The sequence below is a fragment of the Mycobacterium sp. NGS58 genome, from assembly GCF_059812385.1.
The window spans coordinates 56856-97958 of record NZ_JCALCO010000024.1 but is presented as its reverse complement, the minus strand read 5'-3'; the positions used below and the strand labels follow the sequence as shown (position 1 = coordinate 97958).

The 41103-nt window shown below is 67.3% G+C and carries 36 protein-coding genes, 1 tRNA gene, 1 other RNA gene and 3 pseudogenes (1 of these 41 cut by a window edge); 22 read left to right on the top strand and 19 right to left on the bottom strand.

All coding sequences use genetic code 11. The features are described 5' to 3' along the window. The 6 genes and pseudogenes from kasB to aceE all read right to left on the bottom strand — a co-directional run. A pseudogene (kasB, locus tag AC5Y4H_RS20945) lies at positions 1–658 on the bottom strand (3-oxoacyl-ACP synthase KasB); the annotation flags it as partial. A 79-nt stretch (positions 659–737) separates the two neighbouring features. Further along, the gene (gene kasA, locus AC5Y4H_RS20940) at positions 738–1988 is read right to left on the bottom strand and encodes a 3-oxoacyl-ACP synthase KasA (RefSeq protein WP_499984598.1); all 1251 of its coding nucleotides are present in this window, start codon (positions 1986–1988) and stop codon (positions 738–740) included. Further along, positions 1985–2332: a meromycolate extension acyl carrier protein AcpM gene (acpM, locus tag AC5Y4H_RS20935; protein ID WP_007770614.1), complete on the bottom strand. Its 348-nt coding sequence runs from the start codon at positions 2330–2332 to the stop codon at positions 1985–1987. The genes kasA and acpM overlap by 4 nt, the downstream gene beginning before the upstream one ends. An 87-nt stretch (positions 2333–2419) precedes the next feature. Continuing rightward, the gene (locus AC5Y4H_RS20930) at positions 2420–3328 is read right to left on the bottom strand and encodes an ACP S-malonyltransferase (RefSeq protein ID WP_499984594.1); all 909 of its coding nucleotides are present in this window, start codon (positions 3326–3328) and stop codon (positions 2420–2422) included. Positions 3329–3471: 143 nt separating this feature from the next. Next, entirely contained in the window at positions 3472–4794 is a 1323-nt protein-coding gene (locus AC5Y4H_RS20925; protein ID WP_499984593.1) for a PucR family transcriptional regulator, read from the bottom strand. Between the two features lie 178 nt (positions 4795–4972). Further along, positions 4973–7762 carry a pyruvate dehydrogenase (acetyl-transferring), homodimeric type gene (gene aceE, locus AC5Y4H_RS20920; RefSeq protein ID WP_499984592.1) on the bottom strand — a complete coding sequence of 930 codons (2790 nt, stop codon included), beginning with the start codon at positions 7760–7762 and terminating at the stop codon, positions 4973–4975. A 183-nt stretch (positions 7763–7945) separates the two neighbouring features. On the opposite strand from aceE, the gene AC5Y4H_RS20915 reads away from it, so the two are divergent. From AC5Y4H_RS20915 to AC5Y4H_RS20900, 4 genes are all read left to right on the top strand, one after another. After that, the gene (locus AC5Y4H_RS20915) at positions 7946–8533 is read left to right on the top strand and encodes an Rv2240c family protein (RefSeq protein ID WP_499984591.1); all 588 of its coding nucleotides are present in this window, start codon (positions 7946–7948) and stop codon (positions 8531–8533) included. A gap of 83 nt (positions 8534–8616) precedes the next feature. Next, positions 8617–9039, top strand: coding sequence for a DUF3052 domain-containing protein (locus tag AC5Y4H_RS20910; protein ID WP_007770623.1), 423 nt, complete (start codon positions 8617–8619; stop codon positions 9037–9039). Beyond that, positions 9039–9500, top strand: coding sequence for a peroxiredoxin (locus AC5Y4H_RS20905; protein WP_499984590.1), 462 nt, complete (start codon positions 9039–9041; stop codon positions 9498–9500). The genes AC5Y4H_RS20910 and AC5Y4H_RS20905 overlap by 1 nt, the downstream gene beginning before the upstream one ends. A 57-nt stretch (positions 9501–9557) precedes the next feature. Beyond that, positions 9558–9632: transfer RNA gene (locus AC5Y4H_RS20900), tRNA-Val, on the top strand. A 92-nt stretch (positions 9633–9724) separates the two neighbouring features. Here AC5Y4H_RS20900 and AC5Y4H_RS20895 read toward each other — a convergent pair. Next, positions 9725–10054, bottom strand: a complete 330-nt coding sequence (locus AC5Y4H_RS20895; RefSeq protein WP_499984589.1) for a DUF732 domain-containing protein — start codon at positions 10052–10054, stop codon at positions 9725–9727. Positions 10055–10270: 216 nt separating this feature from the next. Between AC5Y4H_RS20895 and AC5Y4H_RS20890 the strand changes: the two genes are divergently transcribed. The 3 genes and pseudogenes from AC5Y4H_RS20890 (at position 10271) to AC5Y4H_RS20880 (ending at position 13961) form a co-directional block, all read left to right on the top strand. Continuing rightward, positions 10271–11236 (top strand): redoxin domain-containing protein, encoded by a 966-nt coding sequence (locus AC5Y4H_RS20890; protein ID WP_499984588.1) that lies wholly within the window; start codon positions 10271–10273, stop codon positions 11234–11236. Positions 11237–11814: 578 nt separating this feature from the next. Further along, a complete protein-coding gene (locus tag AC5Y4H_RS20885; protein ID WP_499984586.1) occupies positions 11815–12732 on the top strand; it encodes a DUF732 domain-containing protein in 918 nt (305 codons plus the stop codon). A gap of 110 nt (positions 12733–12842) precedes the next feature. Continuing rightward, positions 12843–13961: pseudogene (locus AC5Y4H_RS20880) on the top strand (epoxide hydrolase family protein). A 5-nt stretch (positions 13962–13966) separates the two neighbouring features. On the opposite strand, the gene AC5Y4H_RS20875 reads toward AC5Y4H_RS20880, so the two are convergent. Beyond that, positions 13967–14362, bottom strand: a complete 396-nt coding sequence (locus AC5Y4H_RS20875; RefSeq protein ID WP_499984585.1) for a VOC family protein — start codon at positions 14360–14362, stop codon at positions 13967–13969. Positions 14363–14426: 64 nt separating this feature from the next. Next, a complete protein-coding gene (locus AC5Y4H_RS20870) occupies positions 14427–15242 on the bottom strand; it encodes an oxygenase MpaB family protein (RefSeq protein WP_499984584.1) in 816 nt (271 codons plus the stop codon). A 178-nt stretch (positions 15243–15420) separates the two neighbouring features. Here AC5Y4H_RS20870 and AC5Y4H_RS20865 point away from each other — a divergent pair, with 178 nt between their 5' ends. Further along, positions 15421–15555: a hypothetical protein gene (locus AC5Y4H_RS20865; protein WP_499984582.1), complete on the top strand. Its 135-nt coding sequence runs from the start codon at positions 15421–15423 to the stop codon at positions 15553–15555. A gap of 39 nt (positions 15556–15594) precedes the next feature. Beyond that, positions 15595–16551 (top strand): cobalamin biosynthesis protein, encoded by a 957-nt coding sequence (locus AC5Y4H_RS20860; RefSeq protein WP_499984581.1) that lies wholly within the window; start codon positions 15595–15597, stop codon positions 16549–16551. On the opposite strand, the gene AC5Y4H_RS20855 is transcribed toward AC5Y4H_RS20860, so the two are convergent. From AC5Y4H_RS20855 to AC5Y4H_RS20845, 3 genes are read right to left on the bottom strand one after another with little or no spacing between them, the layout of a single operon-like run. Further along, positions 16533–17372 (bottom strand): SURF1 family cytochrome oxidase biogenesis protein, encoded by an 840-nt coding sequence (locus AC5Y4H_RS20855; RefSeq protein WP_499984580.1) that lies wholly within the window; start codon positions 17370–17372, stop codon positions 16533–16535. The two genes, AC5Y4H_RS20860 and AC5Y4H_RS20855, sit on opposite strands and share 19 nt — an antisense overlap. Beyond that, positions 17372–17869, bottom strand: a complete 498-nt coding sequence (locus tag AC5Y4H_RS20850) for a low molecular weight protein-tyrosine-phosphatase (protein ID WP_499984579.1) — start codon at positions 17867–17869, stop codon at positions 17372–17374. The genes AC5Y4H_RS20855 and AC5Y4H_RS20850 overlap by 1 nt, the downstream gene beginning before the upstream one ends. Beyond that, entirely contained in the window at positions 17862–18578 is a 717-nt protein-coding gene (locus AC5Y4H_RS20845) for an HAD-IA family hydrolase (protein ID WP_499984577.1), read from the bottom strand. The genes AC5Y4H_RS20850 and AC5Y4H_RS20845 overlap by 8 nt, the downstream gene beginning before the upstream one ends. 91 nt (positions 18579–18669) lie before the next feature. On the opposite strand from AC5Y4H_RS20845, the gene cobC reads away from it, so the two are divergent. From cobC to AC5Y4H_RS20825, 4 genes are read left to right on the top strand one after another with little or no spacing between them, the layout of a single operon-like run. Then, positions 18670–19716, top strand: a complete 1047-nt coding sequence (cobC, locus tag AC5Y4H_RS20840) for an Rv2231c family histidinol phosphate aminotransferase CobC (RefSeq protein WP_499984576.1) — start codon at positions 18670–18672, stop codon at positions 19714–19716. After that, complete coding sequence (locus AC5Y4H_RS20835; protein ID WP_499984574.1) at positions 19713–20861, top strand: Nif3-like dinuclear metal center hexameric protein; 1149 nt, start codon at positions 19713–19715, stop codon at positions 20859–20861. Before cobC ends, AC5Y4H_RS20835 begins: the two co-directional genes overlap by 4 nt. Next, a complete protein-coding gene (locus AC5Y4H_RS20830) occupies positions 20858–21595 on the top strand; it encodes a zinc ribbon domain-containing protein (RefSeq protein ID WP_499984573.1) in 738 nt (245 codons plus the stop codon). The genes AC5Y4H_RS20835 and AC5Y4H_RS20830 overlap by 4 nt, the downstream gene beginning before the upstream one ends. Beyond that, the gene (locus AC5Y4H_RS20825) at positions 21592–22725 is read left to right on the top strand and encodes a bifunctional RNase H/acid phosphatase (RefSeq protein ID WP_499984571.1); all 1134 of its coding nucleotides are present in this window, start codon (positions 21592–21594) and stop codon (positions 22723–22725) included. Before AC5Y4H_RS20830 ends, AC5Y4H_RS20825 begins: the two co-directional genes overlap by 4 nt. 3 nt (positions 22726–22728) lie before the next feature. On the opposite strand, the gene AC5Y4H_RS20820 is transcribed toward AC5Y4H_RS20825, so the two are convergent. The 4 genes from AC5Y4H_RS20820 to AC5Y4H_RS20805 form a co-directional block, all read right to left on the bottom strand. Beyond that, on the bottom strand, positions 22729–24681 hold the full coding sequence (locus AC5Y4H_RS20820; protein WP_499984569.1) for an aconitate hydratase: 1953 nt from the start codon (positions 24679–24681) through the stop codon (positions 22729–22731). 70 nt (positions 24682–24751) lie between these two features. Then, positions 24752–24946, bottom strand: coding sequence for a ferredoxin (locus AC5Y4H_RS20815; protein ID WP_499984568.1), 195 nt, complete (start codon positions 24944–24946; stop codon positions 24752–24754). After that, entirely contained in the window at positions 24943–26121 is a 1179-nt protein-coding gene (locus AC5Y4H_RS20810; RefSeq protein WP_499984567.1) for a cytochrome P450, read from the bottom strand. The genes AC5Y4H_RS20815 and AC5Y4H_RS20810 overlap by 4 nt, the downstream gene beginning before the upstream one ends. A 201-nt stretch (positions 26122–26322) precedes the next feature. Then, entirely contained in the window at positions 26323–27033 is a 711-nt protein-coding gene (locus tag AC5Y4H_RS20805) for a 2OG-Fe(II) oxygenase (RefSeq protein ID WP_499984565.1), read from the bottom strand. 75 nt (positions 27034–27108) lie between these two features. On the opposite strand from AC5Y4H_RS20805, the gene rnpB reads away from it, so the two are divergent. Further along, an RNA gene (rnpB, locus tag AC5Y4H_RS20800) (RNase P RNA component class A) lies at positions 27109–27510 on the top strand. A 6-nt stretch (positions 27511–27516) separates the two neighbouring features. Here rnpB and AC5Y4H_RS20795 read toward each other — a convergent pair. The 3 genes from AC5Y4H_RS20795 to panB form a co-directional block, all read right to left on the bottom strand. Further along, entirely contained in the window at positions 27517–29061 is a 1545-nt protein-coding gene (locus tag AC5Y4H_RS20795; RefSeq protein WP_499984564.1) for a CYTH and CHAD domain-containing protein, read from the bottom strand. A 158-nt stretch (positions 29062–29219) separates the two neighbouring features. Continuing rightward, complete coding sequence (locus AC5Y4H_RS20790) at positions 29220–30407, bottom strand: glycoside hydrolase 5 family protein (protein WP_499984613.1); 1188 nt, start codon at positions 30405–30407, stop codon at positions 29220–29222. Between the two features lie 209 nt (positions 30408–30616). Further along, positions 30617–31465, bottom strand: coding sequence for a 3-methyl-2-oxobutanoate hydroxymethyltransferase (gene panB / locus AC5Y4H_RS20785; protein WP_499984611.1), 849 nt, complete (start codon positions 31463–31465; stop codon positions 30617–30619). A 131-nt stretch (positions 31466–31596) separates the two neighbouring features. On the opposite strand from panB, the gene AC5Y4H_RS20780 reads away from it, so the two are divergent. The 8 genes and pseudogenes from AC5Y4H_RS20780 to AC5Y4H_RS20745 all read left to right on the top strand — a co-directional run. Continuing rightward, positions 31597–32025 carry a wax ester/triacylglycerol synthase domain-containing protein gene (locus tag AC5Y4H_RS20780; protein WP_499984563.1) on the top strand — a complete coding sequence of 143 codons (429 nt, stop codon included), beginning with the start codon at positions 31597–31599 and terminating at the stop codon, positions 32023–32025. A 15-nt stretch (positions 32026–32040) separates the two neighbouring features. Further along, positions 32041–32328 carry a WS/DGAT domain-containing protein gene (locus AC5Y4H_RS20775; protein ID WP_499984562.1) on the top strand — a complete coding sequence of 96 codons (288 nt, stop codon included), beginning with the start codon at positions 32041–32043 and terminating at the stop codon, positions 32326–32328. A 56-nt stretch (positions 32329–32384) separates the two neighbouring features. Continuing rightward, positions 32385–33941, top strand: coding sequence for an alpha/beta hydrolase (locus AC5Y4H_RS20770; RefSeq protein ID WP_499984561.1), 1557 nt, complete (start codon positions 32385–32387; stop codon positions 33939–33941). 146 nt (positions 33942–34087) lie between these two features. Continuing rightward, positions 34088–35653: an alpha/beta hydrolase gene (locus AC5Y4H_RS20765; protein ID WP_499984560.1), complete on the top strand. Its 1566-nt coding sequence runs from the start codon at positions 34088–34090 to the stop codon at positions 35651–35653. Next, complete coding sequence (locus AC5Y4H_RS20760; RefSeq protein WP_499984559.1) at positions 35641–36030, top strand: hypothetical protein; 390 nt, start codon at positions 35641–35643, stop codon at positions 36028–36030. Before AC5Y4H_RS20765 ends, AC5Y4H_RS20760 begins: the two co-directional genes overlap by 13 nt. Positions 36031–36646: 616 nt before the next feature. Then, positions 36647–37479 (top strand): annotated as a pseudogene (locus AC5Y4H_RS20755) (mycofactocin-coupled SDR family oxidoreductase). Positions 37480–37623: 144 nt separating this feature from the next. Beyond that, positions 37624–38964 (top strand): type I glutamate--ammonia ligase, encoded by a 1341-nt coding sequence (gene glnA, locus AC5Y4H_RS20750; protein ID WP_499984556.1) that lies wholly within the window; start codon positions 37624–37626, stop codon positions 38962–38964. A 50-nt stretch (positions 38965–39014) separates the two neighbouring features. Then, positions 39015–41103 carry the 5' portion of a bifunctional [glutamine synthetase] adenylyltransferase/[glutamine synthetase]-adenylyl-L-tyrosine phosphorylase gene (locus AC5Y4H_RS20745; protein ID WP_499984554.1) on the top strand. Its footprint extends 896 nt past the window's final position, so only the first 2089 of its 2985 coding nucleotides appear in the window; the start codon lies at positions 39015–39017; its stop codon lies beyond the right edge, outside the window.

Genomic DNA, 41103 nt, shown 5'->3' with positions numbered 1-41103 from the left:
TCTTGGTCGACATCACGATGCGCATCTGGGCGAACGCCGCGATCGGCACCGCTTCGATGCGGGTCTCGACGCCACCGCAGATGGCGATGTCGGCCTCGCCGAACACGATGTTGCGCCAGGCCTGCGCCACACCCTCAGAACCCGACGCGCAGGCCGACACCGGCGTGATCACCCCGGCCTTTGCCTGGCGCTCCAGTCCCACCGCCGCCGAGGCGCCGTTGGGCATGTACTTCTGAACGCCCAGCGGAGAAACGGCCTTCATGCCACGAGCGCGCATGTCGTCGTAGCTGAAGACCATCTCCTCCGATGAACCCAAACCGGTGCCGATGGACACCATCAGTCGATTGCTGTCGACCTCGGGAGAACCGGCGTTCTCCCAGACCCGGCGGCCCAGAATGGTGGACATCCGCTGCAGATAGCCCGTCCGGCGCAACTCGATGCGGGTCATCTGGCTGTCGAATTCCTCCAGCAGATGCCCGCCGATGCGCACCGGCAGGTCGAACTCCTCGACGAACGGATCCTCGAGTTTGCGGATACCACTTTGGCTGTCCAACAACAGCTTCCAGGTGTTCTCGGCATCGGTAGCCAACGCGGTCGTCATGGCAACGCCAGTGACGACCACGTTCGGGAGCGTTTTCCCGGTAACCAGCTCTGTCATGGGTCTTGCGAACGTTCCTTCCAATTTGTCCGGCTCCTCTGCGGGCCGTTTGCAGCCCGCATCGTCGCCGGACGCCGTGCTAGTAACGCCCGAAGGCGAGTGCCACGTTGTGGCCGCCGAACCCGAATGAGTTGTTGATCGCATAACGGAAATCGCCGTAGCGGGGTTCGCCCGCGACAACGTCCAAATCGATCTCGGGATCGGGCGTTTCGTAATTGAGTGTTGGCGGTATCACGCCGTCCCGAAGGCTCAATACCGTGAGGACAGATTCCAAAGCTCCTACGGCACCAATGGAGTGCCCCAGAGCCGACTTCGGTGCGTACACTGCCGCTTCCTGGCAACCGGCGACCCGAATGGCGTTGGCCTCGGCGGTGTCACCGATCGGCGTCGCGGTGCCGTGCGCGTTGACGTGGTCAATGTCCTTGGGGGACAAGCCCGCCAGCTCGAGCGACCTCGTCATCGCCCGACCCGCACGGACGCCGTCAGCCGCAGGTGCCACCATGTGGAACGCGTCCGAGGTGATGCCGGCGCCCATCAGCCGAGCCAGAGGCTTGGCGCCCCGGGCCTTGGCGTGCTCTTCGGTCTCGATGATCATCAGCGCCCCGGCCTCACCGAACACGAAGCCGTCGCGGTCCTTGTCGAACGGCCGCGATGCGCGCTCAGGCTCATCGTTGCGCGTCGACATGGCCCGCATCATCGAGAACGCCGCGATCGGCAGCGCCTCGATGGGACCCTCGACACCGCCGCAGACGGCGAAATCGGCGTCACCCATGATGATCTGACGCCACGCGTGAGCGATCGCCTCCGAGCCCGACGAGCAGGCCGAAACCGGAGTGATGACCCCAGCGCGAGCGCCGAGCTGCAGGCCCACCACCGCCGCGGCGCCGTTGGGCATGATCATCTGGACCGCGAGCGGCGACACCTTGCGGGGGCCGCCCTCGTTCATCAGGTCGTAGCTCTCCACGATCCTTTCGGCGCCGCCGAGCCCGGTGCCGACCACGACCGAGAACCGGTCGGGGTCGACGTCCGGGCTGCCGGCGGCCTCCCACAACTGACCGCTGAGTAGCTTGGCCAACCGCTGCACGTAGGACATGCGGCGCAAGTCGAGCCTGCTCATGTGTTCGTCGATGGGCTCCTTGAGGTGTCCACCGATCTTGACGGGCAGGTCCCACTTGGTGATGAACTCGTCTTCGAGGACGTGGATGCCGCTCTCGCCGGCCAACAAACCCTTCCACGTGCTCTCGATGTCCGGCGCGATCGATGTCGTCGCCGAGACGGCGGTTACCACAACGCTGGGGTAACCGCCATTAGCAGTGGAAGGCTTGCTCACTTGCTGTCCGCTTCCAGCCTCGACTTGACGTTGGCGACCGCCTCGGGGTTCTCGGTCTCCAGCTTGGCGCGCAGCGCCTCGGCAGCTTCGGGGTTCTCTTCCTCGAGCTTCTGGATGTAGGAGACGACGTCACCGACGGTACGCAGACCGGCGAGGTCCTCGTCGGGGATCTTGACGCCGTACTTGTCCTCGGTCTGAACGGCGATCTCGACCATCGACAGCGAGTCGATGTCCAGGTCGTCGACGAAGGACTTCTCCGGGGTGACCTCGGAGGGCTCGATACCGGTTACCTCTTCGATGATCTCGGCGATACCGGCGATGATTTCTTCCTGGCTGACAGCCACAGCATGCTTCCCTTCGTAATGTGTTGTGTCTTGGTCGAATTGACGTGCTATGCGGTTGTACTGGTTGTGCAACTGGTCGAGCTGGCTTTAGAGCTCGGCCAAAGCGTCCAGGTCTGCGGGCGACTTGACGGCACGAGCCGTGATCCCCCGAAGTTCTCGTTTGACGATGCCGGTGAGGGTTCCCGCGGGCGGGAACTCCACGGCCGCAGTGACTTCCAGGTCACGCAGCGTCGCGGTGCACAGGTCCCAGCGCACCGGCTGGGTCAGCTGAGCGACCAACGCCTCCATCGCCGCGGCCGCCGACGCGACCGGCTTACCGTCGCGGTTCGACAACAGCGTGGCGGTGGGCTCGGTCGTCTGCACGGCTGCCGCCGCGGCGGCGTAGCCGTCGAGCGCCGACGCCATGTATTTGGTGTGGAACGCCCCGGCAACACCGAGGGCGCGCACCCGGGCCTTCTCCGGTGGGTCTTCGGCCAGCTTCTCCAGCGCGGACAGCGAGCCCGCGGCGACGATCTGCCCGGCGGCGTTGCGGTTCGCGGGGAACAGGTCAAGTTGCTCGAGCCGGGCAAGGACTTCGCCCTCGTCGCCTCCGAGCACCGCCGACATGCCGGTGGGCTCGACGGCGCAAGCCTTGGCCATCTCGGCGCCTCGGGTGGCGGCCAGCGCGACGGCGTCGTCGGCCGCGATCACGCCGGCGATCGCGTACGCGGCGATCTCTCCGACGGAATGGCCGGCGACGACCAGTTCCGCATTCGACAGCAGGCCGCGCTTGGTCAGTTCCTGGTGGGCTAGCAGCGTGGCGGCGACAACCAGCGGCTGGGTGACCGCGGTGTCGGTGATCTCGTCGGTCGATGCGGTGGTGCCCAGGCGCACGAGGTCGAGGCCACTGGCCTTGGACCACAGCGCCAATTGGTCAGCAGCGCCGGCGAGCTCCAGCCATGGCGAGAGCATCCCCTCGGTCTGCGAACCCTGTCCGGGCGCAAGCAATGCAATCACGTGTTTAAGAGAACACTGTGGAAACGGTTTTGGCGGGTGTATCAGATTATGAACCTCGTCTTAGGTTTTTGTGAACTCCCTACAAAACAGCTCCTTAAGCTACGGGTTTGATATCGTGCCGCGATCTGTTGGCTGGGTCACTGTCATCCGGATTGCCGGGCGGCAACCCCTCTGACCGGCAGCGGAACCGCGGGCATGGCGCTGTTGTCGGCGTTTGAAGGATTGGTCGGGTAGTTGAGCTGGCCGACCGTCGCCGCCACTCGCAGCACATATGCGTCGCGCGGCTGCATGGGATCGCGGCCGGTGAAGTCGGTGATCCGCTTGAGTCGGTAGCGCACCGTGTTTGGATGAACGAACAACTTTCTGGCGCATGCCTCAATCGCGCCGCCACAATCTAAGTAAGCGTCAAGGGTCTCGATCAGCGTGGGACCGGCGTCGGCCAGCGGGCCCATCACGTCGGTATGCAGCGCCACGATCGCCGACGCATCGCCCATCAGCGCCCGTTCGGGCAGCAGTTCGCGGGCCGGCACGGGCCGCGGCGCTCCACGCCAGCCACCCACGGCATTCATGCCGGATATCGCCTCGCTGGCGCTGTGGTAGGCCGCGGTCAGCATGGGCGCGGTCGGTCCGACGACCACCGGGCCGTCGGCGAACGCCACCAGCAGATCGCCGAGGAATTTGTCGGTTGGCGACAGTTGGCCGGACACGATCGCGACCAGCCAGGTGCCGTGCACGTCGGTGAGGGCCGCGCGTCCGTGCTGCGCGGCGATGTCCCGGACGTGCTGACTCGCGCGCTCGCTGTCGTCGGGGCCGGTCGATCCGTCGCGGCCGGGGGCCGGTGTGCCGACCACGACCGTCGCCGGAGCGGTGGTGTCCCAGTTCAGCGCCGCGGCGCGGGATAGCAGCTCGGGGCCGGTGTCGCCGCGGACCACCGCGTCCACGACGCTGGCCTCCATCCGGCTGTCCCAGGTCCCCCGTGCTTCGGCCGCGTTCGCGTAGGCGGTGGCGGCGGTGAACGCCAGGTCGCGGCTGTACTTCAGGATGCCCACGGTCAGGGCGGTCAGCTGCTCTTCGGAGCGGGCCAGCAGCGGGACCACTTCTTCGAAGAAGTCCATGGTCACGCGCGCCATGTCGACGCTGTGGCGCAGCGCGATGCGGCGGGCGAGGTCCTGAGGCACCAGCTCGAAGGCCTGCGCGGTGTGGCTGACGTTGCTGTGCGGGTCCTGCATCCACTCGGCGAAGTTGTTGATGGCCGTCTGCACCACCAGCGCCATGCTGGCCCGCTGCGAGGCTTCCAGGTCGGCGAAGAACGGCAACCGATCGCCCATTACCGAGACCGCCTCGGTGGCCAGCCGGCCTGAGTACTGCTTCAGCCGGCGCAGCACGGAGTCCGGCACGGTGTCCAGCAGCTCCAGGGGCGATCGTGGCTGCTTGGCGAACGGACCGGCGAAGGGATTGTCATTCACCCCTAAAACCTACGCGCCTTTTCTAGAAGTTTCCCCCAAAGGCGGCGCGTGGCGTTCTTAAGAACGCCGCCAAAGCGTCAAGCGCGGGCCGCGAGCGTGAAGCTGACTTCACGTTCGACGCCGAGGGTGAACCTAGCTTCACGCTCGGCGCGGGGCTGGATAGAGCAGCGACGGAGCGTCAGGCCACACCGGGGTCCGACGTCTGCTCCGGGGCGGCCTGCACGTCGTCGATCCTGTACTGGCGGGCCGCGGCGATCGGCACCGACGGGTCGATCTCACCGCCGCGCGCCAACGCCTCCAGCACCGCGACCACCTGCGATTCGGCGTCGGTGTTGAAGTACCGCCGCGCCGCCGGCCTGGTGTCGGAGAAGCCGAAACCGTCGGTGCCCAGGGTGACGTAGGTGCCCGGCACCCAGGGCCGGATCTGCTCGGGAACGGCGCGCATCCAATCCGACACCGCGACCACCGGCCCGCTCGCGTCAGACAGGGCCTCGGTGACGTACGGGACGCCGGCGGGCCGGTCCGGATGGCGCAGTCTCGCCCTGTCGACGGCCACACCGTCGCGGTTCAACTCGCCCCAGCTGGTCACCGACCACACGTCGGCGGCGACGTCCCACTCCGCGGCCAGCATCTCCGCGGCGTTGAGCGCCGACGGCATCGCCACCCCGGACGCCAGGATCTGCGCCCTGTTGGTCCGCTGTTCGGTGGCGGCGCGGTAGCGGTAGAGGCCGCGCAGCACGCCCTCGGGGTCGAAATTCTCCGGCTCGGGCGGTTGCACGTACGGCTCGTTGTAGACGGTGATGTAGAAGTAAACGTCCTCGGGGTTCTCCCCGAACATCCGCGCCAGGCCGCTCTCCACGATGTAGGCGATCTCGAAGGCGAACGCCGGGTCGTAGGCGACCACCGCCGGGTTGGTGCTGGCCAGCAGCAGCGAGTGGCCGTCGGCGTGCTGCAGGCCCTCCCCGGTCAGCGTGGTGCGTCCCGCGGTGGCACCGAGCAAGAAGCCGCGCGTCATCTGGTCGGCGGCGGCCCACAGGCCGTCCCCGGTGCGCTGGAAGCCGAACATCGAATAGAAGATGTAGATCGGAATCATCGGCTCGTTGTGCGTCGCATACGACGTGCCCGCCGCGATGAACGACCCCACCGACCCCGCTTCGTTGATGCCCTCGTGCAGGATGTGGCCGCCTTCGCTTTCCTTATAGGCCAGCATCAGCTCGGCGTCCACTGCCGTGTACAGCTGGCCGTTGCGGTTGTAGATCTTCAGCGACGGGAACCACGAGTCCATCCCGAACGTGCGCGCCTCGTCGGGGATGATCGGCACGATGCGCGGGCCAACTTCCTTGTCGCGCAACACTTCTTTGAAGGTCCGCACAGTCGCCATGGTGGTGGCGACCTCCTGGTTACCCGAACCCTTCTTCAGCGCGGCGTAGGTCTCTCGGCCCGGCAGCCGCAGCGCCTTCGTCTTGGTCCGCCGCTCGGGCAGGAAGCCGCCGAGGGTGCGGCGGCGATCGACCATGTAGCGGATCTCCTCGGCGTCGGAGCCGGGGTGGTAGTAGGGCGGCAGGTAGGGATCCTCTTCCAGCTGCGCATCGCTGATGGGAATCCGGATCGCGTCGCGGAAGTCCTTGAGATCTTGCAGCGCAAGCTTTTTCATCTGATGCGTGGCGTTGCGGCCCTGAAAGTGCGCGCCCAGCGAGTAGCCCTTGATGGTCTTGGCCAAGATCACCGTCGGCTGGCCCTTGTGGTCGACGGCGGCCCGGTAGGCGGCATAGACCTTGCGATAGTCGTGGCCGCCGCGCTTGAGGTTCCAGATCTCGGAGTCGCTCATGTGCTCCACGAGCGCCTTGGTGCGCGGATCGCGGCCGAAGAAGTGGTCACGCACGTAGGCGCCGTCGTTGGCCTTATACGTCTGGTAGTCGCCGTCGGGGGTGGTGTTCATCAGGTTCACTAGTGCGCCGTCGCGGTCGGCGTGCAGCAGGGCGTCCCACTCGCGGCCCCAGACCACCTTGATGACGTTCCAGCCGGCGCCGCGGAAGTACGACTCCAGCTCCTGGATGATCTTGCCGTTGCCGCGCACCGGGCCATCGAGGCGCTGCAGGTTGCAGTTGACGACGAACGTCAGGTTGTCCAGACCCTCCAGCGCCGCGACGTGCGCCAGACCGCGGCTCTCCGGCTCGTCCATCTCGCCGTCGCCCAGGAAGCACCACACGTGCTGGTCCGACGTGTCCTTGATGCCACGGTCGTGCAGGTAGTGGTTGAACCGCGCCTGGTAGATGGCGTTGAGCGGGCCCAGGCCCATTGAGACCGTGGGGAATTCCCAGAAGTCGGGCATCAGCCGCGGGTGCGGGTACGAGGGCAGCCCGCCGGCGGCGTGGCTGTGCTCCTGCCGGAAGCCGTCCATCCGGTCGGCGGTCAGCCGGCCTTCCAGGAAGGCCCGGGCATAAATGCCCGGGGACGCGTGGCCCTGAATGAACACCTGGTCCCCGCCGCCGGGGTGCGATTTGCCGCGGAAGAAGTGGTTGAAACCGACCTCGTACAGCGCAGCGGACGAGGCGTAAGTCGAAATGTGGCCGCCCACACCGACTCCCGGGCGTTGGGCGCGGTGCACCATGATGGCCGCGTTCCACCGGATCCACGCGCGATAGCGCCGCTCGACGTCCTCGTCGCCGGGGAACCACGGCTCTAGTTCGGTCGGAATGGTGTTGACGTAATCGGTCGACGTCAGCGACGGGATGGCGACGCGCTGCTCGCCGGCCCGTTCCAGCAAGCGCAGCATCAGATAGCGCGCCCGCGACGGGCCGGAGCGCTCCAGCAGTTCATCGAAGGACTCCAGCCACTCCGACGTCTCTTCTGGATCGATGTCGGGTAGGTAGGAGGCCACCCCCTCGCGGATCACCCGGACGCGGTCGGGTTCGGTTGCGCTGTTGGGGTTTGTGGCCAGATCGTGGCGCACGAACTCAGTTGTCAACGCACTACTCCTGTTGTTGGCGGAATGTGTGCCGTACGGGTGGGTCGCACCCTTCCCACCATCGTGCCGCACCGGTGTTCCTCGCGGATAGCCGACTTCGGGTAGCAACCGGAGCTTCGCCCGGCGGACGCCAACTCGGCGTGTATGGGACGGGTGGACAACCCACCCGGTAACGTCAGCCCTGTGCTCATCCGGTGGGGTGCCGTCCCTCAAAAGCAGGTGAAGGCTTTGCCCCGGCGCGGGGCCTTGGCGCTGGGTTGTGTTGCCGTGGCACTGATGGGCATCGTCGGGTGCACCTCCGTCACCAACGGCACGGCGACGCCCGACACCAAGGTGGCGCCGGCTTACCGGCAGTCGGTGTCCGCGTCGGTGTCCGCCTCGTCGGTGACCTCGAGCGTCCGGGAGTCCCAGCGGCAACAATCGCTGACCACCAAGGCGGTGCGCACCGCCTGCGCCACGCTGATCACCACCAGCAAGAACGCGATCGACAAGACCAACGAGTTCGTGAAGGCGTTCAACGCGGGCCGCGGCACCGGCCCGACCGAAGGGCCGGCCATCGACGCCCTCAACGACAGCGCCACCACGGTCGGCAACAGCTTCAGCGATGCCATGTCGCAGCAGATCAAGGACGCCTTCAACGCCTACATCGACGCCGCTCGCGCGGTCGCCAACGCCATCGGGACGCACGCGGGGACCGGCGAGTTCAACAAACGGGTCGATCAACTCAACGACACGAAAAAGAACGCGGTGAAACTCTGCCTGGCAACGTGATGATGCGGAAGTATGGACCAGGTTCTGGCTGTGCGACGATAATCCCCAATCGCACGGCGCGCGGACATTAAGGAGGCTCCACGGTGGTCGCGGCGGATCACGCCCCGAGCTACGCTCGCAAATTGGGCATCCAACGGGACCAAGTTGTCCAGGAGTGGGGCTGGGACGAAGACACCGATGACGAGATCCGCGCCGCGGTCGAGGAAGCCTGTGGCAGCGACTTGCTCGACGAAGACACCGACGAGGTAGTGGACGTCGTTCTGCTGTGGTGGCGAGACGGTGACGGCGACCTGGTGGACACCCTCATGGACGCGATCGGCCCGCTGGCCGAAGACGGCGTGATCTGGGTGCTGACGCCGAAAACCGGCAAGCCCGGACATGTGTTGCCGGCCGAGATCGCGGAGGCCGCTCCCACCGCCGGCTTGATGCCGACGTCATCGGTCAATCTAGGGGACTGGAGCGCCAGCCGGCTGGTGCAGCCTAAATCGCGCGCCGGGAAGCGTTGATGCTTTCCGTCGGCACAGCCGCCCCGGATTTCACTTTGCGCGATCAGAATCAACAGCCCGTCACGCTGAGCTCCTACCGGGACGCCAAGAACGTGCTGCTGGTGTTCTTCCCGCTGGCATTCACCGGGATCTGCCAGGGCGAGCTGGATCAGTTGCGCGACCACCTGCCCGATTTCGAAAACGACGACAGCGCGACGCTGGCGATCTCGGTGGGGCCCCCGCCCACCCACCGGGTCTGGTCGCTGGACAGCGGCTTCACCTTTCCGGTGTTGTCGGACTTCTGGCCTCATGGCGCGGTCAGCCAGAGCTACGGCGTATTCAACGAGGACGCCGGCTACTCCAACCGCGGGACGTTCGTCGTCGATCGGTCCGGGATCATTCGCTTCGCCGAGATGAAACAGCCCGGCGAATCCCGCGACCAGCGGCTCTGGACCGACGCCCTGGCGGCACTGCGGGGCTGAGAGGGGCTCACGATTTTGGGAACTTGGCCTTCGGGCGGGTAGCCTGCCCGGGGCAACGGGCGCGTAGCTCAGTGGTAGAGCTCTGGTTTTACACACCAGCGGTCGGCGGTTCGATACCGTCCGCGCCCACCAGCGAAGACCCGCGGTAGATGGCGGTGCGGCCTACACCGCGCTGAAGGCAGGGCTATCGCACGCAGCGGCTGAGACCGGGCAGAAGCGGTCGCCTACGAGCTGGCGGTCGCCGTCGTGGTGGTCGACGAGATCGCGTCCGGACAGTAGGCGCTGGCCGCGATCGCGGTGAATTTCTCCGCTTTCTCCTCGGTGAGCGCGGCTGCCTTGGACGTCATCGACTTCGCGATATCCGCCATCGCCGTGCCGCCGCCGGCCGCCGAGCACACGTAGTGGGCGGCCTGGATAACCTGCGCCGGATCGTTGTAGGTGAAGCCGGCCGAATTCAACGACGCGAGGAACGCGTCGTCGGTGTCATCGGCGTGCGCGGGGACGGCCAGACCAATCACGGCCGCCACACTGGAAATCGTCAGAACGAGCTTCATAAATTCGAAATCGTCCCAGATGCGCCGGCTATTCGCGGCTGACGAAACAATTTGTAACAATCGTCAACCTTCGATTAACAGCCGCACGGTTGCCGAGTTAAGCAGACAGGCCCGCGGTGATGTCCGGACAGCGTCGACCGGCGTTCGTGAGTTGTTGTCTTGACCGAATTATCCGAGTGTGCTTCGCGTCGAGCTCCCCGGCGTTACTCTTTGCCGATGATCGCGGGCGAGAAGGCGCCTGACTTCACTCTGTTTGATCACACCGGTCGGCCCCGGGCGCTGTCCGCGCTTCTTGCCGAAGGGCCGGTTGTGCTGTTCTTCTTCCCGCTGGCGTCCTCACCGATCTGTACGGCGCAGGCGTGTCATTTTCGGGACCTGAGCAACGAATTCGTGACCGTGGGCGCCCAGCGGGTGGGCATCAGCACCGACACCGTCGACAAGCAGGCGCACTTCGCCCAACAGCGCTCGTTCGACTATCCGCTGCTCTCCGACGCGGACGGGGTGGTGTCCGAATTGTTCGGGGTGCGCCGCGGCAGGCTCGCCAAGCTGCGCAGGTCCGTCGTCGCACGTGACGAGGCCCGGCGTGGCCGGCACACCCGACGCCGTGGCCTGCTGGCCCGGCTGCTGCCGGTCAGACGCACCACGTTCGTCATCGACACCGATCGCACCGTACTCAAGGTGATCTCCAGCGAGCTGCGCGCATCCGTGCATGCCGACCAGACCTTGTGGTTCTTGCAGAACCACAAGGGGCCGCATAGTTCGCCGCATGCGGGCGGGAAACACTCCGACGCGCAACAAGAGTCGGAGGACCGGGGCGCGGAACGGGAAACCGCGAACGAGCCGAGCCTGGTCCGGCCGTACGCGCTGACCGGAGGCCGTACCGATTCCGCTGTCGAGCTGGCACTCGAGGCTCCGGTCGAAGCGCTTGACACCACCTCCAAGCCGCCGCGCTGGCCGAGAAACGATGTGCGGGGCCAGATCCTGAGGTATTGCGTGCAGAGCCCCTCTGTCGCAGAGATCGCCGCTCGGCTGTCCTTGCCGCTCGGTGCGACGAGGTTTCTGGTCGGCGAACTCGTGACACAGGGTTACCTGCGGGTGCACGCACCCCTCGGCGACTCCATGACGATTGACGAACGACGCGAACTTATCGGCAGGACCCTCAGTGGCCTACGGGCACTCTGAGGGGTCGGACGCCGGCTTGACCAAGATTGTCGCCTCCTCCGGCTGACCTGCGCTCCAACGCCGTCCGACGGGCGTTTCGCAATCCGGATAAAAGTTCGCTATCTGGATAACAGCTAACCCCCAGCACAGGCCCAGCTGATAGGTATATCTCACGAGAGTGGGCGAAAAGTAAAATTTTCGTATGCCGTTGGTTAACGGCAACCTATTTGCTGGACACAGCATCCTGCGGTTCTTGGGATGTATTGGGATGGGCGAGGTCTACTTCACCCGCCATCCGCGTGTGCTCCGCTGCAAAGCGCTCAAGATATTGAGCACCGACGCCTGCGCTGACGCCGCCTACCGCCGATGTCTCGTGTCGGAGACGGAGCCGGCGGCAGCGCCAGGGCGTCTCAACGTGTCGTGCGCCAACGACCGTGGCAAGTTCAACCGACGGTCACTGCGCTCCACGTCCGGCGGCGCTATCCCCTTCACGAATTTGCGGTTGGGGTGCGCCAGCGCCGTAGACGACCACACCTGCGGCGTAAGTGATTATCGAATGTCCGCGCGGGGACGGGCTCTCGTAGAACGGAATTCCTGTCATGTTCACCGCCATCACCAGGCGCACCGGCATCGCCAGCCACGCCGGTGTTCTGGTTACCACCATTGTGTTCCTCAGTGGCGCTGCGATTCTGCGCGGCGCCGCAGCAGCGGCTGATCCGAATGAAGACGACCACTTCCTGGCACTGCTCGCTCAAGAAGGCATCCCCGCCCTCGAGGGCGTGCCGAGCCTCGTCGACACGGCCCACAAGGTATGTCGCGCACTGAATGCGGGCATCCCGGCGGACCGCGTCGTGGAAGCCATGGTCGACTATGCGGATAGCAACGATCCGGCCGAGCGTTTCTACGCTCCGGGCCGTCTCGCGCGCACCGAAGCGCGGTTCATCACCGCCTCGGTGGGGGCCTACTGTCCAAACAATCAAAGCAAGATCGCGTTCATCGTCACCAATCCCGCGGCGCGATGGGTTGACCCGGCTCACCGAGTGGCCGACGGCATTCGCAACGCGGTCAACTCTCGGGAAGGTCTGCGCAAGAAACCGATGTCGCTCGGTGACGCGGTGGCGGCGAATCGCTTGAGAGCCGAGCGAGCGGACTTCGACGCGAATGGCACCGCGCTCACCTCGCTGATTGGCGCGGTTCCCACCGGTCAGGTCGATCAGCCGAACCCGCCGCAGATGCCGGTGCCAGCACCGCCGGTGGCGCATCTCCAGGCACCACCCCAGCGGCAAGCGGCAACGCCTCGACCGCAACTGGTGCCGCCGCGACCACAACAGCCGCCCCCTCCACAGGTGATTGCTCCGCAGCCGGGGGCCGCACCCGGCACTGGCGGCAGTGGTACACCCGGCGGAGACCTTCCAGCGGCGCCGCCCATGCCGCCGGCGCCGCCGGCGCCACCCCCGCCGCCCGTGTCGCCGCCGGCTCCACCCGAGGCGCCGGGCTTCGTCAGACTCGCCCCCTGAGACGGGGACGCGCCAAACCCGACCAGCGGCCGGCAGGGCCATTCGTGCTTCGTGCAAACGACCGCGGGGGCCGGTGCGGTGCCGTTCGCGCCCGGGCGCAGTATGAACGCGTGAAACCGTTCCGCATCGACGTTCCTGACGACGTTCTCGACGATCTGCGATCGCGGCTGGCTCGGACGCGTTGGCCGGAGGCCGAATGCGTGGATGACTGGAGCCAGGGCGTGCCGTTGGCCTAAACCCGTGAGCTGGCCGACTACTGGGCCAACGACTACGACTGGCGTGCGCGGGAGGCCGCGCTCAACCGTTTCGATCAGTTCACCACCGAAATCGACGGTCTAAACATCCATTTCATCCATCAGCGGTCGCCGCATGCCGACGCCTTCCCGCTGGTGATCACGCACGGCTGGCCCGGTTCGATCGTGGAGTTCCACAAGGTGATCGAACCGTTGACCGACCCAGCCTCGGGACGCGCCGAGGACGCCTTCCATGTCGTATGTCCATCGCTTCCGGGATATGGGTTCTCGGGAAAACCCACCAACACCGGGTGGGGCGTGGAAAAGATCGCCGAGGCATGGGAAACGCTCATGCTGCGGCTGGGGTACGACCGCTACGGCGCTCAGGGCGGTGACTGGGGCGCCGCCGTCACGACACAGATCGGCCGCAATGTCGGCCACTGCGTGGCCATTCACCTGAACATGCCGGTCGGGCGGCCCACCAAGGACTCGATGACCAACCCGACCGACGAGGAGCGACAGGCGCTGGCCGGGTTGGCCAACCACCGTAAGTGGGGCACCGGCTATTCCAAGCAACAGTCCACCCGGCCACAGACACTGGGCTACGGGCTGGCCGATTCGCCGGTGGGGCAGCTGGCCTGGATCGTCGAAAAGTTCTGGGACTGGGCCGATTGCGACGGGCATCCCGAAAATGCGGTCAGCCGCGACGAATTGCTCGACAACGTGATGGTGTACTGGGCAACCGACACCGCCGCGTCCTCGGCCCGGCTGTACTGGGAGAGCTTTGCGGTCTGGGGTGGCGGGGATCGCGTCGAATTGCCCACGGGCGTTGCGGCTTTCCCCGGTGAGCTGCTCAAGGCACCGCGTAGCTGGTGCGAGCCGGTCTACAACATCACCCACTGGACGGACATGCCGCGCGGCGGGCATTTCGCCGCGTTCGAACAACCGGAGTTGTTCGTCGGGGACCTCCGTGCGTTCTTCGCGACGGTGCGCTGAGCCTATCAGCCGGGCGGGGCGAAGAACTCCAGGGCGATACCGTCGGGGTCGCGAAAACTCAAGCCCGATCCGTACGGCGCATCCACGATGCCGCCGTGGTCGATGCCCAATTCACCCAGCCGGGTGACCCAGTTCTCGAGTTCGGCGCGGCTGGCGCAACCGAAGCCGACATGGTCGAGCCCGACGCGATGTTCGCTGAACTTTTCATCGGGCGCCGCGCGGTCGTGCTGATGGATGCCGAATATCGTGCCTCCGTCGAGCATCCACACCTGATGGTGAAATCCGGCGTCGGTGTGCTCGTCGAGGATCGGGGCGGCGCCGAGCAGGTTGCGATACCACGGGCCGCTTTTCTCGATGTCGCGCACCGTGACCGCGACGTGGTTGAGCGCTGGAAAGGTCATGCCCTGCCACGCTAGTCCGCTTTGCGCGGTTTGCCGACCTTGTCCTCGAGGCGATCCTGCGTGATCAGACGATACGCCGGCCCTGGCGCGCTCGAGATCGCATGTCCCACAGGTAGAGTCGATACCCGAAGATCCAGGCACCGTGTGGGATCAGCCGGTCGGCCAGCCGCAGTGCGGTCAGCAGCCAGCCGAAGCGGCGCTCCTGGCCGGGCGACCAGTCGAGCTGCATCAACGTCCGGAATTCGGGAGCCAGGAACCCCGTCGTCGCGAACAGATTGAAGGGGCCCGCCAGCACCCGCAACGGCCACGGCAGGAACGCCAACGACGCCACGCCGTGCAGGTGTTCGCGTACCGGGGGGTCGATGCGCAGCTCGTCGAGGGAGCGTTTCCAGTACTCGTCGAACGCGTCCCGGTCGGGCGGCCACAGCCGCTCGGGCACCTGCAGCGTGGTGCCCAGCCGCTTGGCGTCGGCATAGACGGCGTCGGCCGTCGCGTCGTCCAGGGGACCGTGCAGGAACTCGTGCTGGTCGACGAAATACCGGTACAGGCATGCCGCCACCCACAGCTGCAACTTGGGGTCGAAAGCGTTGTAGGACACCGGACTTGACGACGTCGAGCGGACTTGCCGGTGGGCGGTGTCGACGGCGGCGCAGATCAACGCGCGGTCGTATTCGGTTCCGATGGACGCCGCCGCCAGGTAGGTGCCGGTGGTGCGGGCGCGCTTGAACGGATGCTTGTAGACGTTCCCGCTGTCCACCGGGCTTTCCAGCACGCCGTAGCCGACGCCGGGCAACGACAACTGCATGATGACGTTCGCGGCGGGCAACAACGTCGCCGCCGGGTTGAGCAGGTCGGCGATCCGGGCCGCCGGCCGCTTCACCGCGGACCTTGCCTGCTGGGCCTCATGCCTTCGAGTAGACCACTGCCGGATCGATACGATCAATGACCTGGTGACGTGACACCCGCCCAAGAATGGGCAGACATGGCCGGATGAGCACTCAATCCGGCAACTCGAGTCCTCCACCCCCCGACCCGCCCAACATGTCACCCGGCGGGAAATGGGGGTCGCGCCGTCGGCAAGCCCCCAGATGGCGCGCACCGGCGGCAGGTTCAGATATGGCTACGGGCTGTGGTGGACTCTGGCCGTCCTGATCGTGCTGGTCATCGTCGTCGTGATCGTGGCGGTCGCCTAGTGGACGGGGCCGCGACGCCCGGTGTGAGACGCTGCCGAGGTGGTTGCGAGGCAGACCCGGATCGCGGGTGTGGCGGTCGGCTACCTGGCCGACCGCGCGCTGGGCGACCCGCGCCGGGGACATCCGGTCGCGCTGTTCGGCCGAACCGCCGCCGCGCTGGAAACCGCGACCTACCGCGACAGCCGGGTCGCCGGCGCGGTCCATGTCGGCGCGCTGATCGCGGCGGTGGGCCTACTCGGCCTGGCGGGGCAACGGGCCGCTGCGCGGCGCGGCCCGCTGTGGTCGGTCGCGGCGACCGCCGCGGCGACCTGGGTCTCGCTGGGCGGAACCTCGTTGGCCCGCACCGGCCGGGACATGTCGGCGCGGCTGGAACGCGGCGACGTCGAGGCCGCGCGTGGGCTGCTGCCGTCGTTGTGTGGGCGTGACCCGGCGTCGCTGGACCGTGCGGGCCTGACACGCGCGTCGCTGGAATCGATCGCCGAGAACACCTCCGACGCCCAGGTGGCGCCGCTGCTGTGCGCGGCGGCCGGCGGCGTGCCCGCGGCCCTGGTGTACCGCGGCATCAACACCCTGGACTCGATGGTCGGTTATCGCTCGCCGCGCTACCTCCGTTTCGGTTGGGCCGCAGCGCGATTGGACGACATCGCCAATTTTCTCGCCGCGCGGGTGACCGCGTCGCTGACGGTGCTGCTGGCGCCGCTGGTCGGCGGCTCACCGGCGGGTGCGGCGAGGGCCTGGCGTCGCGATGCCGCGCGCCATCCCAGCCCCAACGCGGGCGTGGTCGAGGCGGCCTTCGCGGGGGCGCTGGGCGTGCGGCTGGGCGGTCCCACGCAATACCGCCACGAGCTGCAGATCCGGCCCACACTCGGCGACGGCCGCGAGCCGACGGTGGCCGACCTGCGGCGCGCGGTGACGCTGTCCTCGCTGGTGCAAGCGGGCGCGGCGGTGTTGGCCGGACTGTTGAGCTACCTGTCGGGTTATCGCCGGCGGCCGTAGCGGTCGGCGAGTTTGGCCTCCACGGACGGCGGAACTTCGGGTGTGGGCGCGGTCTCGGCGGCCGGCGGGGGACGCTGTTGCTTCTCCTGACGGCGGGCGCGGATCTCCGAGTAGGCGAAATAACCCAGCCCGATGGGGGCGAGGATGCCGAACGCGATCCACTGGATGCCGTAGGACAGGAACGGCCCGGCGTCCAGCTGTGGCACGCCGACTACGCCGAGCCCACCGGGCTGATCCTCGATCAATTGCAGGTAGGACCCGGCCAGTGGGGTTTTGGTCAGCACCGCGATCTGTTCGGTGTCGATCGAATACACCTGCTGCACGCCGTCTCCCACGAACGGATCCTTGTTCACCGCGGCGGTCTCGGAGTTGCGCAGCCGCGCCGTGATGTTCACCGTCTGCGCGGGGGGGCGGGGGATCGGCGGGACATGAGACCCCTCCAGGGGCCGCACGTAGCCGCGATCGACGAGGACGGTCGGTCCGCCGTCGACGACGAAGGGCGCCAGCACCTCGAACGCCGGCTTGGAATCGATCACCCGCAACCGGGCCAGCACTTGCACGCCGGGCACATAACGCCCGGTCGCGGTGACCTGGCGCCACTGTGCACCGGGAGCTGCTGAGTTCTGCTGCGGCAGTAAAGTTTTCAAGGGAACCGGTGGGGTGTTAAGCGAAGATTCGATCTGGTGGTTCTCCTGCGACGTCCTGCTGTGCTTGCCCAGCTGCCAGGGCGCGAGCACGGTGAAGCACAGGTACGCGAAGGCGACGACCACCAGTGCCAGCACAATCCAGCCCGGGCGCAGCAGAAAGGGCAACCGGCGCATCAAGTGGATCCGTTCTGCGCGAGACGTTCGTCGACCCAGTCGTGCAGGCCCGGCAGCGCGGCCTCGATGACGGCGTAAACACGTTCGAAGTCTTCGGTGTCGCCGTAGTAGGGATCGTCCACGTCGGGGGTGTGGGCACCGCTGCGCGGATCGAAGGACCGCAGCATCCGGACGCGATCCTCGTCGGCGCCCAGGTGCCGCAGCATCCGGGCGTGGTTGCGGTCCAGGGCCACCACCAGGTCAGCCCCCAGGTGCTCGGCGTCGACCTGTGCGGCGCGGTGCTCGCATGCGTAGCCGTGGGCGCGCAGCACGCCCGCGGCCCGCTCGTCCGCAGACTCGCCCACGTGCCAGTTGCCGGTGCCCGCGCTGCTCACCCGCACCGCGCCGGCCAGGCCCCGCCGGCGCAGCTGGTCGGCGAACATCTTCTCGGCCATCACCGAACGGCAGATGTTGCCCGTGCACACGAACGTGACGTGCAGCGCCTCGCGACTAGACACCCAGCACCCTCCGCAACTCGTCGATGGTCGAGGCGTACGTCACGCCGGAAGCGACCGTGTGACTCCTGGCCGCGGGGTCGGGGAAGTCGGCCTTGCCGTAGCCCCAGCCGACCACCACGGTGTCGATGCCGTGGGCGGCCGCGCCGTGCACGTCGTGGCTGCGATCACCGACCATCAGCACCCGCTCGGGCAAAGGTTCCAGCTGCGACAGGGCACGGGCCAGCACCTCGACCTTGGTCTTGCGCGAACCGTCGGGGCTCGCGCCGGCGATGACCTCGAAGTGCTGGTCAAGCGCGAAATGGGCGAGGATGCGCCGCGCCGTCGGTTCCAGCTTGGAGGTGGCGACCGCAAGCCGGACTCCGGCGCCGCGCAGATCCACCAGCAGTGCCTCGATCCCGTCGAAGAGCGCGTTCATCGCCCAGCCCCGGGCGCCGTACTCGGCGCGGAAGGCGGCGATGGCCTCCTCGGCGTCGTCGCCGAGCGCCATGCCCCGGAAGGTGTCGTCCATCGGCGGGCCGACGATCTGCGCGACGAGGTCGCCGGGCGGAACCTGGGCGCCGATGTGGTCGAGCGCGTGCACAAAGCTGGCGACGATCCCCTCCGCGGAGTCGGTCAGCGTGCCGTCGAGATCGAAGATCACCAGCTGAACCCCACCGGGGGCGGTGGTGTCGCCGGGGGCCTGGCGATCGGCTGGCCTTGTGCCTGTCACCGCACCATTGTCCTCGATGGGTGTGGGCGGGTGCGACGGTGTTGCCGATGCATCCCCGGGCCGGCCCGGCGGGCGCACTAGTGTTTCACGGATGGCGAGTCTGAACCTGAGCCCGCCTGCGGCGCGCTACCACGGCGATCAGGCGGTCGCGCCCGGGATGCTGGATTTCGCCGTCAACGTCCGGCACGGCCGACCGCCGGAGTGGCTGCTGCGACGGCTGGCCGAGCGGCTGCCCGATCTGGCGCGCTACCCGAGCCTTGATGACGTCCACCGGGCGCAGGACGCGGCGGCCCAGCGGCACGGCCGGACCCGCGACGAGGTGCTGCCCCTGGCCGGGGTGGCCGAGGCGTTCGCCCTGCTGCCCAACCTTCGTCCGCAGCGGGCCGCGATCATCGCGCCGGCGTTCACCGAGCCGGCCGTCGCGCTGACGGCGGCCGGGGTGCCAGTGCACCACGTCGTGCTGGAGCCGCCGTTCGACCTCGCCGGTGCGGCCGTCCCCGACGACGCCGACCTCGTCGTGGTGGGCAATCCGACCAACCCCACCTCGGTACTGCACAGCCGCGAACAACTGCTGGCGTGGCGCCGGCCCGGGCGGATCCTGGTGGTCGACGAGGCCTTCGCCGACTCCATTCCCGGTGAGCCCCAATCGCTGGCCGCCGACGCGCCGCCCGACGTGCTGGTGCTGCGCAGTTTGACCAAGACGTGGGCGCTGGCGGGGTTGCGCGTGGGCTACGCGCTGGCTTCTCCGGAGGTGTTGGCACGGCTGGGTTCGCAGCGGGCGCACTGGCCGGTCGGGACGCTGCAACTGACGGCCATTGCGCAGTGTTGCGGTCGGCGGGCCGTCGCCGACGCGGCGGCCGGCGCGACGCGGTTGACGCGGCTGCGCGCCGAGATGGTGGCCGGTCTGGCGTCGGTGGGCGCCGAGGTGATCGACGGCCGGGCTCCGTTCGTGCTGTTTCGCACGCCGGACGCGGTCCGCCTTCGAAAAAGTCTGCATGACAAGGGAATTGCCGTTCGGCGGTGTGATACGTTCGTCGGCTTGGACGAGCGGTACCTGCGGGCGGCGGTGCGTAGTGAGTGGCCGCAGCTGGCGCAGGCCATCTCGGAAGTGACGGGACACCCTGGGGGGCGGCGGTGAGCGTGAAGCTGGCCGAGGTCATCGCGGTGCTCGACGAGGCCTATCCGCCGCGGCTTGCCGAATCGTGGGATTCGGTGGGCCTGGTGTGCGGTGACCCGGATGATGAGGTGGGCTCGGTGACCGTCGCGGTCGACGCGACGCCGGCGGTCGTCGACGAAGTTCCTCACGCGAGCCTGCTGCTGGCCCATCATCCGTTGCTGTTGCGCGGGGTGGACACCGTGGCGGCCAGCACCCCGAAGGGTGCGCTGGTGCATCGGTTGATCCAGACCGGGCGTTCCCTGTTCACCGCACACACGAATGCCGACTCGGCCTGCCCGGGCGTCTCCGATGCGTTGGCCGCGGCCCTGGGCCTTGACGTCGAGGCCGTGCTCGAGCCGGCATCGGGCGCGCCCGACCTGGACAAGTGGGTCGTGTACGTGCCCGTCGAGAACGCGGAAGCGGTGCGGGAGGCGGTGTTTGCGGCCGGGGCCGGCCATATCGGCGATTACTCGCACTGCAGCTGGACCGTCAGCGGCATCGGGCAGTTCCTGCCGCACGACGGGGCCTCGCCCGCGGTGGGCAGCGTCGGGAATGTCGAGCGGGTGGCCGAGGACCGGTTCGAGGTCGTCGCGCCCGCGCGATCCCGGGCGGCGGTACTCGCGGCCATGCGCGCCGCCCACCCGTACGAGGAGCCCGCCTTCGACATTTTCGCGCTGGTGGCGCCGCCCAGCGGCGCCGGCCTGGGCCGCGTCGGGACACTGGCACGCCCGGAACCGCTGCGCGAGTTCGTCTCCCGCGTCAGCGCGGCGTTGCCGCGGACATCGTGGGGAGTGCGGGCGGCGGGGGATCCCGACGCGGCGGTGTCGCGGGTCGCAGTCTGCGGCGGCGCCGGGGATTCGCTGCTGGCCGAGGCGGCCGGTGCCGGCGTCCAGGCCTATGTCACGGCCGACCTGCGGCACCACCCGGCCGACGAACATCGCCGCGCTTCCGATGTCGCTCTGATCGATGTGGCACATTGGGCTAGTGAATTCCCTTGGTGTGAACAGGCCGCTGGCTTGCTGCGGTCGCGTTTCGGTGCGGAGCTCCCGGTGCGGGTGAGCTCGATTCGCACCGACCCGTGGAATGTCGAGCAGGTTGGCAACGAGTCCGGGGGTGACGGGTCATGAAAGCCGAGGTGGCGCAGCAGCGTTCGCTGCTGGAATTGTCGAAATTGGATGCCGAGCTGTCCCGGATCACCCACCGTGCCACGCATCTGCCGGAACAACAGGCCTGCGAACGGTTGCAGGGGGAGTTAGAGGCGGCGAGCGACCGGCTGGCCACGTTGCGCATCGCTGTGGAAGACGTCGACGCCCACGCCTCGCGGCTCGAGGCCGAGATCGAGGCGGTGCGCCAGCGCGAAGACCGCGACCGCTCGCTGCTGCAGTCGGGGGCGACCGACGCCAAGCAACTGTCGGATCTTCAGCACGAGCTGGAGACCCTGCAGCGCCGTCAAACCAACCTGGAGGACTCGCTGCTGGATGTGATGGAACGTCGCGAGGAGCTGCAATCTGAGCTGGACAGCGAGCAGCAGACGCTCACGTCACTGGAGGCCGAGATGGCCGGCGCGCGCGAGGCTCTCGACGCCGCCGTCGCCGAGATCAGCCAGGCCCGCGAGCTTCAGTCCTCGCGGCGTGACTCGCTGAGCGCTGAGCTGGATCCGGCGCTGGCCGCGCTGTACGAACGCCAGCGCGCCGGGGGAGGCGCGGGCGCCGGGCAGCTGATGGGCCGCCGGTGCGGGGCCTGCCGGCTCGAGATCGACCGCGGCGAGCTGTCCCGCATCTCGGCGGCCGCCGAAGACGACGTGGTGCGCTGCCCCGAATGCGGCGCGATCCTGTTGCGGGTCAAGGGTTTCGATCAGTGAAGGTCGTCATCGAGGCCGACGGTGGGTCACGCGGTAATCCCGGACCCGCCGGATACGGCGCGGTGGTATGGACGGCGGACCGCGGGACCGTGCTGGCGGAGGCCAAGCAGGCGATCGGCCGGGCAACCAACAACGTTGCCGAATACCGGGGTCTGATAGCCGGTTTGGACGACGCACTGAATCTGGGTGCCACCGAGGCCGCGGTGTACCTGGATTCCAAGCTGCTGGTGGAGCAGATGTCCGGCCGGTGGAAAGTCAAGCACCCCGACCTGATCGAGCTGCACGCCCAAGCCCGGAACCGGGCCGGGCGGTTCGCCAAGATCAGCTACTCCTGGATCCCGCGGGAGCGCAACGCGCACGCCGATCGGTTGGCCAACGAGGCGATGGACGCCGCGGCCGAGGTTGGCGCGGCCGAAAAGCCCGAGGCGACCGAAAAATCGGACCGGGTGGAAAAGCCCCAACCGCCCGGGTCCGCGACTGTCCCGTCCCCGTCGGCGCCCGGCTGGACCGGCGCGCGCGGCACCCCGACCCGCCTGCTGTTGCTGCGACACGGCCAGACCGATTTGTCGGTCCAGCGCCGCTACTCGGGCCGCGGCAACCCGGCGCTCACCGAGCTGGGGCGGCGGCAGGCCGACGCGGCGGCGCGCTATCTGGCGCAGCGCGGCGGGATTTCGGCGGTGTTCGCCTCGCCGCTGCAACGGGCCTATGACACGGCGGCGGCGGCGGCCAAGGCGCTGGGCCTGGACGTGACCGTCGATGACGACTTGATCGAGACGGATTTCGGCTCGTGGGAGGGGCTGACGTTCGCCGAGGCCGCCGAGCGTGATGCCGAGCTGCACGGTCGCTGGCTGCGCGACACCAGCACCGCACCGCCGGGCGGGGAGAGCTTCGATGCGGTGGCCGACCGCGTGTCGAGTGTTCGTGACCGGATCGTCGCCGCGCATCAGGGCACGACGGTACTGGTGGTGTCGCACGTGACACCCATCAAGATGCTGCTGCGCGAGGCGCTGGACGCCGGCCCCGGCATCCTGTACCGCCTGCATCTCGACCTGGCATCGTTGAGCATCGCCGAGTTCTATTCCGACGGAGCGTCTTCGGTGCGGCTCGTCAACCAGACGGCGTATCTGTGACCGTCACTCCTGCTCTTGGTTGAGTCGCGGAATCAGGCCGCCGGCCAACACATCCTTGACTTGTCGCGGCGAGAGTCGATGCCGCACCGCGAATGACGAGTCCTTGCCGGCATTCTCGACCTGCAAGACGTCCTCTTTGCCGATCGCATTCAAATTCTGGAAGCGGAGCTTGTCGTCTTGGTCGATCGAGTCGTAGTCGTCGGGGTTTTCGAACTCGAGCGCCAAAATTCCATAGTTGGCTAGGTTTTGCCAGTGGATGCGCGCGAAGGACTTGGCGATGACCACGCGCAAACCGAGGTAGCGCGGTGCGATCGCGGCATGCTCGCGCGAGGAGCCCTGGCCGTAGTTCTCGCCGGCAATGATGACGTGCCCGCTGTCGCCGGCCTGTTGAGCCCGCTCGGGGTAGGACTCGTCGATCCGGGTGAAGCTGAACATCGCGAGCTTCGGGATGTTGGACCGAAGCGGAAGGGCTTGCACGCCGGCCGGCGAGATTTCGTCGGTGGAGACGTTGTCGCCGACCTTGAGCAGCACCGGCGCCTCGAGTTCGTCGGGCAGCGGCGACAACTCGGGCAGGCTGGAGATGTTCGGCCCCTTCACGGGTTCGACGCGTTGTGCCTCCTCGGTGTCGAGCGGAGGCACCAGCATTGCGGTGTTGACGGAATTGCGTTCGGGCAGATCGAGTTTCGGGTACTCCATCTGCTCCTCTTTGGCCCAGTCGCGCGGATCGGTGATCACTCCGGTCAGCGCGGACGCCGCGGCCGTCTCGGGCGAGCACAGCCAGACCGCGTCCTCCTTGGTGCCAGACCGGCCGGGAAAGTTGCGGGGCATCGTGCGCAGCGAGTTGCGACCGACCGCCGGGGCCTGACCCATGCCGATGCACCCCATGCAGCCCGCCTGGTGGATGCGCGCACCGGCCACCACCAGATCCAGCGTCGCGCCCATCTTGGTCAGGTCGGCCAAGATCTCGCGTGACGTCGGGTTGATGTCGAAGCTGACCTGCGGGGCCGTCTGGCGTCCCGCCACCATGGCGGCCGCGATCGCGAAATCGCGCAGCCCTGGGTTGGCACTGGAACCGATCACCGTCTGGGCGATCTCCTCGCCGGCCACCTCGCGAACCGGTACCACGTTGCCCGGCGACGACGGTTTGGCGATCAGCGGCTCGATCTCCGACAAGTCGATGGTGTCCTCGACGTCGTAACCCGCGTCGTCGTCGGCCAGCAACTCTGTCCAGTCGTCCTCGCGTCCCTCGGCGCGCAGGAATTCGCGAACGGCTTCGTCGCTGGGAAACACCGTCGTCGTGGCCCCGAGTTCGGCTCCCATGTTGGCGATGACGTGGCGGTCCATCGCCGTCAGCGTCGCGACGCCGGGACCGTGATACTCGATGATTCGGTTCACCCCGCCCTTGACGTCGTGGCGGCGCAACATCTCGAGGATCACATCTTTGGCCGAACACCACTGGGGCAGCTCACCGTCGAGCCGCACACCCCATACCTCGGGCATCCGGATGTGCAGTGGCCGCCCGGTTATCGCGAGCGCAACCTCGAGACCGCCGACACCGATCGCGAGCATGCCCAGCGATCCGGCCGCCGGGGTGTGGGAGTCGGAGCCCACCATCGTCTTGCCGGGGATGCCGAAGCGCTGCATGTGGGTCGGGTGCGAGACCCCGTTGCCCGGTTTGGAGAACCACAGCCCGAAGCGTTGCGCGGCGGTGCGCAGGTACTCGTGATCCTCGGCGTTCTTCTCGTCGCCCTGCAGCAGGTTGTGGTCGACATACTGCACGCTCACCTCGGTGCGGGCGCGGTCCAGCCCGAGCGCCTCGAGTTCCTGCATCACGAGAGTGCCGGTCGCATCCTGGGTCAGCGTCTGATCGATGCGGATCGCGATCTCTTCTCCCGGGGACATCTCCCCGGACTCCAGATGTGAACTGATCAGCTTGTGAGCGACGTTCATGGCCATACCCGGGGGTTACCCCGCTGCCGCGGGTTCTAGCGCGATTCGGTAGCCCATGTTTGGCGTCGTCGGCCGGTCAACGAGCCAGGGCGATGGCGCGTTCCGGGCAGTTTCGCTCGGCGGTTACGGCCTGCGCCTCGAGGTCGCCGGAGACCTCGTCAACGCGGACCACGCAGTGGCCGACTTCGTCGGCGTCGAAGACGTCGGGCGCCAGGGAGTAGCAGCGCCCGTGGCCGGTGCACAGGTCAGGGTCGACGGCGACGCGGGTCATGACACCGGAAAGACCAGCGGCAGCGACTCCACTGAGCGCAGCGCGGCGGTGTAGGACAACTCGGCACCGGGCTTTATCTCGTAATCCGGTATGCGCCGGTGGAATTCGCGCAGTGCCACCCGCAGCTCCATGCGGGCCAGGTGCGAGCCGAGGCAACGGTGCGGCCCACCGCCGAACGCCCGATGCCGGTTGGGGTTGCGGGTGAAGTCAACCAGCTCCGGGTCGGGAAACTCGGCCGGGTCGGTGTTGGCCGCGCCCAGCAACGGGCTGACTCGCTCGCCCTTGCTGATCGGACACCCACCCACCTCGACGTCCTGGATGGCGACCCGAGCGACGCCGGGCACCGGTGTCTCCCAACGCAACAGCTCCTCGACGGCACCGGGCAGGACGTCGGGCTGCTCGACAAGCTGACGACGGTGATCGGGGTGACGCGCGAGGTACACGAAGAAACAGTCGAGCGAGTCGGTGACGGTGTCCAGTCCGGCGATCAGGAACAGGAAGCAGATGTCGAGCAGCTCGTTGCGCGACAGCGGTTGGCCGGCATCGTCTTTGAAGTTCGCCGCGATCATCGCGGACAGCACGTCATCGCGGGGGCTGGCGATGTGGTCGTCGATGGCGCGGTCGAAATATTCGTAGATCTGTTGGGCCACGCCCGCGGAGCTCTCGTGGCGGCGGTCGAAACCCGAGTCGCCCTCGGGGCGGATCACGCCGTCCTTCCACAACAGGAATCGGTCGAGGTCGTCCAGCGGCAGGCCGAGCAGCTGCAGAAAGACGGTGCAGGGCAGCGGCACCGCGAACTCGGTGTGGAAGTCGCACTCGCCCCGGTCGGCGAAGCGATCGATCATCTCGTTGACCAGTTCGGTAACGCGGGGTTCGCGTCGGGCCATCTCCCGGGGAGTGAAGAGGGGATCGAGGATGCGCCGGTACTTCGCGTGCTCGGGCGGGTCGATTTGAAGCGGGATCAGCGGCCGCACGTTGCCCAGGTCGACCGCGTCCATGTTCGACGAGAACAGCTCGGTGTGTTTGAGCGCCATCTCGATGTCGGCCAGGCGGCTGAGAACGACCGCCTGGGGTGACCGGAACACCGGGCTGGTTTCGCGCAGCACCTTGTACATCGGTTGCGGCTCCGCGAGTCCCGTCCGAGTCTGGTCGACGAAACTTTCGGCTTCTGTCATGGGGTCAGCCTGGCACCGACCCGGCTATTGGGCAATGGTCGAACCCGGATCAATTGTGCAGGTGAAGCCTCTCGCCGTGCGCTCCGAAGATCATGATCGCCTCCACCGGCATACATCCAGCGCGCAACATGCTCAACCGCATCGATGCTTTCCCGAAGGAACCTACGACCTGGTGTCCGCGCAATATCTGCATAGCCCCGCCTAGGCCGCGTCGTGAAAGATCAGCCCCATGGCGTAACGCTCGCCGGAGCGAACGACCGAGACGCCGTGGCGCACCGGCGCGGCGGACCAACCCCGGACCGACCGTACCGGCCGTTCCCGCGTGGTGAAGACGTAGCCGTGTCCCTGCGGCAGTTGCGTTGCCATGCCCCGGGATTGGGCTCGCAGCCGTTGTTCGACGAGCAGGAACTCTCCGCCGGTGTAGTCGGCTTCGGGGTCGCTCAAATTGATTACCACCTGCAGCGGGAAAATCAACTCGCCGTACAGGTCCCGATGTAAGGCATTCCAGTCGCCTGCACCGTACTTCAGCATCAGGGCAGTCGACCTGTCCTGGCCTGCGGCGTGACAGGTCGCCAGCCATTCGTCGAGGCTGTCCGGCCAGGGTGTGTCGCGGCCCAGCTTGCCCCACCAGTCACGCGCTATCGGCAGCAACCGGGGATAGAGGGCCTGCTTGAGCTGTTCGATCGGTTCGGGATAGGGCGCGTGGAAGTAGCGGTATTGCCCGGCGCCATAGCGTTTGGGCGCCATGTCGATGGTCGACCGGAACAGGCCGTCGTCAGCGTAGAGCTTGCGCAGTCGGGCCGCTTCGGCGGCCGTGACCAACCGCGGCAGCAGCGCGCCACCGTACTCGTCGACCGCGGTGGCGATGGCGTCCCAATCGCCGCTGCCGACCCGCTTTCCCCATCGGTCCATCGACTCCACGATAGAGCCGCGCTCCGGAGTTGCTGGCCCCCGCATGCCGCAGGTAGTACCGTGGTTCGTCGCGGACGAGTTGGCCGGGCGGCCGCGGACCGTCGCAAGCGGTTCGAGGAAAGTCCGGACTTCACAGAGCAGGGTGATTGCTAACGGCAATCCGAGGTGACTCGCGGGAAAGTGCCACAGAAAACAGACCGCCACCCCCGCGGTGGTAAGGGTGAAACGGTGCGGTAAGAGCGCACCAGCATCCCGGGTGACCGGGGTGGCTAGGCAAACCCCACCCGAAGCAAGGCCAAGAAGGCCGCACCGGAAGGTGCGGCCGCGCAGGCGTTCGAGGGTTGCTCGCCCGAGCCTGCGGGTAGGCCGCTCGAGGCACCCGGTGACGGTGTGTCCAGATGGATGGTCGCCGCCCCGCTGCCGTTGCTTATGCGCGGCGGCGGGGAACAGAATCCGGCTTACAGGCCAACTCGTCCGCCTTTTCTAATGACCGGCTTTGCGGACCGCTTTGGCGAGTTTGCGTAAGGTGTCGTCGAGTTCGTCGCGGCATCGGTCGGCCAGGTCGGCTTCGCGCTGATACAGCATCCCGTAGGTGAAGGTGTCCTCGCCAGCGGCGTGCGCGGCGTCGGCCTCCTGTCTCAGGTGTTCGCGGCTGACGACGCTGTCTTGATGGTCACCGAGCAGCGACTGGACCGCCTTGGCCTGTTCGGACACCCCGGCCGCACCGGTGGCGGAGGCGGTGTAGCGAAGTCGTTTGGCGCGCTTGCGGATTCGATGGATCGCCTCGTCGCGTTGGTGTTGGTCGTCGGGGTGTTCGCGGTCGACTTCGGCGGCGGCCTTCTGGGCCTTGCGGACCTTCTTGTAAGCAGCCTCGATGGTCACCGGCGCCGGTTCCTCGACCATGGCGGCGCCCGGCGTTTCGGCCGCAATCAGGTCGAGGGAGTCCAGCAGGCGGAAGTATCGCTGTGACCGCATGGCGATCAGTGACCGGCGCAGTCCGATCTGGTAGCGCCGCTGGGCACCCCCGACCAGGCGCTCGCGCACCGGTCCCCGCACCAATTCCGGTGCGAGCGCGTCCAAATCGCGCTCGTATCGCTCGGCGAGTACCTCGGCGTCGCGGGCCACACCCAAAATGCCGGCGAGCTCCCGCAGCTCGTCCAGGACCCACCCGTCGTCGGGCAGCCCGAACGACTCTTGGTAGTCGCGCAGCAGGCTGCGCAGCTTGCGGGTGGTCACTCGCATCTGGTGAATGGAGTCGTAGGCGTCGGCGCGCACGGCGCGGTCCCACACCACGAGCTCGCGAATCTGCTCGGCGATCGCGCGCTGCAGCGGATCGTCGGAAGGCTGGGCGCCGTTCGGTGGCACGGCACCGAGCACCCGCGCCAGCTTGGAGCCGTGACCCGCCGGTACGGCGCCGGCGTCTAACAGCCGGTTGCCCAACCGGTTCAGCAGCTCGACGCCGGCTGTTCCGTTGGCAAGCCCACTCGCTTCGAGGAGCTCCAATTCCCACTCGCGCCATTCCTGTTCGGCCGGCGGCGCGTCGGCGTCGTCGGATCCGCGGGTCGACCACGCGGTGACGTGGTCGTTGCTGAATTCGGCCAGCGCGGTGCCCGCGGCGTCGTACAACACCTGGCTCTCGCGCCGCGTGGTGATGCGCGCGACCGGCTGCAGTGGGCGGTCGCGGACAATCGCGAGCACCACATCGGTCAGCTCGCCGGGCACGGAATCGTTTCCGCCCGAGGCATCCAGCGGCAGGCGGACCTCGGTTCGGGAGTCCGGACCGGCCGGCAGCTTGAGATGCCATCCCGCGTCGGATCCACCGGTACGGCGCCGCAGGGTGATCTTGTTGCGCGCCAAATCGTGTATGGGGGTGTCGAAATACGTCGCGTCCAGGGTTTGCGTGGGTGACTTTTCCACGTGGGCAACCGCGGCGATCCCGTCGAACGAGGGTGACATGGTGGATTCGACCACGTCGAACTTGCGCTCGACCTCGAGATGACGCGAGGGCGGCGGCGCTTTTGCAGGCATCTTCCTCGGCTCCGTTGCGGGCGCGTCACCGCGGCCGTGAACATGGTGGACGGTGGGAAATGAGCACCCATAGCCTGCCATACCGAAGCGACGCTCCCGCCGCGGATCGGCCGGTGTGTGAAGCGCCCTGCCGCAACGGCAGCCGCGACGGGTCGCAATCAGCCGGGCGGTGGGGGCGGCTGCTGCAGGTGCAGCGCCAGGTCGCTCAACTCCAGAATCGTCTGGATCTCGGTGTCGCGAAATGGGCGTCCGTCGGGGCCGAGCAGGTCGTGAAACCACTCCTGTGGCATCGCCGGGTCCGGGTTTGGGTGGTCCCAGGAATCCCAGGGGAAGAAGGTCTGTGTCTTCCCTGCGACGAGGCCCCAGTTGAACGCGCCGACTCCTGCACGCTTTGCGATCGGCAGGCTGCCTTGCACCGTGCTGCCCAGTGGGCGGGCCATGTACTCGGTGCACAGGATCGGGCGGCCAAGCGGGACGAGCTCGGCGATGCGTCTCTCGAACTCCGCCGGCTCGGCATAGGAGTGGAACGTGATGACGTCGGAGTTGTCGAGCTGGATGCCATTGATGACGCTGCGGCGTCCCGGGTCGGCCCACTCGCCGTGCCAGACGCCACTGGTCAACGGCTGGCAGGGATCGACCAGCCGCGCCCACTCGAACACCTGGGGCAGCAGCTGGGCGACCAGGTCCACCTTGTCTTTGCGCTCGACCGAGGCGTAGGCGTCCGCCGGGTTGTCGGGCTCATTCCACAGGTCCCAGCCTAGGATGCGGTCGTCGTTGCGGAACTGCGTCAAAACTCCGGTGACGTAGCCGCGCATGGTGCGCAGGTAGCCGCGATCGTCCAGGCGTGCCGCCCCCGGGCTCTGCACCCAGCCGGAGTTGTGGATGCCCGGCCGCGGCGCGCGCTGTGGACCCGCCTGGGGGAACGGATCCCAGCACGAATCGAACAAGACGAACAGCGGTTTGATGCCGTGGCGGGCGGCGATGTCAACGAACCGGGCGAGACGGCCCTGAAACCCGCGGTAGTCCTGCGCCCAGAGCTGGTCGTGCAGGAAGACCCGTATCGCATTGAACCCATTGGCGCGTGCCCAACCCAGTTCGGTGTGGATGCGCGCCGGGTCGAAGGTTTCGCGCTGGAACATCTCCAGCTGGTTGATGGCATTCGAGGTGATGTAGTTCGCGCCGACCGGCCAGCCTTGCGCCTGATACCAGCGGTTGGCGCGCTCGGGTGACCATTTGCTTGCTTGCGGCGAGGTGCGAGGCGGTTCGGCGGACGCGCGCGGTGTCTGGGCCAAAGCCACGCCTCCTGCCACCAGCAGCGGCAACGTCAGCACCATTCGCCGGCGCACGAAGTCACCGCGGTTACCCCGGTCGATGTGGTCCACCCCTGCTCGTCAGAGTTCGGATTGCCCCCCGAGCCATCGTACATCCATGTACCGCAACGCTTTTCAGCGGTTTGGCGGCGACGGCAAAATCGCGGTCAACCAGGCCCGAACCTCAGACGGGCGACGTGGGCGCGCAAACGAGCGCCGCCGGTCGGCGTGGATCCTTCGGGCGATCAGAAGCAGTGTTCGTCGGCGGGGAACGCCCCGCTGGCAACCTCGTCCGCGTATTGCGTCGCCGCCCGGCGCAGCTCGTCGCCGATGTCCGCGAACCGCTTGACGAAGCGGGCGGCCTTGCCGGTGCTCATACCGGCCATGTCCTGCCAAACCAGGACCTGGCCGTCGCAGTTCGGTCCGGCTCCGATCCCGATGGTCGGGATGGTCAGCTTGCCGGTGATCTGGGTGGCCAACTCGGCCGGCACCATCTCCATGACGACGGAGAACGCGCCGGCCTCGGCGACCGCGATCGCGTCGTGCACCGTCTGCTCCGCCGCGTCGCCGCGGCCCTGCACCCGGAACCCGCCCAGGCTGTTGACGCTTTGCGGGGTGAACCCGATGTGCGCCATCACCGGGATGCCGGCGGCGGTCAGACAGGCGATCTGCTCGGCCACCCGCTCGCCGCCCTCGAGCTTGACCGCGTGCGCGCCGCCCTCCTTCATGAAGCGGATGGCGGCGGCCAGCGCCGCGGCCGGCCCGGCCTCGTAGCTACCGAACGGCAGGTCGGCGACGACGAGCGCGTGCGGGGCACCCCGCACCACGCCCCGCACCAGCGGAATCAACTCGTCGATCGAGACGGGCACGGTGGTGTCGTAGCCGTACACCACGTTGGCCGCCGAATCGCCGACCAGCAGGACCGGGATGCCGGCGTCGTCGAAAATGCGGGCTGTCGAATAGTCATAGGCGGTGAGCATGGCCCACTTGTGGCCTTCGGCCTTCATCTTCTGCAGGTGGTGGGTGCGAATCTTGGGCCTCGCCTTTTCGGGCTGCGCCGACGAGTTGGCACCGTAAACGTTGTGCTCAGACATCATTGTCCCTAATGGTGGTCGGTTCGATCCTCGTGGCCGCTCAGGGTCCCCGGGTTCGGTTGACTTCTCGATTCTGCCATTTCTTTTGCGCAGTTGCACCGCCGCGGCGGTGTGAGACATACCATGCGCGCATGCAGCGGCTGAGTGGACTGGACGCCAGCTTCCTGTACCTGGAGACGTCGTCACAGCCCATGCATGTGTGTTCGATCATCGAACTGGATACCTCGACGGTGCCGGGTGGCTACACGTTCGACCGGCTGCGCGACGCCCTTGCGGCGCGCATCAAGGCGATCCCGACGTTCCGCGAAAAGCTCGCCAACAGTCCGCTGAATCTCGACCACCCGGTCTGGGTGGACGACGAGAGATTCAACATCGACCGCCATCTGCACCGCATCGCGGTCCCCGCGCCGGGAGGGCGGGCCGAGCTCTCCGAGATCTGCGGCCACATCGCCGAGAGACCGTTGGACCGTGGCCGGCCGCTCTGGGAGATGTGGGTCATCGAGGGCGTGGCCGGCACGGATTGCCACCGCTCGGATGGTGTCGGGGGCGGCGGGCGGTGATGACCAAGGTGCACCATGCTCAATGCCAGAACACCATTTACCGACAGCATGCCGGTGCACAATTTGGTGGTCTCCAACGTGCCGGGTCCGCAGGTTCCGCTGTACATGCTGGGCTGCGAGGTCAAATCGATGTATCCGTTGGGGCCGATATTTCACGGCTCGGGACTCAACATCACGGCAATGTCGCTGCAGGGCAAACTCGACATCGGCCTGGTTGCCTGCCCGGACCTGCTGCCGGACCTGTGGGAGATGGCCGACGAGTTCGCGGTGGGGATGGAGGAGTTGCTCGCGTTAGCGGGGTAGCGGGAGGCGGTGCCGCTAATCATGATCTCAGGTTCCCTCTGGCAGCATAGGTTGGCATGGGCCTGTCTCGTCGCGGCGATATCGCGCGCACGCTGCTGATCTGGACATCGATGGCTGCCGTCGCGCTGTTGCTGGCGGGCTGTGTCCGTGTCGTGGTGGGACGCGCCGTCATGTCTGGGCCGAAGCTGGGGCAGGCGGTGGAGTGGACGCCATGCCGCACGGCGAACCCCAAGGTCAAACTTCCGGCCGGCGCGTTGTGCGGCAAACTGGCCGTGCCGGTCGACTACGACCACCTCGACGGCGACGTGGCGACGCTCGCCATGATTCGTTTCCCCGCAACCGGAGACAAGATCGGCTCGCTGGTGATCAACCCCGGCGGGCCGGGCGAGTCCGGCATCGAGGCGGCGCTGGGCGTCGTCCAGTCCTTGCCCAAGAAGGTCCGCGAACGATTCGACCTCGTCGGCTTCGACCCCCGCGGAGTGGGATCGTCGAGGCCGGCGGTCTGGTGCAACTCCGACGCCGACAACGATCGGCTGCGCACGGAGCCCAACGTCGACTACAGCCCCGCGGGCGTCGCCCACATGGAGGACGAAACCAAACAGTTCGTCGGCCGCTGCATCGACAAGATGGGCAAGGACTTTTTGGCCAATGTCGGGACCGTCAACGTCGCACGGGATCTCGACGCCATCCGCGCCGCCCTCGGTGACGAGAAGCTCACCTACCTCGGCTACTCCTACGGCACCCGGATCGGCTCCGCGTACGCCGAGGCCTTCCCGCACAACGTGCGGGCGATGATTCTGGACGGAGCCGTGGACCCCAACGCCGATCAGATCGAAGCCGACCTCCGTCAGGCCAAGGGATTCCAGGACGCATTCGACAACTACGCCGCCGACTGCGCGAAGCAGCCGACCTGCCCGCTGGGCACCGACCCGGCCAAGGCGGTGGACGTCTACCACAGCCTGGTCGACCCGTTGGTCGACCCGAACAACCTGATGGTCGGCCGGCCCGTCCCGACGAACGACCCGCGCGGTCTGGGCTACAGCGATGCGATCATCGGCACCATCATGGCGCTGTACTCACCGAATCTGTGGCATCACCTGACCGATGGTCTCTCCGAACTCGCCGACCACCACGGCGACACCCTGCTCGCGCTGGCCGACATGTACATGCGCCGCGACTCGCACGGCCATTACAGCAACGCCACCGACGCGCGGGTGGCGGTCAACTGCGTCGACCAGCCGCCGATCACCGACCGCGCCAAAGTGGTTGACGAAGACCGCCGCTCCCGCGAGGTCGCACCGTTCATGAGCTACGGGCAGTTCACCGGCAACGCGCCGCTGGGCACCTGCGCGTTCTGGCCCGTGCCGCCAACCAGCAAGCCGCACACCATTTCCGCGCCCGGCCTGGCGCCCACGGTGGTGGTGTCCACGACGCACGACCCGGCCACCCCGTACAAGGCCGGGGTCGATCTGGCCAACGAGCTGCGCAGCTCGCTGCTCACCTACGACGGCACCCAGCACACCGTCGTCTTCCAGGGCGACGGCTGCATCGACAACTACGTGACGGCATATCTGGTCGGCGGCTCCATTCCGCCCAACGGCGCCAAGTGCTAGACGACCCAGCGACGCGGCGGCGCCGAACGTGAACTCGCGGCGAGACTTTGGCCGATTCTCCGCCCCTGGTTGCACCCTTGGCGGGGCGACAGCTGAGACCAATGCGTAACCGTTTCGCGCTGTGACGGGTACCCAGGGCTGCAACGATGACAGCCATGTCGCGCCTGAGATCCTCGAGCTCGGCGCTGTTCTCCTTGCTGATCCTCGGTGGTTCCTGCGTCGTCGCGCCGCCCCAGGCAGGTGCCACGCCGGAACCGGGTGCGGGGCAGACGCCCGGCCCGAATCCGCCGTCGGCCGCGGTGCCGCAGGGGTGGGGGAGCTGCGGCCAATTCGTCGGTGACACAAGCGATATCCCCACCGCCCAGTGCACCACCGTTTCGGTACCCATCGACTACAACAACCCCGCAGGCGCGCAGGCCAAGCTGGCGGTGATCCGGATACCCGCGACGGGACAACGGATCGGATCCCTTCTGGTCAATCCTGGCGGTCCCGGCGGCTCGGCGGTCGACATGGTTTCCTCGATGGCCCCGGAACTGGAGGACTCTCCGATCAGGCGCAATTTCGACCTGGTCGGGTTCGACCCGCGTGGCGTGGGCCATTCGACCCCGGCGCTGCGGTGCCGCACCGACGCCGAGTTCGACGCGTACCGGCGTGAGCCGATGGTCGACTACAGCCCGGGCGGGGTGGCGCACATCGAGCAGCTGTACCGGCAGCTGGCCCAGCAATGCGTCAACCGGATGGGCACGCCGTTTTTGGCCAACGCCGGCACCGCCTCGGTCGCCCGCGACATGGACGCCGTCCGCCAAGCGCTGGGCGACGACCAGATCAACTACCTGGGCTACAGCTACGGCACCGAGCTCGGCACCGCCTACCTGGAGAAGTTCGGCCACCACGTGCGCACGATGGTGCTCGACGGCGCCATCGACCCGACCGTCGGGCCGATCGACGAGAACGTCAACCAAATGGCCGGGTTCCAAACCGCTTTCAACGACTACGCCACCGACTGCGCGCGCTCGGCGGGCTGCCCGCTGGGCACCGACCCGGCCCAATTCGTCAACCGATACCACGCGCTGGTCAACCCGCTGGTGACCAAGCCGGGTCACACCGCAGACCCGCGCGGCCTGAGCTATGCCGACGCCACCACCGGCACCATCAACGCCCTGTACACGCCGGCCCACTGGAAATACTTGACCAGCGGCCTGCTCGGCCTGGCGCGCGGGACCGACGCGGGCGACCTGCTGCTGCTCGCCGACGACTACGACGGGCGCGACAAGGATGGGCACTACTCCAACGACCAGGACGCGTTCAACGCGATCCGCTGCGTCGACGCGCCGAACCCGACCGACCAGGCCAGCTGGGTGAGTGCCGATCAGCGCATCCGCCAGGCCGCGCCGTTCCTCAGCTACGGGCAGTTCACCGGTAACGCTCCCCGCGATGTATGCGCGCTGTGGCCGGTTCCGGCGACGTCGGCGCCGCACGCGGCGCCGCCGACGGCGGCCGGCAAAGTCGTCGTCGTCTCCACCACCCACGACCCGGCCACGCCGTATCAGGCCGGCGTGAACCTTGCCCACCAGCTCGGCGGCCCGTTGATCACCTACGACGGCACGCAACACACCGCGGTGTTCAACGGCCATCAATGCGTGGACACCGCCGTCGTCCGGTATTTCGTCGCCGGCACGCCGCCGCCGAGCTCCTACAATTGCCAGCCCTGACCAGCGCCGGACGCGCGAACGGCGCCGAATCGTTTGCTGGTTATGCGTGGTCGGAGCTGGGTATCCCGCTGACCATGCGATTCATCTATCTCGCTGTCGCGGCCTGGCTAGCCGTCGCCGTTTTGTTGATCGCCCCAGCTGTGCTGATGGGCGCGTCTGCTCACGCTGATTTCAGCGGTTACCGCCGCTGCGTGGGGAAGATTACGGAACCGGTCGGGGAAGCCGACCCTAACAACTTGCAGCTCATCGGCGAAATCGAGCAAGACCTCAATTCTGGTGTCACACCGGCTGCTGAAGCCCAGAGAGTTTCGCACAAGGGATTCAACCCCCAGCTTGCCAACGGGATCGTGCAGTGCGTGATTGAGGAGCGCCCGTAGGAAGTGCGGGCGAAGCCGTCGATGCTTTTGAAGCAACCGGACAGCCGTGCCGGCGCTTCACTACTCTTTCGGAATAACCCGACTCAATCGCTGATCCGATTGAACTCCCGCACACGCGCGCTCGTGGTCTAAAGGGCGTGTCCGGCCCGGGGCGCAATTCCGTTACATCGCATCGCCCCAGGGCTTCGAATACTTACGGACGCTTTCAGGACGGTTCGAGATGGATTTAGGGGATGTGTTTTGGGAAGATCGCGCGACCTCAAGGAGTGGTTTTGGCTTCACGTGGGACAGCTGAAGTGGGCTCTGGACACGACGATGCGACGAAACTATTTACAGCTCATGCGGGAAGCGTCGCGGCAACGCGCCGGCGGATGGCCCGAACAGGCAAGCGCACCTGGCGAATTCCACCCACGGGAATCGTGCGGCGCGCGAGAAGGATGAACGCCTAGTTGCGCGCGCCGGAGCTCCCGTCGTCAGGTCACGCCGTCGCGGCGGGAGCACCGTCTTCGGCGGACTGTCGGATAAGTAGCCAATTCGACCTTCTGCTGTCTGCTGAAGGACGGATACTCGGTTGGTTCCGCAAGAGCGGCTCGACACCAAGCGAACGGAAGCCGTCATGACGTTGCAGTTCGAAGGCAAGGTTGCGTTCATCACCGGGGCGGCGCGGGGGCAAGGTCGCTCGCACGCGGTTCGTTTCGCCGAACAAGGCGCTGACATCATCGCCTTTGACTTGTGCGATCAGATCGACAGCGTCGCTTACCCGATGGCCGCACGCGAGGACCTCGACGAAACCGTCAACCTGGTCGAAAAGACGGGTCGCCGCATCGTCGCCGAACAGGGAGACGTCCGGGACTTCGACCGGCTCAAGGCGGCCGTCGCGGCGGGCGTCGCCGAGTTGGGAAGGGTCGACTTCGTGCTCGCCAACGCCGGGATCCTCCCCGCATTCGACGACAAGCGTAATGAGATCGGCTCGTTTGTCGATGCGGTCGACGTCCTGCTCAACGGGGTTTATTACACGGTCGAGTCGGCATTGCCCGCTCTGTTAGATCACGGCCAGGGCGGGGCAATCGTCATCACGAGTTCGGCGGCCGGATTGAACAGCATGTGCCCGAAGTACAGCGTGCGGAGTCACGGGTTTGCCGGCTATCACGCCGCTAAACACGGCGTTGTCGGTCTCATGCGGTATTACGCGACCACGCTGGCGGAAATGAATATCCGCGTCAATGCCGTGCATCCCTGCGGGGTGGCCACTCCGATGCTTCTCAACGATGCGGTTGCACAACACATGGCCGAACATCCGGAGGGCAACAGTGCACTGGAAAACCTGTTGCCGGTCCCGATGATTGAATCCGCCGACGTGACCGAAGCAATGATCTACCTATGCGGGCAGTCCGGCCGTTACGTCACGGTGTCACGCTTCCTGTCGATGCGGGCTTCGCCGTCAAGTAGGGAGCGGGACCGTTTGAGCCCTGCGCTGCATGCGGCGCAGTAAGCGCCGACACAGCTTCCGCGTCCGACAGGGACGCCAGGTCAGAGCACAGCGGTACTGATCCGGTAACACAGAATTAACAGCAGTTGCATACTGTTCGAGGTATGGATCGACAGAAGGAATTCGTCCTCCGCACCCTCGAGGAACGAGACATCCGCTTCGTTCGGCTGTGGTTTACCGATGTGCTGGGGTTCCTCAAGTCGGTCGCCATCGCCCCTGCCGAGCTCGAAGGCGCCTTCGAGGAGGGCATCGGGTTCGACGGGTCCTCGATCGAGGGTTTCTCGCGGGTATCCGAATCCGACACCGTGGCCAATCCCGACCCGTCCACCTTCCAGGTGCTGCCGTGGGCCTCACCCACCGGCCACCACCACTCGGCGCGGATGTTCTGCGACATCACGATGCCGGACGGATCGCCGTCGTGGGCCGATCCGCGGCACGTGCTGCGCCGCCAGCTGCAGAAGGCCAACGACCTGGGTTTCTCCTGCTACGTCCACCCGGAGATCGAATTCTTCCTGCTCAAGCCGGGCCCCGACGACGGGACGCCGCCGGTCCCCGTCGACAACGCCGGCTACTTCGACCAGGCCGTCCACGACTCCGCCTCGAACTTCCGGCGCCACGCGATCGAAGCCTTGGAATTCATGGGCATCTCGGTGGAGTTCAGCCACCACGAGGGCGCGCCCGGCCAGCAGGAGATCGACCTGCGGTTCGCCGACGCCCTGTCGATGGCCGACAACGTCATGACGTTCCGCTACGTCATTAAGGAAGTCGCGATCGAGAACGGCGCCCGCGCGACCTTCATGCCCAAGCCGTTCGGGCAGCATCCCGGCTCGGCGATGCACACCCACATGAGCCTGTTCGAGGGTGACGTCAACGCGTTCCACAGCCCCGACGATCCGCTGCAACTCTCGGATGTGGGCAAGTCCTTCATCGCCGGGATCCTCGAGCACGCCTCGGAGATCAGCGCGGTCACCAACCAATGGGTCAACTCCTATAAGCGATTGGTGGGGGGCGGCGAGGCGCCCACCGCGGCGTCGTGGGGTGCGGCCAACCGGTCCGCGCTGGTGCGGGTGCCCATGTACACGCCGCACAAGACGTCGTCGCGGCGCGTCGAGGTCCGCAGCCCGGACTCCGCGTGCAACCCGTACCTGGCCTTCGCCGTGCTGCTGGCCGCCGGGCTGCGCGGGGTGGAGAAGGGCTACGTGCTGGGCCCGCAGGCCGAGGACAACGTGTGGGACCTGACCGCCGAAGAGCGCATCGCGATGGGATACCGCGAGCTCCCGACGAGCCTGGACAGCGCGCTTCGCGCCATGGAGTCCTCCGAGCTGGTCGCGGAAACCTTGGGGGAACACGTATTTGACTTTTTCCTGCGTAACAAGCGCACGGAGTGGGCCAACTACCGCAGCCACGTCACGCCGTACGAATTGAGTACCTACCTGTCGCTGTAGCAGGTATCGGGCGCCGATCAGGGAGAAGCTCGGCCGGTTGCGCTACGGTCGTGGTCGTGACCAAACCCGCGACGCAGCGCCCCAGGCTGCCCAGCGTCGGCCGGCTCGGGTTGGTCGATCCGCAAGCGGCCGAACGCATGGCGCAGCTGGGTTGGTACGAGCACGACGATCAAGCCCACGTCGACCTGCTGTGGTCGCTGTCGCGCGCGGCGGATCCCGACGCCGCGCTGCTCGCCTTGGTCCGGTTGTCGGAGAACCCCGATACCGGATGGGATCAGCTCAACGCCGCTCTGCTCGTCGAACGCCCGCTCCGCGGTCGGTTGTTCGGCGTGCTCGGCTCGTCGCTGGCCCTGGGCGATCACCTGATCGCCCAGGCCGAGTCCTGGAAACTCCTGCGCGGCAACGTCAGACTCCCCACCCACGACGAGTTGTGCGGCAAGTTCACCGCATGCGTCGACGAATCGCTGGCGGCACCGGGCTCGGCGATGGTGCGGTTGCGCACGCTGTACCGCGACCAGCTGCTGGTGCTGGCCGCGCTGGATTTGGCCGCGACGGTCGAGGACGAACCGGTGGTGCCGTTCACCGTGGTGTCGGCGCACCTGTCGGACCTCGCCGACGCCGCGCTGGCCGCCGCGCTGCGGGTGGCCGAGAACAGCGTGTGCGGCGACCGGACGCCGCCGCGGCTGGCGGTCATCGCGATGGGCAAATGCGGTGCCCGCGAACTGAACTACGTCAGCGACGTCGACGTCATCTTCGTCGGCGAGCAGGCCGACGCGGTCACCACCCGGGTGGCCGGCGAGATGATGCGGCTGGCCTCCGAGGCGTTCTTCCAGGTCGATGCCGGCCTGCGGCCCGAGGGGCGCAGCGGTGAACTGGTCCGCACGGTCGAGTCGCACGTCGCCTACTACCAGCGCTGGGCGAAGACATGGGAGTTCCAGGCGCTGCTGAAAGCCCGTGCGGCGGTGGGCGACGCGGAGCTCGGCCAGCGCTACCTGGACGCGCTGATGCCGATGGTCTGGGTCGCCTGCGAGCGTGAGGATTTCGTGGTCGAGGTCCAGGCCATGCGCCGCCGTGTCGAACAACTCGTGCCGGCCGAGGTCCGCGGCCGCGAGATCAAGCTCGGCAGCGGCGGGTTGCGCGACGTGGAATTCGCCGTGCAACTGCTGCAGCTGGTGCATGGCCGCGACGACGACTCGCTGCACGTGGCGTCGACGGTGGACGCGCTGGCCGCGCTCGGCCACGGCGGCTATATCGGACGCGAGGACGCGGCCAACCTCACCGCGTCCTACGAGTTCCTCCGGCTCCTCGAGCACCGGTTGCAGCTGCAGCGGCTCAAGCGCACCCACTTGCTGCCCGAGGCCGAAGACGAGGAGGCGGTGCGCTGGCTGGCGCGGGCGGCCCACATCCGGCCGGACGGGCGTCACGACGCGGCCGGGGTGCTGCGCGAGGAGCTGCGACACCAGAACCTGCGAGTGTCCCAGCTGCACGCCAAGCTCTTCTATCAGCCGCTTCTCGAATCGATCGGCCCGGCCGGGCTGGACATCGCCCGCGGCATGACCTCCGAAGCCGCCGAGCGCCAGCTGGCGGCGTTGGGTTACGAGGGCCCGCAGACAGCGCTGAAACATATGTCGGCGCTGGTCAATCAGAGCGGGCGGCGTGGTCGGGTGCAGTCGGTTCTGCTGCCCCGGCTGCTGAACTGGATGTCGTACTCGCCCGATCCCGACGGCGGGCTGCTGGCCTACCGGCGACTGTCCGAGGCGCTGTCCGGGGAAAGCTGGTATCTGGCCACGCTGCGTGACAAGCCCGCGGTGGCCCGCCGGCTCATGCACGTGCTGGGAACCTCGGCATACGTGCCGGACCTGCTGATGCGCGCGCCGCGGGTCATTCAGGATTACAGCGACGGGCCGTCCGGCCCGAGGCTGCTTGAGACCGAACCCGCCGCAGTGGCCCGCGCGCTGATCGCATCGGCCGGCCGTTACTCCGACCCGGTGCGGGCGATCGCCGGGGCGCGCACGCTGCGGCGTCGCGAGTTGGCCCGCATCGCATCCGCCGACCTGCTCGGCATGCTCGAGGTCATCGACGTGTGCGGCGCACTGACCTCGGTGTGGGTGGCGGTGCTGCAGGCCGCGCTGGAAGCGA

Excerpts from the sequence above, each read along its gene's own strand:
- AC5Y4H_RS20905 (WP_499984590.1), top strand. The coding sequence starts at position 9,039 with ATGCTTTCCGTCGGCACAGCCGCCCCGGATTTCACTTTGCGCGATCAG.
- AC5Y4H_RS20895 (WP_499984589.1), bottom strand. The coding sequence starts at position 10,054 with ATGAAGCTCGTTCTGACGATTTCCAGTGTGGCGGCCGTGATTGGTCTG.
- AC5Y4H_RS20890 (WP_499984588.1), top strand. The coding sequence starts at position 10,271 with ATGATCGCGGGCGAGAAGGCGCCTGACTTCACTCTGTTTGATCACACC.
- AC5Y4H_RS20885 (WP_499984586.1), top strand. The coding sequence starts at position 11,815 with ATGTTCACCGCCATCACCAGGCGCACCGGCATCGCCAGCCACGCCGGT.
- AC5Y4H_RS20875 (WP_499984585.1), bottom strand. The coding sequence starts at position 14,362 with ATGACCTTTCCAGCGCTCAACCACGTCGCGGTCACGGTGCGCGACATC.
- AC5Y4H_RS20865 (WP_499984582.1), top strand. The coding sequence starts at position 15,421 with ATGGGGGTCGCGCCGTCGGCAAGCCCCCAGATGGCGCGCACCGGCGGC.
- AC5Y4H_RS20855 (WP_499984580.1), bottom strand. The coding sequence starts at position 17,372 with ATGCGCCGGTTGCCCTTTCTGCTGCGCCCGGGCTGGATTGTGCTGGCA.
- cobC (WP_499984576.1), top strand. The coding sequence starts at position 18,670 with ATGGCGAGTCTGAACCTGAGCCCGCCTGCGGCGCGCTACCACGGCGAT.
- AC5Y4H_RS20830 (WP_499984573.1), top strand. The coding sequence starts at position 20,858 with ATGAAAGCCGAGGTGGCGCAGCAGCGTTCGCTGCTGGAATTGTCGAAA.
- AC5Y4H_RS20820 (WP_499984569.1), bottom strand. The coding sequence starts at position 24,681 with ATGGCCATGAACGTCGCTCACAAGCTGATCAGTTCACATCTGGAGTCC.
- AC5Y4H_RS20815 (WP_499984568.1), bottom strand. The coding sequence starts at position 24,946 with ATGACCCGCGTCGCCGTCGACCCTGACCTGTGCACCGGCCACGGGCGC.
- AC5Y4H_RS20810 (WP_499984567.1), bottom strand. The coding sequence starts at position 26,121 with ATGACAGAAGCCGAAAGTTTCGTCGACCAGACTCGGACGGGACTCGCG.
- AC5Y4H_RS20805 (WP_499984565.1), bottom strand. The coding sequence starts at position 27,033 with ATGGACCGATGGGGAAAGCGGGTCGGCAGCGGCGATTGGGACGCCATC.
- AC5Y4H_RS20795 (WP_499984564.1), bottom strand. The coding sequence starts at position 29,061 with ATGCCTGCAAAAGCGCCGCCGCCCTCGCGTCATCTCGAGGTCGAGCGC.
- panB (WP_499984611.1), bottom strand. The coding sequence starts at position 31,465 with ATGTCTGAGCACAACGTTTACGGTGCCAACTCGTCGGCGCAGCCCGAA.
- AC5Y4H_RS20780 (WP_499984563.1), top strand. The coding sequence starts at position 31,597 with ATGCAGCGGCTGAGTGGACTGGACGCCAGCTTCCTGTACCTGGAGACG.
- AC5Y4H_RS20775 (WP_499984562.1), top strand. The coding sequence starts at position 32,041 with ATGCTCAATGCCAGAACACCATTTACCGACAGCATGCCGGTGCACAAT.
- AC5Y4H_RS20770 (WP_499984561.1), top strand. The coding sequence starts at position 32,385 with ATGGGCCTGTCTCGTCGCGGCGATATCGCGCGCACGCTGCTGATCTGG.
- AC5Y4H_RS20765 (WP_499984560.1), top strand. The coding sequence starts at position 34,088 with ATGACAGCCATGTCGCGCCTGAGATCCTCGAGCTCGGCGCTGTTCTCC.
- glnA (WP_499984556.1), top strand. The coding sequence starts at position 37,624 with ATGGATCGACAGAAGGAATTCGTCCTCCGCACCCTCGAGGAACGAGAC.